This is a genomic window from Streptosporangium sp. NPDC000396, from assembly GCF_042898655.1.
Taxonomy (GTDB): Bacteria; Actinomycetota; Actinomycetes; order Streptosporangiales; family Streptosporangiaceae; genus Streptosporangium.
Genome location: NZ_JBIAZA010000043.1, coordinates 1 through 57,158, shown reverse-complemented (window position 1 = coordinate 57,158; position 57,158 = coordinate 1). Strand labels below are relative to the sequence as shown.

The 57,158-nt window shown below is 70.2% G+C and carries 49 protein-coding genes and 2 tRNA genes (1 of these 51 running past the window's edge); 19 read left to right on the top strand and 32 right to left on the bottom strand.

What is annotated here, in order from left to right; all coding sequences use genetic code 11:
* On the bottom strand, positions 1-357 hold the 5' portion of the coding sequence (locus ACFY2X_RS42905) for a CGNR zinc finger domain-containing protein (protein ID WP_389949793.1). Its footprint begins 273 nt before the window's first position; only the first 357 of its 630 coding nucleotides appear in the window; the start codon lies at positions 355-357; its stop codon lies beyond the left edge, outside the window.
* 23 nt (positions 358-380) lie between these two features.
* Here ACFY2X_RS42905 and ACFY2X_RS42900 point away from each other — a divergent pair, with 23 nt between their 5' ends.
* Entirely contained in the window at positions 381-1,616 is a 1,236-nt protein-coding gene (locus ACFY2X_RS42900; RefSeq protein ID WP_389949791.1) for an MFS transporter, read from the top strand.
* Here the strand turns inward: ACFY2X_RS42900 and ACFY2X_RS42895 are convergent.
* Positions 1,536-2,129, bottom strand: coding sequence for a TetR/AcrR family transcriptional regulator (locus ACFY2X_RS42895; RefSeq protein WP_389949789.1), 594 nt, complete (start codon positions 2,127-2,129; stop codon positions 1,536-1,538). The genes ACFY2X_RS42900 and ACFY2X_RS42895 overlap by 81 nt on opposite strands.
* A gap of 69 nt (positions 2,130-2,198) precedes the next feature.
* Here ACFY2X_RS42895 and ureA point away from each other — a divergent pair, with 69 nt between their 5' ends.
* The 4 genes from ureA to ACFY2X_RS42875 all read left to right on the top strand — a co-directional run bounded on the left by ureA (position 2,199) and on the right by ACFY2X_RS42875 (position 8,035).
* Positions 2,199-3,221: an urease subunit gamma gene (gene ureA, locus ACFY2X_RS42890; protein ID WP_389949787.1), complete on the top strand. Its 1,023-nt coding sequence runs from the start codon at positions 2,199-2,201 to the stop codon at positions 3,219-3,221.
* A complete protein-coding gene (locus ACFY2X_RS42885; protein WP_389949784.1) occupies positions 3,218-4,867 on the top strand; it encodes an urease subunit alpha in 1,650 nt (549 codons plus the stop codon). Before ureA ends, ACFY2X_RS42885 begins: the two co-directional genes overlap by 4 nt.
* A gap of 40 nt (positions 4,868-4,907) precedes the next feature.
* The gene (locus ACFY2X_RS42880; RefSeq protein WP_389949816.1) at positions 4,908-5,894 is read left to right on the top strand and encodes an agmatine/peptidylarginine deiminase; all 987 of its coding nucleotides are present in this window, start codon (positions 4,908-4,910) and stop codon (positions 5,892-5,894) included.
* Positions 5,895-6,199: 305 nt separating this feature from the next.
* Positions 6,200-8,035 (top strand): tetratricopeptide repeat protein, encoded by a 1,836-nt coding sequence (locus tag ACFY2X_RS42875; protein WP_389949781.1) that lies wholly within the window; start codon positions 6,200-6,202, stop codon positions 8,033-8,035.
* A gap of 326 nt (positions 8,036-8,361) precedes the next feature.
* Here ACFY2X_RS42875 and ACFY2X_RS42870 read toward each other — a convergent pair whose 3' ends face one another.
* The 3 genes from ACFY2X_RS42870 to ACFY2X_RS42860 all read right to left on the bottom strand — a co-directional run bounded on the left by ACFY2X_RS42870 (position 8,362) and on the right by ACFY2X_RS42860 (position 12,054).
* Positions 8,362-9,432: a phosphotransferase enzyme family protein gene (locus ACFY2X_RS42870; RefSeq protein WP_389949779.1), complete on the bottom strand. Its 1,071-nt coding sequence runs from the start codon at positions 9,430-9,432 to the stop codon at positions 8,362-8,364.
* An 88-nt stretch (positions 9,433-9,520) separates the two neighbouring features.
* Complete coding sequence (locus ACFY2X_RS42865) at positions 9,521-10,777, bottom strand: alkyl sulfatase dimerization domain-containing protein (protein ID WP_389949776.1); 1,257 nt, start codon at positions 10,775-10,777, stop codon at positions 9,521-9,523.
* A complete protein-coding gene (locus ACFY2X_RS42860) occupies positions 10,777-12,054 on the bottom strand; it encodes an MFS transporter (RefSeq protein ID WP_389949773.1) in 1,278 nt (425 codons plus the stop codon). The genes ACFY2X_RS42865 and ACFY2X_RS42860 overlap by 1 nt, the downstream gene beginning before the upstream one ends.
* 121 nt (positions 12,055-12,175) lie before the next feature.
* On the opposite strand from ACFY2X_RS42860, the gene ACFY2X_RS42855 reads away from it, so the two are divergent.
* Positions 12,176-13,348: a PucR family transcriptional regulator gene (locus ACFY2X_RS42855; protein ID WP_389949771.1), complete on the top strand. Its 1,173-nt coding sequence runs from the start codon at positions 12,176-12,178 to the stop codon at positions 13,346-13,348.
* Positions 13,349-13,356: 8 nt separating this feature from the next.
* Here the strand turns inward: ACFY2X_RS42855 and ACFY2X_RS42850 are convergent, their stop codons facing one another.
* A complete protein-coding gene (locus ACFY2X_RS42850; RefSeq protein WP_389949769.1) occupies positions 13,357-13,764 on the bottom strand; it encodes a RidA family protein in 408 nt (135 codons plus the stop codon).
* A 121-nt stretch (positions 13,765-13,885) separates the two neighbouring features.
* On the opposite strand from ACFY2X_RS42850, the gene ACFY2X_RS42845 reads away from it, so the two are divergent.
* A complete protein-coding gene (locus tag ACFY2X_RS42845) occupies positions 13,886-14,356 on the top strand; it encodes an Lrp/AsnC family transcriptional regulator (RefSeq protein WP_389949767.1) in 471 nt (156 codons plus the stop codon).
* Positions 14,357-14,486: 130 nt separating this feature from the next.
* On the opposite strand, the gene ACFY2X_RS42840 is transcribed toward ACFY2X_RS42845, so the two are convergent.
* From ACFY2X_RS42840 to ACFY2X_RS42790, 11 genes are all read right to left on the bottom strand, one after another.
* Positions 14,487-15,647 carry a CaiB/BaiF CoA transferase family protein gene (locus ACFY2X_RS42840; RefSeq protein ID WP_389949764.1) on the bottom strand — a complete coding sequence of 387 codons (1,161 nt, stop codon included), beginning with the start codon at positions 15,645-15,647 and terminating at the stop codon, positions 14,487-14,489.
* Between the two features lie 204 nt (positions 15,648-15,851).
* A complete protein-coding gene (rbsK, locus tag ACFY2X_RS42835; protein WP_389949762.1) occupies positions 15,852-16,751 on the bottom strand; it encodes a ribokinase in 900 nt (299 codons plus the stop codon).
* The gene (locus tag ACFY2X_RS42830) at positions 16,748-18,139 is read right to left on the bottom strand and encodes an ADP-ribosylglycohydrolase family protein (RefSeq protein WP_389949759.1); all 1,392 of its coding nucleotides are present in this window, start codon (positions 18,137-18,139) and stop codon (positions 16,748-16,750) included. Before ACFY2X_RS42830 ends, rbsK begins: the two co-directional genes overlap by 4 nt.
* The gene (locus tag ACFY2X_RS42825) at positions 18,136-19,380 is read right to left on the bottom strand and encodes an ADP-ribosylglycohydrolase family protein (protein ID WP_389949756.1); all 1,245 of its coding nucleotides are present in this window, start codon (positions 19,378-19,380) and stop codon (positions 18,136-18,138) included. The genes ACFY2X_RS42830 and ACFY2X_RS42825 overlap by 4 nt, the downstream gene beginning before the upstream one ends.
* Positions 19,377-20,342, bottom strand: a complete 966-nt coding sequence (locus ACFY2X_RS42820) for an ADP-ribosylglycohydrolase family protein (RefSeq protein WP_389949753.1) — start codon at positions 20,340-20,342, stop codon at positions 19,377-19,379. Before ACFY2X_RS42820 ends, ACFY2X_RS42825 begins: the two co-directional genes overlap by 4 nt.
* Before the next feature lie 4 nt (positions 20,343-20,346).
* The gene (locus ACFY2X_RS42815) at positions 20,347-21,327 is read right to left on the bottom strand and encodes an ADP-ribosylglycohydrolase family protein (protein ID WP_389949750.1); all 981 of its coding nucleotides are present in this window, start codon (positions 21,325-21,327) and stop codon (positions 20,347-20,349) included.
* A complete protein-coding gene (locus ACFY2X_RS42810) occupies positions 21,324-22,616 on the bottom strand; it encodes an ABC transporter substrate-binding protein (protein ID WP_389949747.1) in 1,293 nt (430 codons plus the stop codon). Before ACFY2X_RS42810 ends, ACFY2X_RS42815 begins: the two co-directional genes overlap by 4 nt.
* 26 nt (positions 22,617-22,642) lie before the next feature.
* A complete protein-coding gene (locus ACFY2X_RS42805; RefSeq protein ID WP_389949745.1) occupies positions 22,643-23,461 on the bottom strand; it encodes a carbohydrate ABC transporter permease in 819 nt (272 codons plus the stop codon).
* A 1-nt stretch (position 23,462) separates the two neighbouring features.
* A complete protein-coding gene (locus ACFY2X_RS42800) occupies positions 23,463-24,371 on the bottom strand; it encodes a carbohydrate ABC transporter permease (protein ID WP_389949742.1) in 909 nt (302 codons plus the stop codon).
* Complete coding sequence (locus ACFY2X_RS42795; protein ID WP_389949740.1) at positions 24,368-25,381, bottom strand: LacI family DNA-binding transcriptional regulator; 1,014 nt, start codon at positions 25,379-25,381, stop codon at positions 24,368-24,370. Before ACFY2X_RS42795 ends, ACFY2X_RS42800 begins: the two co-directional genes overlap by 4 nt.
* Before the next feature lie 161 nt (positions 25,382-25,542).
* A complete protein-coding gene (locus ACFY2X_RS42790) occupies positions 25,543-26,022 on the bottom strand; it encodes a DUF3995 domain-containing protein (RefSeq protein WP_389949738.1) in 480 nt (159 codons plus the stop codon).
* A gap of 68 nt (positions 26,023-26,090) precedes the next feature.
* Between ACFY2X_RS42790 and ACFY2X_RS42785 the strand changes: the two genes are divergently transcribed.
* On the top strand, positions 26,091-26,690 hold the full coding sequence (locus ACFY2X_RS42785; RefSeq protein ID WP_389949735.1) for a TetR/AcrR family transcriptional regulator: 600 nt from the start codon (positions 26,091-26,093) through the stop codon (positions 26,688-26,690).
* A gap of 212 nt (positions 26,691-26,902) precedes the next feature.
* Here the strand turns inward: ACFY2X_RS42785 and ACFY2X_RS42780 are convergent, their stop codons facing one another.
* From ACFY2X_RS42780 to ACFY2X_RS42760, 5 genes are all read right to left on the bottom strand, one after another.
* Entirely contained in the window at positions 26,903-28,165 is a 1,263-nt protein-coding gene (locus ACFY2X_RS42780; protein ID WP_389949732.1) for a PQQ-binding-like beta-propeller repeat protein, read from the bottom strand.
* 698 nt (positions 28,166-28,863) lie between these two features.
* Complete coding sequence (locus tag ACFY2X_RS42775; protein ID WP_389949730.1) at positions 28,864-30,558, bottom strand: PQQ-binding-like beta-propeller repeat protein; 1,695 nt, start codon at positions 30,556-30,558, stop codon at positions 28,864-28,866.
* A 14-nt stretch (positions 30,559-30,572) separates the two neighbouring features.
* On the bottom strand, positions 30,573-32,159 hold the full coding sequence (locus tag ACFY2X_RS42770) for a hypothetical protein (protein ID WP_389949727.1): 1,587 nt from the start codon (positions 32,157-32,159) through the stop codon (positions 30,573-30,575).
* A gap of 93 nt (positions 32,160-32,252) precedes the next feature.
* A complete protein-coding gene (locus tag ACFY2X_RS42765) occupies positions 32,253-32,900 on the bottom strand; it encodes a response regulator (protein ID WP_389949724.1) in 648 nt (215 codons plus the stop codon).
* Positions 32,891-34,138 (bottom strand): sensor histidine kinase, encoded by a 1,248-nt coding sequence (locus tag ACFY2X_RS42760; protein ID WP_389949722.1) that lies wholly within the window; start codon positions 34,136-34,138, stop codon positions 32,891-32,893. Before ACFY2X_RS42760 ends, ACFY2X_RS42765 begins: the two co-directional genes overlap by 10 nt.
* Positions 34,139-34,330: 192 nt before the next feature.
* Between ACFY2X_RS42760 and ACFY2X_RS42755 the strand changes: the two genes are divergently transcribed.
* The 3 genes from ACFY2X_RS42755 (at position 34,331) to ACFY2X_RS42745 (ending at position 38,871) form a co-directional block, all read left to right on the top strand.
* Positions 34,331-35,638 (top strand): acyltransferase family protein, encoded by a 1,308-nt coding sequence (locus tag ACFY2X_RS42755; protein WP_389949814.1) that lies wholly within the window; start codon positions 34,331-34,333, stop codon positions 35,636-35,638.
* Positions 35,639-35,744: 106 nt separating this feature from the next.
* On the top strand, positions 35,745-38,237 hold the full coding sequence (locus tag ACFY2X_RS42750; protein WP_389949720.1) for a DEAD/DEAH box helicase: 2,493 nt from the start codon (positions 35,745-35,747) through the stop codon (positions 38,235-38,237).
* Between the two features lie 118 nt (positions 38,238-38,355).
* Positions 38,356-38,871, top strand: a complete 516-nt coding sequence (locus tag ACFY2X_RS42745) for a DUF2087 domain-containing protein (RefSeq protein WP_389949718.1) — start codon at positions 38,356-38,358, stop codon at positions 38,869-38,871.
* On the opposite strand, the gene ACFY2X_RS42740 is transcribed toward ACFY2X_RS42745, so the two are convergent.
* Entirely contained in the window at positions 38,838-39,809 is a 972-nt protein-coding gene (locus ACFY2X_RS42740; RefSeq protein WP_389949716.1) for a helix-turn-helix transcriptional regulator, read from the bottom strand. The two genes, ACFY2X_RS42745 and ACFY2X_RS42740, sit on opposite strands and share 34 nt — an antisense overlap.
* Positions 39,810-39,872: 63 nt before the next feature.
* On the opposite strand from ACFY2X_RS42740, the gene ACFY2X_RS42735 reads away from it, so the two are divergent.
* Positions 39,873-42,128, top strand: coding sequence for an excinuclease ABC subunit UvrA (locus ACFY2X_RS42735; RefSeq protein ID WP_389949713.1), 2,256 nt, complete (start codon positions 39,873-39,875; stop codon positions 42,126-42,128).
* Positions 42,129-42,231: 103 nt separating this feature from the next.
* On the opposite strand, the gene dusB is transcribed toward ACFY2X_RS42735, so the two are convergent.
* The gene (gene dusB / locus ACFY2X_RS42730) at positions 42,232-43,353 is read right to left on the bottom strand and encodes a tRNA dihydrouridine synthase DusB (protein ID WP_389949710.1); all 1,122 of its coding nucleotides are present in this window, start codon (positions 43,351-43,353) and stop codon (positions 42,232-42,234) included.
* Between the two features lie 91 nt (positions 43,354-43,444).
* Between dusB and ACFY2X_RS42725 the strand changes: the two genes are divergently transcribed.
* The 5 genes from ACFY2X_RS42725 to ACFY2X_RS42705 all read left to right on the top strand — a co-directional run bounded on the left by ACFY2X_RS42725 (position 43,445) and on the right by ACFY2X_RS42705 (position 45,553).
* On the top strand, positions 43,445-44,095 hold the full coding sequence (locus ACFY2X_RS42725) for an amino acid-binding protein (RefSeq protein ID WP_389949707.1): 651 nt from the start codon (positions 43,445-43,447) through the stop codon (positions 44,093-44,095).
* 76 nt (positions 44,096-44,171) lie between these two features.
* Positions 44,172-44,243 (top strand) — tRNA-Gly (locus ACFY2X_RS42720).
* A 14-nt stretch (positions 44,244-44,257) separates the two neighbouring features.
* Positions 44,258-44,332: transfer RNA gene (locus ACFY2X_RS42715), tRNA-Val, on the top strand.
* An 83-nt stretch (positions 44,333-44,415) separates the two neighbouring features.
* Positions 44,416-44,775, top strand: a complete 360-nt coding sequence (locus ACFY2X_RS42710) for a VOC family protein (RefSeq protein WP_389949704.1) — start codon at positions 44,416-44,418, stop codon at positions 44,773-44,775.
* Positions 44,776-44,929: 154 nt separating this feature from the next.
* The gene (locus ACFY2X_RS42705) at positions 44,930-45,553 is read left to right on the top strand and encodes a restriction endonuclease (RefSeq protein ID WP_389949702.1); all 624 of its coding nucleotides are present in this window, start codon (positions 44,930-44,932) and stop codon (positions 45,551-45,553) included.
* 108 nt (positions 45,554-45,661) lie between these two features.
* Here ACFY2X_RS42705 and ACFY2X_RS42700 read toward each other — a convergent pair whose 3' ends face one another.
* From ACFY2X_RS42700 to ACFY2X_RS42675, 6 genes are read right to left on the bottom strand one after another with little or no spacing between them, the layout of a single operon-like run.
* Entirely contained in the window at positions 45,662-46,474 is an 813-nt protein-coding gene (locus ACFY2X_RS42700; protein ID WP_389949699.1) for a carbohydrate ABC transporter permease, read from the bottom strand.
* Positions 46,471-47,382: a carbohydrate ABC transporter permease gene (locus tag ACFY2X_RS42695; RefSeq protein WP_389949696.1), complete on the bottom strand. Its 912-nt coding sequence runs from the start codon at positions 47,380-47,382 to the stop codon at positions 46,471-46,473. The genes ACFY2X_RS42700 and ACFY2X_RS42695 overlap by 4 nt, the downstream gene beginning before the upstream one ends.
* Positions 47,379-48,647, bottom strand: coding sequence for an ABC transporter substrate-binding protein (locus tag ACFY2X_RS42690; RefSeq protein WP_389949693.1), 1,269 nt, complete (start codon positions 48,645-48,647; stop codon positions 47,379-47,381). The genes ACFY2X_RS42695 and ACFY2X_RS42690 overlap by 4 nt, the downstream gene beginning before the upstream one ends.
* Positions 48,644-49,939 carry an alpha-glucosidase/alpha-galactosidase gene (locus ACFY2X_RS42685; RefSeq protein ID WP_389949690.1) on the bottom strand — a complete coding sequence of 432 codons (1,296 nt, stop codon included), beginning with the start codon at positions 49,937-49,939 and terminating at the stop codon, positions 48,644-48,646. Before ACFY2X_RS42685 ends, ACFY2X_RS42690 begins: the two co-directional genes overlap by 4 nt.
* Positions 49,936-50,838, bottom strand: coding sequence for a carbohydrate kinase family protein (locus ACFY2X_RS42680; protein ID WP_389949687.1), 903 nt, complete (start codon positions 50,836-50,838; stop codon positions 49,936-49,938). The genes ACFY2X_RS42685 and ACFY2X_RS42680 overlap by 4 nt, the downstream gene beginning before the upstream one ends.
* Positions 50,831-51,775 (bottom strand): endo alpha-1,4 polygalactosaminidase, encoded by a 945-nt coding sequence (locus ACFY2X_RS42675; protein ID WP_389949684.1) that lies wholly within the window; start codon positions 51,773-51,775, stop codon positions 50,831-50,833. The genes ACFY2X_RS42680 and ACFY2X_RS42675 overlap by 8 nt, the downstream gene beginning before the upstream one ends.
* A gap of 386 nt (positions 51,776-52,161) precedes the next feature.
* On the opposite strand from ACFY2X_RS42675, the gene ACFY2X_RS42670 reads away from it, so the two are divergent.
* Positions 52,162-53,976, top strand: coding sequence for a hypothetical protein (locus tag ACFY2X_RS42670; protein WP_389949681.1), 1,815 nt, complete (start codon positions 52,162-52,164; stop codon positions 53,974-53,976).
* Positions 53,977-54,048: 72 nt separating this feature from the next.
* Here ACFY2X_RS42670 and ACFY2X_RS42665 read toward each other — a convergent pair whose 3' ends face one another.
* Both ACFY2X_RS42665 and ACFY2X_RS42660 read right to left on the bottom strand, forming a co-directional pair.
* Positions 54,049-54,555, bottom strand: coding sequence for a hypothetical protein (locus ACFY2X_RS42665; RefSeq protein WP_389949679.1), 507 nt, complete (start codon positions 54,553-54,555; stop codon positions 54,049-54,051).
* Positions 54,556-56,562, bottom strand: coding sequence for an alpha/beta hydrolase (locus tag ACFY2X_RS42660; RefSeq protein WP_389949676.1), 2,007 nt, complete (start codon positions 56,560-56,562; stop codon positions 54,556-54,558). It abuts the gene before it with no gap.
* 211 nt (positions 56,563-56,773) lie between these two features.
* On the opposite strand from ACFY2X_RS42660, the gene ACFY2X_RS42655 reads away from it, so the two are divergent.
* A complete protein-coding gene (locus tag ACFY2X_RS42655) occupies positions 56,774-57,091 on the top strand; it encodes a hypothetical protein (protein ID WP_389949674.1) in 318 nt (105 codons plus the stop codon).
* The last annotated feature ends 67 nt before the right edge of the window (positions 57,092-57,158 follow it).

Here is a 57,158-nt window from a genome sequence, read left to right as displayed (position 1 = left end):
CATGGCGGAGGAGGCAAGGAACCACTCGGCCCAGGGGGCGTCGTCGTGGCCGTCCACGTGCAGATGCCAGGCGGCCTGGCCACCGTGAGTGGTCAGCCGGGGCGGCCGCGCCACACCGGCCAGCAGCCGGTTGAGCAGCCCGGCGGCCTCGTCGACGTCGGCCGCCGCGAAGACCTCGCGCAGCCGGTCCGCCACCGCCCGCATCGCGGTGACGTCCTCGGCGGTCAGCCCGAGGTCGCCCGGCTGCTCGCCGTACGCGTGGAGCACCTCGCTCACGCTCTCGACGGTGGGAGAGGCCAGCAGGACGGCGGTCAGGTCGGCGGCGCGGTCGGCCATTTCTCTGGTGGAGTGGCGCACATTCCTACTGTAACGTCTCGATGGTGAAGAGACGTTACAGACTCGGTGGTTATCTGACAGGCGCCGTGGCGGCCCGGACCGGGGACGAGATGTCCAGCCCGGCGCTGCTCCTGTTAGGGCTCTCGGTCACCGGCTCGGTGACCGCCGCGGCATCCCTGCTCGCGGGCCTGACCATCTCTTCCGCGCTGGGCGGTCCGGTGTTCGGCGCGCTTGTGGACCGCAGCCCTCGCCCGGGGCGCCTGCTGGCCACCGCCCTGACGGTGTACGCGGCCGGGCTCACGCTCATCCTGCTGGCCCTGGGACACATGCCCGTCGTGCCGCTCGTCGGGGTGGCGGTGCTCGCCGGGCTGTTCGGCCCGGCGCTGGCGGGCGGCTGGACGGCCCAGCTGCCGTTGATCCTCCAGGAGGAGGAGATACGACGGGGCAGCGTGCTGGACGGGCTGACCTACAACGTCGCGAGCCTGATCGGGCCCGCGCTGGCCGGAATGCTGGCCACCGCGGCCGGGGCCCCGGCTCCGGTCGTCGTCTCGATCGTTCTGGTGCTGCTGGCGCTCCCCGCGGCCTGGAGGCTTCCCGCCCGGCCCGTCACTAGCGGCCACGGGCCCCTGCGGCGGGATCTGGTCGCCGGCTTCTCCTCGCTCGCGCGGATCGCCGGCCTGCGGCGGGCGACGGTCACCACCATGGTGTCCTTCGCCGGGTCCGGCGTGCTGGTCGTCTGCTCGCCCCTGCTCGGCGCCAGGCTCACCGGGGAGGCCGGGCACGGCGCCCTGCTGCTGTCCGTGCTGGCCGCGAGCGCGCTCGCCGCCAACGTGGTCATGGCCAGGCGCCCGCCCGCCGTACCCGACCGGGTGATCCTGATCAGCACGCTGCTGCTCGCCGCGGGCTCGTCACTCGCCGCCGTGTCGCCTTCCCCCGCGGTCGCGGTGGCCGCCGCGATCGTCGCCGGGCTCGGTCACGGCCCCCAGCTCACGGCGGTGCTGGCGGTACGGCACCGCGACGCGCCCGAGCACCTCCGAGGCCAGATCTTCACCACCGCGGCGAGCCTGAAGATCACCGCTTTCGCGGCCGGCTCCGCGATCGCCGGGCCGTTGGCCACCTGGTCCCTGACCGGCGCCCTGTTCGCGGCGGCGGGGTTCCAGCTCCTCGCGGCGCTGGCCTACCTGCTGACCACCGGGCGGTCAGGGCAGCAGTTCCCGCCGGATCGCCCTCATCGCCTGCTCGTGGGCCCATCCGGGGCCTCGGCCGGGCAGCCCGAGTAGCACGTCGTTCGCGAGGCTGTCCATGATCCGGCACATCCGCGTCGCGTAGTCCTCGACGTCGTCCACCGGCCGGAACAGTCCCCGCTCCGCGCCTTCGGCCGCGAGCCGGGCGAGTTCGTCCACCCAGGTGTCCAGGAACCCGGAGATCCGGGCGAGCGTCTCCGCGTCGTCCGGCGGCCTGGCGATGACCTGGGCCCACAGCCGCCACCGGACGTCCCCGGCACTCCGCGGCAGGTACAGCTCCGCGAAGCGGCTGATCGCCTCTCGCGGGTCGGCGATGGCCGTGAGCTCGGCGGTCCGGCGCTCGGCCAGCTCGTCCTCGCTGAGCAGCAGCGTCGAGACCAGGATCCGGTCGCGCTTGCCGAAGTAGTACATGACGTGACCGGTGCTCATGCCCGCGCGTTCGGCGATGTCCCGCACACGCAGCCGGTCCGGCCCCACCTCGTCGATGGCCTGAAGCGCCGCGCGCAGGACGTGCGCTCGCACATCGGGCCGTTCCAGCTTCGCAGTCATGGTCATCACCGTATCTTCACGTACCCTTTCTAGAATACTGCTCAATATTTGAGTACTGTTCTAACCTGAGTGCTGTTCTCAACATTTCCGGAAGTCACGAGGGGTCGAGGGGGTGGCGGTGACCGCACGGGCCCGAACGGGCACGGACGAAGTCCCCACGGTCGAGACGCGCGGCGCCGGCCCCGTCCCCGGCGGGGAACGCCATGGCGGGCCGGCCCCCACCCTCGTCTACTACTTTGTGAATACAAGGGGGGACAGATCGTGAGATTGACACCAGCCGAGCGTGATCGGCTTCTGCTGTTCACGGCCGCCGAGCTGGCCCGCGGGAGACGCGCGCGCGGCTTGAGGCTGAACGTGCCCGAGGCCACCGCGCTGATCGCGGACACGGTCTGCGAGGCCGCGCGGGACGGGGCCCGGCTGGCCGAGGCGATCGAGGCGGGGCGGAACGTGCTCGGCCCCGACGACGTCCTGCCCGGCGTGGCCGATGTCGTCACCCAGGTGATGGTCGAGGCGGTCTTCGACGACGGCACCCGCCTGGCCGTGATCGCCGACCCGATCGGCGGCTCCCTGGGTGCCGAGGCGCCCGGCGCCGTGATCGAGACCGCGATCGAGACACCCGGGCATCCGGCGGGCGGCGCCGTCGCCGCCCACGCGGGCGCCACGACCCGCGCGGGCACGGCCCACACTGACGGAGTGGACGTGACGAGCGAGGCGGTCCCCGCCGGCGACGTGGCCGAGGTGGAGGTGACCAACACCGCGGCCGTGCCGATCAGCGTCACCTCCCACTTCCACTTCTTCGAGGTGAACCCCCGGCTCCGTTTCGACCGGGGTGCCGCCTACGGGCGCAGGCTGGCGATCCCCGCGGGCTCCACGGTGCGTTTCGACCCGGGCGAGAGCCGTACCGTCGAGCTGGTGCCGATCGGCGGCGCGCGGGTGGCGGTCGGGTTCGCAGGGCTGGTGGACGGCCCGCTGGACGCGCCCGGCGCCTTCGAGCGGGCCATGGAGAAGGCCCGGGCCTGCGGTTACCTGGACAGCGAGGTGACCCGGCGGGCCGGAATCGACGAGCGGCCGGCGAAAGCGAGCGACCTGTGAGCGTGTACGGCCCGCGCAAGGGCGACCGGGTGCGGCTCGGCGACTCCGGCCTGGTGGTCGAGGTCGAGCACGACTCGCAGAAGGCCGGGGAGGAGTTCCTCGCCGGGTTCGGCAAGACCGCGCGCGACGGCCTGCATCTGAAGGCCGCCTCCATCAGGGAGACCTGTGACCTGGTGATCAGCAACGTGCTGATCCTCGACCCGATGCTGGGCGTGCGGACCGCGTCGATCGGCGTGCGCGAGGGACGGATCCACGCCGTCGGCCGGGCCGGGAACCCCGACACCCTGGACGGCGTGGAAGTGGTGGTCGGCACGGGGACCACGATCGTGTCCGGCGAGGGGCTGATCGCCACGGCGGGGGCGATCGACACCCACGTGCACCTGCTCAGCCCGCGCATCATGGAGGCCTCCCTCGCCTCCGGCGTCACCACGATCATCGGCCAGGAGTTCGGGCCGGTCTGGGGTGTCGGGGTGAACTCGCCGTGGGCGCTGCGGCACGCGTTCAACGCCTTCGACGCCTGGCCGGTGAACATCGGGTTCCTGGCGCGCGGTTCGTCCTCGCACGAGGCCCCTCTGGTGGAGGCTCTGGTCGAGGGCGGCGCGAGCGGCTTCAAAGTGCACGAGGACATGGGGGCGCACACCCGCGCGCTGGACACCGCGCTGCGGGTGGCCGAGGAGCACGACGTGCAGGTGGCCCTGCACACCGACGGCCTGAACGAGTGCCTGTCGGTGGAGGACACCCTCGCCGTCCTTTCCGGCCGGACGATCCACGCCTTCCACATCGAGGGCTGCGGCGGTGGTCACGTGCCGAACGTGCTGAAGCTGGCCGGGGTGGCCAACGTCATCGGCTCCTCCACCAACCCGACGCTGCCCTTCGGCCGGGACGCCGTCGCCGAGCACCACGGAATGATCGTCTCGGTGCACGGGCTCCGGCCCGAGCTGCCGGGAGACGCCGCGCTGGCCAGGGACCGGATCCGGGCGGGCACGATGGGGGCCGAGGACGTGCTGCACGACCTCGGGGTCATCGGCATCACCTCCTCCGACGCGCAGGGCATGGGCCGGGCGGGTGAGACGGTCCGCCGGACGTTCGCCATGGCCGGGAAGATGAAGGCCGAGCTCGGGGTGCCGGAGCGCAACGACAACGAGCGGGTGCTGCGTTACCTGGCCAAGCTGACGATCAACCCGGCCATCGCCCACGGCCTGTCCCACGAGATCGGCTCGCTGGAGCCGGGCAAGCTGGCCGACGTCGTCCTGTGGCGGCCGGACCACTTCGGCGCCAAGCCGCAACTGGTGCTGAAGGCCGGATTCCCCGCCTACGGCGTGACCGGAGACCCGAACGCCTCCACCGACACCTGTGAGCCGCTGGTGCTTGGCCCGCAGTTCGGCGCGTACGGCGCGACCGCCGCGGACCTGTCGGTGGCCTTCGTCAGCGGGGCCGCCGCGGACGCGGCCAACGACCACATGACGACCCGCCGCCGCCGCGTCGGCGTGCGCGGCACCCGCGGCATCGGCCCCGGGGACCTGGTCCGCAACTCCCGGCTCGGGTCCGTCCAGGTCGACGCCCTCGGCCAGGTCACCCTCGACGGCGACCCGATCCGGTCGGCTCCGGCCGACTCGGTCTCGCTCACCCGCCTGTACTTCCTCTGACCTGCATCTCTCTCCCAGAAGGAGCATCGACGTGTTCTTCATGCCGCCGGAGTGGCACCCGCACGACCGCACTTGGATGTCCTGGCCGGTCGCCAACTACGCGCTGACCAACCCTGAGGCCACCTATCGCGCCTGGTCGAGCGTGGCCAACACGATCGTCCGCTACGAGCCGGTCACCATGGTGGTCGACCCGGGTGAACGCGAGTCGGCCGCTCGCTGGCTCGCCCCCGAGGTCGAGGTGATGGAGCAGCCGCTGGACGACTGCTGGATGCGCGACAACGGCCCGACCTTCCTGCTGGACGGCGAGGGCGGCCTGGCCGGGGTGGACTGGACCTTCAACGGGTGGGGCTGGCACGCCCACGCCAAGGACGACCTGGTCGCCGGGGCCGTCCTGGAGCGGGTGGGCGCCAGGAGGTTCCGCTCGGAGATGGTCAACGAGGGCGGCGGCATCCACGTGGACGGCGAGGGCACGGTCATCGTCACCGAGACCGTCCAGCTCGGCGACAAGCGCAACCCCGGCTGGACCAGGGAGCAGGTGGAGGCCGAGCTCGCCGCCCGGATCGGCGTGGAGAAGGTGATCTGGCTGCCGCGCGGTCTCACCGCCGACTACGGCAAGTACGGCACCAGCGGTCACGTGGACCTGCTCGCCTCCTTCGCCCGTCCCGGCCTGGTGCTGTGCCACGTCCAGCCCGACCCGGCCCACCCGGACTACGAGGTCACCCGGGAGAACCTGGCGATCCTGCGGTCCTCGACCGACGCCAGGGGCCGTCGGCTGGAGGTCGTCGAGCTGATCGCCCCGGAGACCCGCGAGGTGGACGGGGAGCTGGTCGACTACTCCTACATCAACCATTACCTGGCCAACGGGCTGGCTCTGCTGTGCTCCTTCGACGACCCGCGCGACGCCGCGGCGGCCGAGATCTTCGCCAGGCTCTTTCCCGGGCGAGCCATCGAGTCGATCGACGCCCGCGGCATCTTCGCCCTCGGCGGCGGCATCCACTGCATCACCCAGCAGCAGCCTCGGCCTTGACCGGATCCGCCCGGCACGACTCCGTGCCGGGCGGATCTATCCTGGTTTGTCCAGAGCGCTGTCCGGATCTGGCCACCCAAGTAAATAGATCTTGTCAATCTGGGCGATTAATGCGAATACTTGCGATTTGTTCTTATTACGCAAGAGAGGCATGCAATGAAGCACGTCATTGTTCACAAGCCCGGTACGGTCGCGCTCAGCGGGGCCGCCAGCCCCAAGCACGTCGGCTGAAACCGAAAACGCAGAAATCGGCGCCCAGAAATGGGCGCCGCCCTCCCGGAACGACATAGACATAAAGGAGACCGGTGAGTCGGGGACCGTTCCCAGCAGAAAACCCGTCCCTTCCCCCCCTGCTCCTGCCTCCCGTGGACGCCGACCGGCGGCTGCGCGGGCCGTACACCGCCGGGGGCGCGATCGCCTCGGCCCTGGCGTCCATCGCCCGGCCGGAACTGGTGGCCCGATATGACATAGAGCTGCGTGCCATGGCTCCCGACATGCACGAGCTGATACCCGCAAGGCGCCGGTCGCTGGCCTCCCACCTGCCCAGGGCGGAGCGGATCCTCGTCCACGCGCCCCGCCGTACGCTGCGCCTGTCCAACGGATTCGCCGAGTTCGTCCGTGGGCATCTGGCCGACACCGGGCCGCGGACGCTCGTCGTGGAGAACATGCACGAGGCCGATCCCACCGACCGCGAGCTGCTGGCGGTGCTACGGCGGCGGATCGACCCCGGACTGCTGACCGTCGTGGCCGGCGAGCACGGCGTGTCCGACGAACCCCTCAGCCCCGAGGAACACGACGCCCGGGCCGACGAGCTGGAACGCGAGGGGACGATCGGCGCCCGACTCGGCGCGATCCCCTACCACCGCGAGCACGGCACCGATCCGCGCAAGGCGGTGGAGGCCTTCCGCTTCGCGATCGAATGGTGCCTGGACGCCGGCTGCCACGACGCTGTGGCGGAGCTGGGCCTGCGCGCGCTGCCGCTGACGGACCCGGCGGCCGAGCCCGAGACCTGGTGGCGGCTCCTGCACAGCACCGCGACCGCGCTCGGCGCGCTGGAACGCGAGGAGGAGGCCGAGGCCCTGTTCGACCTGGCCAGGCGCGAAAGCATCTCCCCCGCCACGCACGCGGCCGCGGCCTATTCCACCGGGATGCTGAAGGTCCGCCACCACGATCCGGCCCGGCGCGACCTGAACGCCGCGCTGGCCTGGGTGAACCAGGCGATAGCCATCTCCACGCTGCTGCCCGACCCGCGCGAACGGGCGTTCAAGCTCGGTTTCGACCTCAACGGCCGGGCCCTGGTGGAAGTACGGCTCGGCCGCCCCGCGAAGGCCCTGGAACTCGTCCAGCAGGCGGTTGACCTGACCGGCCGGCTGCTCCCGGACGAGCACCCGATCCACCGGATGGTGCTGCTGGCCAACCGGGCACAGCTCGCCATCATGCTGGGCCGTCCGGAGGACGCGCTGGAAGACCTGGACGCGGTGATCGCGGCCGATCCCGGCTATCCCGACTACTACATCGACCGCGGCAACCTGCTGCACAGGCTGGGCAGGCTGGACGCGGCGATCGCCGACTACGAGACGGCGATGCGGGTCGGCCCGCCCTTCCCCGAGCCGTACTACAACCGGGCGGAGATCCGCTTCTCCACCGGGGACCACCGGGGCGCGCTCACCGACCTGGACCACGCGCTGGAGCTGGATCCGGAGTTCGTGGACGGGCTGGCCAACCGGGCCGGGCTGCTGGTGGCGCTCGGCGAGTACGCCAGAGCCAGGACAGACGTGGAGACCGGACTCGCGCTCGATCCGCTCAACCCGTACCTGCTGTGCGCGCTGGGCCAGGTCGAGATGGCCGAGGGCCGCCCCGGGCAGGCGCGGGCCGCCTTCGACCAGGCGCTGGAGCGTTCCCCCTCGCTGGCGGCGGCCTGGGCCAACCGGGGGATGCTGGCGTTCGAGACCGGCGACCCCGAGGGCGCGATCGCCGACTTCACCCGCGCGCTGGAGCCGGGCGCCGACCCCGCGCTGCTGTTCAACCGGGCGATGGCGCTGCGCGCCGCCGGGCGGGAGGAAGAGGCGAAGGCCGATCTCACGCGGGCCATGGAGCTCGCCCCGGACGACGACGACATCCGCCAGGCCCTGAAGTCCTGACCCCGGGCGCCCGGCGGGATCGCGGGGCGGAACGGCGGGTCCGGCGGGCAAAGAGCACGGAGAATGCCCTGGATTCAGCTGAAAATAATCCATCAGCTCTTACGACAGCCAGCCAAACCAGCCAAACCAGCTAAACCAGTCGATTAACCATAAATCCCAATTAGCTGTGAATAGTGGAATAGGGGTTGCGCCACCGGCGAGGCATCGTTCAAAAGGCATTCGCCGGCGCGGGCCCGGAGAAACCTCGATCACCGGGGAGTGATCGCCCCATATCCCGCGGGTGGCCAGACCACCTCCCGGATCTCCGCTCCCCTCCCCCGCGAGGATCAGCGAAGCGAGCCGCCGAGATACCGCTCGGCCAGTTCACAACTGCCCTCGGTGTAGCCGGAGCCGAGCTCGGCGGCGATGTCCACGCCGGTGTGGGTGCCGATCCAGGCGACCAGCAGCAGGCGGCGGAACATGATGAACGTCCAGATCTCGGCCTCGTCCTCGACCGACAGGTCCAGCACGGTCCGATAGCCCCGAACCCAGGCGTGGACCATCTCGGGAACCTGGGGGTGGTCTTCGATGAAGCTGACCGCGGCGGCCAGGTCGTAGAGGTACCACCCGAAACCGCAGTCGTCGAAGTCGATGACGCTGGGCGGCTCCTCACCCACCACCAGCAGGTTGGCCAGGCGCAGGTCGGCGTGGATCAGGCCGTAGCGATCGGCGCCCCGGCCGAATCGGCGCAGCCGCCCGCGAAGCTCCCTGTCGAGCCGGCCGAGTACGGCCCGCGACTCGGAGTCCATCCCCAGGCCGTCCTGCCAGCGTCCCCACCGCGACTCGGCGCCGAGGGCCGCGCCGTAGTCCCAGTGGAAGCGGGTGAACCCGGCCGGTCGCCGCCAGCCCCGCGCGTGCCGGTGCATCCGCGCGGTGATCGCGCCGAGCCGCTCGAAGCCGGGCACCAGCCGGTCCTGCGGCGGCTCGGCCCCGGGCAGGAACTCGAACATCACGCAGTCACGGGGCCACCTGCCGGGGACGGTCAGCACCCGGGAGCCGTCGGGGGCCGGGATCACCCTGGGGGTCCGCACCCCGGCCTCCTCCCGGAGCGCCTCCAGCCAGGCGAGCTCCGAGAGGATCGCCGGGGTGGAGTGGTAGCCGAGACGGTGCACCCGCAGGATGGACCGCGTTCCGGTGGCCGGGTCGTCCACCCGGTAGGTGGCGTTCTCCGACACGTTGATCAGCGTGACCTCGGCCTCGGGCAGGCCGTGGATCCGCGCCGCCTCACGGGCGACGCCGTGCACGCCGTCCAGCACCTCGTCCCCGGCGGACAGATCGTGGATCCGCGCCGCCTCACCGGCGGCACCGCGCACGCCGTACGGCACGGCGCCCCCGGCGGACAGGTCGTCGGCCTGCATCGGTCCTCCGTGTACGTCGCGCGAAGGTCCGGATCTTATCCGAGACCTCGCCCCGCGCGGCGGCGAGGGGTGCCCCGAAGCGCGTCCGTCACTCCCCTGCGGCCTTCCTGGACTCGGCCGCCGCCCAGAGGAAAACGCCCTGGGCCATCAGCGACGCCTCGGTCTCGGCGCGGGCGGCGAAAACCTCGGCCCGGATCCGGTGCATGCCCGCATCGCCGGGGGCGGCGAGCGCCGCCATCTCCGCCAGGTGCCCGGCCAGCCGCTGGTCCCCCGCCGCCAGAGCCTTCAGCGCCGCCTCGCCCAGCTTCGCCGCACCACCCGCGAGCTCGGCCACGGCCATGGCGAGCACGCCGTCCGGGGCGGGCTTGAGGTTGGCCGGGTTGCCGTCGTACCAGCCCCCGTACAGGCGCCAGATGTTGCGCACGACGAACTCGGGCTCGTCGTAGTGCGGCCGCAGGTACGGCCGGTCGGCGAGGCGCGCGGGCGGCTTGACCGCCTGCATGATCGCATCCAGCCTGGCCCCCTCGTTGAGCATCGCCAAGGTCTGCTCGACCAGGCTCTCCAGCCACTCCGCCGTCTCCAGGAGCGCCTGCTGAGCCCGGTCCGCGCCGAAGATCGGGGCGCCGTGGCTGGGCAGGATGATCTCGGGGTTCAGCGCGGCCATCCGGCGGAGCGCGACCGCCCACTCGCGGGGGTAGCGCTGGACCTTCTGCGGGTTCCCACAGTTCGGCGTCAGCCAGATGAACAGGTCACCCGGCATCAGCACCCGCTGCTCGGGCAGGAACCCGATGGTGGCGTCATCGGTCTCGCCCTTGCCGTGGAAGAGCTCGATGGTCGCGCCGCCCGGGCGCACGGTCAGGTCCTCTCGGTAGCTGACGTCCGGGTAGCGATACTCGCCCGGCCAGGAGAGGTCGTCCACCCGGAACTGCCTGCGGTTGATCACCGCGTTGTAGCCCCGGGTCATGAGATAGCGGTCGAAACGGTCCGTGACGGCCTCGTGTGCGATCACCGTGGGCCGGGGCCGCCCCGCCGCGTCCGCCTCTGCATCGAACGGTCCCACGCCGGAGACGTGGTCGATGTGGCCGTGGGAGTAGATCGCGGTCGTGACCGGATCCGTGGTCCACGCCCGCACCTGCCGATGGAGCCGATCGGCGTCGAAATCGATGCCGGTGTCGAAGAGCGTGGTCTCCCCGCTCCCCCGCACGACGATCGTGTTGCCGAATCCGCCACGAAAGCCCACGCCGTCGACGACCTCGACGACCCCGTGCTGAGAGAGATCTCCCCTCACGATGTCATCGACGGCCTCCCCGCTCCAGACCTGGTCGGCGTATTCGACGATGTCCATCAGGCGACTCCTCCGTTGATCTTCTTCTTGTCACGCTCGGGATTGACGGTCAAGGCCGCGACCACGCCGCCGATGACCATGAGCAGCCCGGCGATGGTGAACGCCGCGCCGAAGCCGGTCGCCGCGTCGGCGGCGCGCTGCACCACCGCGCCGGTCAGCACCGGTGCCACCGCCCCGGCGGCGGTGGCGATCGCGGTGGTCGTACCCAGCACCGCGCTCCGCTGCGCGTCGGGGGTGAGTTCGGCGTTGCCCGCCTGAGTGAGGGGGAAGGCGATGTAGCCCGCCGATGCCGACAGCGTCAGCAGCAGCAGGTGCGGCACCGCATCGTCCACCAGGGTCATCGCGACCATGGCCACTCCGCCGGTGGCGACCGCGCCACCGGCGACCAGACCGCGAGCGACACGGCTGGACACCCCTCGCCTGAGGAACCGCTGGGTGAGAAAGCCGGTGCCGAGGATCACCGCGAGCCCCGCGGTGTGCCAGACGACCGAGAGCAGGCCGACCTCGGTGAGCGAGTAGCCCTTGACCTGCTGCAAATACTGCGGGAACCAGGTGAGGGAGAGCGCGAGGGTCCAGTACACCGTGAACGTGGCCAGCGTGCCGCCGACCACGGTGCCGTTGAGCAGAAGCTTCCGGTACGGCACGCGGGGCCCGGCGGAGGCTCCCCCGCGCACGCCGTACGGGCCCTCGCCGCCCAGGCGCAGCCAGAGGACCAGCCAGACCAGGCCCGTCACGGCGGTGAACCCGAACGCCCAGCGCCAGCCGTACTCGGTGATGATCACCGTGAGAATCGGCACGCCGATCGTCACACCCAGCCCCGCCCCGAGGGTGAGCACGCTGGCGGGCAGGTTCCGCTCGCGGTCGGGGAACCAGGTGAACGCGGCGTGGTTGGAGATCGCGTAGGCGGGACCCTCGGCCGCGCCGAGCGTGATCCGGGTGAGGAACAGCACGCCCGCCCCCGCCGCGGGGATCAGCATCGGCAGCTGCGACACGCTCCAGCCGATCATCATTCCGGTCAGGATCCATCTGGAGTCGATCCGCGTGGCCAGGCCGCCCACGACGATGCCGGAAACGCTGAACAGCAGGTAGAACGCGCTGCCGATGGCACCGAACTCGGTCGCGGTGAGATGGAGCTCGGCGGTGAGGGCACCGCCCGCCAGCCCGAGCACGGCCTTGTCCATAAAGTTGATCAGCATGAACGCCAGCAGCATGGCGACGACCGTCCAGGCCCGCCGCCGGTCGGTGACCGGGGTGCCGGACACCGCGGTGGTAGTCATCACACCCTCCATAGATCGACACGCCGGGAGTTCCCTCACTTTGCTGGGCGGATGCGGTGCGGGCAATCACCTGCGGTCCACCGTCGGGGCCCATGAATTGTGAGATGTCACAATCTGCGTCATGTCTTCTCACGACCCGGTCCTCACCGCGGCTCTCATCGCGGCCCGCTGCGAGCCGCAGATCAACGGGCTGACCCGGCAGATCGTCGCCGAGCAGCGATCCTCCATCCCGGACGCCGCGGCTCTGCCGTCCTCGATGCTGGACGTCGAGATGGCCTCGACCGTCCGGCACGGGCTCCGGCTGTTCCTGAGATTCGTCCAGGGAAAGGTCCCTTCCGACCGGGACATGCGGCTGTTCCGCGAGCGGGCGGCCCAGCGCATGGCCGAGGGCGTGCCGCTCGCCACCATGCTCGGCGCCTACCTGATCGCTTACCGGGCGATGTGGCGGGCGCTGTGCGCCGTGACGCTCCCCGGCGAGGAACACGGCCTGAGCCGGTTGGGTGAGATGATCTTCCTGACCCTGGAGCAGACCACCACCGCAGTCAGCGAGGCCTACCTGCAGGGGACGCTGCGCGCCGAGCGCGGCGAGGCGTTGCGCGCCGTGGCCGGGGCCCTGCTGGCCGGGCAGGAGGCCGACGACGTGGCGGCGCGGCACGGCGTCTCCCTGGAGCCCGGCTACCGCGTGCTCGCCCTGGTGCTTCCCTCCTCAGAGCATCCGGTGGCCGTACGGCGCCGCCTGCACGCCGCCCAGGCGGCGCTGGATCGGTTCGCCGGGCAGGCGGTGCTCACCTGGTTCGGTCCCGAGGGCGGCCACGCGCTGCTCCCGCTGCGCCTGTCCTTCCCCGCGCCCCAGCTGGCCCGCCACCTCGCCGACGGCGGCATCCCGATCCACGTCGGGGTGAGCGTGGCCGAGCGGCGGGCGGGCATCCCCGCCGCAGCCCGGCAGTCCACCAGGATCGCCGAGATCGCCCGGACGAGCGGGCGCCCTCAGAGCCTGTACGAGCTCCGCGACGTGCTGCTCGACTTCCACCTGAGCGCCCCCGGCGCCAGCGGCGCGGAACTGTCCGGGCTGCTCGACGTGCTCGACGCCGTGCACATCGAGACGCTGGAGGCCTACTACGCCACCGACTTCGACCGCCGCGCCACCGCCCGGGCGCTCAACGTTCACCCCAACACCGTCGACAACCGTCTCACCCGCATCAGCACCCTGCTCGCCGCCGACCTGCGCACCGCCCGCGGCATCATGCTGATCGGGACCGCCCTCACCGCCCGCAGGCTGGCATCGCGGGGTTGACGCCGCGGTCATCGGGCGTCCCGGCGTAGCAAGAGGGTCAGTTCGGCGGTGAGGGGCGCCTCACCTGGCAGATCAGCTTGATAGAGCGCGATCCGGGCATGTGTGCCGTGCTCTTGACCGAAGACCTTGATGAGCAGGTCGGACGCCCCGTTGAGCGCCGCGGGCGCCTGAGCGAAGCCGGGGGTGCAGTTGACGTAGCCGGCAAGTCGCACGACCCGGTCCACCTTGTCAAGGCTGCCCAGCTCGGTGCGGGCCATGGCAAGCAGGTTGATGGCCACCAGCCGGGCGGAGGCGTATCCCTGCTCGACGGTGAGGTCCCGGCCGAGCTTGCCCGTGATGGGAAGAGTGTCGCTGCCGTCAGGCCTTTTGACGGTCCCGTAGGTCCCTGAGACAAACAGGAGGTCGCCGGCGCGCACAGCATGTCGAAACCGTCCGATCGGTTCCGGTGGCCGCATATCACTCAGACCGAGACGGGCCAGCGTCTGCTCAGGGGTGCTGTTACTCGGAGTCGTGGAAGACATGCATACCATCTTCCGTATGAACGAGCGTTCGAGAAGCGGTGACGGGGGAAAGCGACGGCTTGATGCCATAGATGAGGAAATCCTCAGCCTCCTCGAGCGAAATGCTCGTCTCAGCTACGAGGAACTCGGCCGGCGAGTGGGATTGTCCTCCAACGCCTGCCGCAACCGGGTGGCCGGCTTGGTCGGTTCCGGAGTGATCCGGGGGTTCCACGCCGATGTCGACCGAGACGCGGAAGGCGCACCGGTACACGCGCTCCTTGAATTGCGGGTCCGGCCCGGCGGCCACGGGCCCCCGGTGGAGCGTTACCTACTGGATCTGCCGGGCGTGCAGCTTCTCGAACACCTCGCCGGTCCGGTGCACTACAGCCTCCGAGTGCGTGTGCCGGATCTGCGGGCACTCGACGATCTCATCCAGCAGGTCCAGGCATGCGGACATGTGGAATCCACCAATACGCGGATCGTGACCAGGCAGTTATGGCCAAAATAACCGGAATCCAATAAATAGAACTTATTACAACCGATGACCTGTAAAAATGCTGCTCAGCTCACTCTGTCAGGACTTCTTAGACAGTTCTTCGGGAGCACGCCCTCGGGCGGCACGTGAAACCGGGCGCCGGTCAGATGACCCCCTTGCCCCGCAGGGCCGCGAGCTCTTCCGGCGACAGCCCGAGGGCGCCGAGGACCTCGTCGGTGTCCGCCCCGTGCGGGCGGCCGGTCCAGCGGATCTCACCGGGGGTGCCGGTGAGGCGGAACATCACGTTCTGCATCCGGACCGGGCCGAGCTCGGGGTCCTCGACGGTCGTGATCGCGTCCAGGGCCTCCAGCTGCGGATCGGCCATGATGTCGCGCACGTCGTAGACGGGGGCGACGGCGGCCTGAGCCTGCTCGAAGGCGGCCAGGACCTCCTCCCGGGTGTGGGCGGCCACCCAGGCGGCCACGGCGTCGTCCAGCTCGTCCGCGTGCGCGACCCGGCCCGACCCGCTGGCGAACCACGGCTCGTCGATCACCTCGGGGCGGCCGACCAGGCGCATCACGCGCTCGGCGATGCTCTGCGCCGAGGTTGAGACCGCGACCCAGGCCCCGTCCTTGCAGCGATAGGTGTTGCGGGGGGCGTTGCTGACCGAGCGGTTGCCGGTGCGCGGCGGGACGACGCCGAGCTGGTCGTAGATGGTGGGCTGAGCGCCGAGCACGGTCAGGATCGGTTCGATGATGGACAGGTCGACCACCTGGCCCCGGCCCGAGCGCAGCGCGGTCATCACCGCGAAGGCCGTGGCGAGGGCGCAGATGCCGTCGGCCAGGCCGAACGGCGGCAGCGTCGGCGGCCCGTCCGGCTCCCCGGTCATCGCCGCGAACCCGCTCATCGCCTCGGCCAGCGTGCCGAACCCGGGTCGCTTCGCGTAGGGGCCGAACTGCCCGAACCCGGTCACTCTCGCCAGCACCAGGTCCGGGTTGGCCCCGCTGAGGCGCTCGTAGGAGAGGTTCCACCGCTCCAGCGTTCCCGGGCGGAAGTTCTCGATCACCACATCGGCCTGCCGGACCAGCTCCACCAGCAGGTCCTGGCCCTCGGCCGTGGACAGGTCAAGGGTGATCGCGCGCTTGTTCCGGCCGAGCATCTTCCACCACAGCCCCTGCGGGCCGTGGCCGCGCGAGGGGTCGGGCTTGGCCGGGTGCTCGATTTTGATCACCTCGGCTCCGTAGTCGCCGAGCAGCATCGCCGCCATCGGCCCCGCGAACAGGGTCGCCAGGTCCAGCACGCGAACGCCGTCCAGGGCCTTCATCGGAACTCCTTGGGTGTGGAGACCCCGGGCTTCAGCCTCAGGGAGAACGTCAACGAACACCTCCGGGAAGGGGGACCCGGATCTCGGCCGGGAAAGGAACCGGCGACGCCCGGCGCGTCCTTGTTCGCACAGGGTCTCGCGCCTGTGCCGGACTCCGTGCCCGTGCCCGTGCCCGTGCCGGTACGGCGGGCGGTGTGACGGTCGTCAGGCATCGGAGCGGGCGAGGTCCCGGTCGATCTCGGCGCGGGTGGGCATGGAGGTGCTGGCCCCCTCCCGCTGCACGGACAGGGCCGCCGCGGCGGTGGCGAACCGGACGGCCAGGTCCGGAGGCCGCCGCTCGACGTGGGCGGCGGCGAGCGCCCCCACGAACGTGTCCCCCGCCGCCGTGGTGTCCACCGCCCGCACCTTGGGCGCCTCGACGTGCGTGGCGGGGCCGGTGCCGGGCGGGGCGGTGAGCGCTCCGCGCGACCCCAGCGTGATGATCACCCAGCCGACCCTGGCTCGCAGCTCCCGCAGCGCCTCCTGATGGTCGGCCCGCCCGGTGATCGCCGCGGCCTCGTGCTCGTTGGCGACCAGAATGTCCACGGCCTCCAGCAGCTCGTCGGGGAGCGGCTGGACGGGAGCGGGGGTGAGGATCACCGTGGTCCCGGCCGCCCTGGCCGCGCGGGCGGCGGCGGTGACCGCCTCGACGGGAAGCTCGAGCTGGAGGAGGAGCACGTCGGAGCGGGCGATGACCTCCAGGTCGGCCTCGGAGGGGACGGTCACGGTGCCGTTGGCGCCGGGGACCACGACGATGGAGTTGCCGCCCCGGCCGTCGACCACGATCTGGGCGATTCCAGAGGGGCCGGGGACGGGGCGCAGGCCGGTGACGTCGACTCCGGCGTCGGCCAGGGTCCGGCGCAGCTGGGGCCCGAAGGCGTCGTCGCCCACGGCGCCCAGGAAGGCCACCCGCGCCCCGGCGCGCGCGGCGGCGATGGCCTGGTTGGCGCCCTTGCCTCCGGGAACCGTGCGGAACGCGCGGCCGGTCACGGTCTCGCCGAGCGCGGGGGCGGTCTCGACGTAGGCCACCAGGTCCATGTTGGCGCTGCCGAACACCGAGATCATGATTCCTCCGCGGTGAGAGCGAGCGTACGGCTCGCCAGTTCGTCAAGACCGATGCCGTCGAACCCGGTGACGCTGCTGGCCAGCCGGTTCTCCAACGACCACTCGGGCGGGATCGCGGACGCGCCGCACAGCGCGCCGGCGATCGAGCCCACGGTGGCCCCCGCCGAGTCGGTGTCCCAGCCGCCCGCCACGGCCCCGGCGATGGAGGAGGTGAAGTCACCCCCGCCGTGGACCAGCGCGGCCGTGATCAGCGCGGCGTTGTTGACCGTGTGCACCCAGTGCAGGGCGCCGTGGCGCTCGTGGAGCCGGTCGAGGACCCGCTCGAAGTCCAGCTCCTCGCGCGCGTCCTGAGCCGCGCGCCGTACGGCGATGGCCAGCCGGGACCCCGGCGGAATCACGGCCAGGCCGGCGGCGACCACCTCGTCGACGGAGGAGGCCACCAGCGCGGTGGCGCACATCGCGGCCACGAACATGGAGCCGTAGATCCCGTTGGCGGTGTGGCTGAGCCGGGCGTCGCGGTGGGCGAACTCCGCCGCCGTCGCCGGATCGCCCGGGTTGACCCATCCGTAGACGTCAGACCTGATCAGAGCGCCGATCCACTCCCTGAACGGGTTGCGGAAGGTCGCGGTGTCGCCGGGACCGGCCCCGTCCCCGCGCTCTCCCTCCGGGCCGGGCGGTTCCAGGCCCGTCAGCAGGTTGCGGTAGGCGGCCCGCTCGGCGGTGAACACCCGGCCGCCGGGCAGCTCGTCCAGCCAGAGCTGTGCCACGTTCCCAGTGGTGAAGCCGCGGCCGTGCCGTTCGAGCAGGGCCAGGGCGAGCAGCGCGAAGTTGAGGTCGTCGTCCTCGGGGACGCCGTCGATGTTCTCGGCGAGGCTGTTGACCGCGCTCCGCCGGTTCCACGGCCACCGCGCGCCGATCTCGGCCGGCAGCCCTTCGGCGGTGAACCACCCCCGGATCGGCCAGTTGCCGGTCGCCTCGGCGATCGCCCTGATCCCCTCCCTGGGGATCTTCTCCACCGGTTTGCCCAGCACGCATCCGGCCGCCCGACCGCGCCACGCGCCGAGCAGCCGGTCCGGGTCCGGCGTCGCCCCGCCGGACCCGCTTCCGCTGGACGGCCACGCGGGGCAGGCCTCGACGATCTCCGCGAGGCCGGAGGGCTCGGGGAGCGGCGACGGGATCGCGGCGAGCTCGTCGAGCAGGTCCTCGGCCAGGCGGCGCAGCTCCGCCGGGGGCCGCTGCGGCGAGGCCCCCGCCCGGGCCGGGGCGTCGTGCCCTCCGGCGGCGTGCCAGCGTGCGGCGATCGCCCGTACCTCGCGGCCGTCCTCGGCGGCCTGGCGCAGCTCGTGGCCGACCAGGTCCTCCGGCTGCACCCAGGTCAGGCGGATCATCCGGCGTCTCCGGCGAGGGCGGCGAAGGCCGCCTCGTGGGCGCGGCGGCGCTCCAGGTCGGCGGCGTGGACACGGCGGGCGACGCGGGCCAGGGTGAGGCCGGGGGTGACGAGGTCGATGCGGCTGGCGGTGGAGATCTGCTCCAGCCAGTCGGCGGGGACGGCGTCGCGCCCGCCGAGCGCTCCGGCGATGGCGCCTCCCATGGAGGCGATGGAGTCGGCGTCCCGGCCGTAGTTGACGCCGCCGAGGACGGTGTCGCGGTAGCCGCCCTTGGCGATGAGCAGGAACGCCAGGGCGAGCGGGAGTTCCTCGATGCTGTGCAGGCGGCTCGGGCGCCGGGCGCCGAGGCCCTGGTCGCGGTAGGTGTCGGCGACGGTGTCGTAGGGCTTCATGGCGGCGCGCAGCCTGCCGAATGAGCCGTCCCAGTGGCCGAGGTCGCGGGCCGCGGAGCACACCGCGTCGATGGCCGCCTTCGTGCCGTCCCGCGCGAGCCGTACGCAGGTGGCGACCACCGAGTCGGCGGTCGCGCCCGGGCGCATCGCCTCGGCGACCGCGGCCGCGAGCACTCCGGCGGCCTCCCGGCCGTAGCTGGACTGGTGGGCGCCGGCCAGCTCGATCGCCTCGGCGTAGGCGGCGTCGGGGTCGGCGGCGTTCACCACGCCGACCGGCGCCATGTACATGGCCGCGCCGCAGTTCACGATGTTCCCCACACCCGCCTCGCGCGGGTCCACGTGACCGTAGTGCAGCCGCAGCACCAGCCACTTCTCCGCGAGGAAGACCCGCTGCAGCGGCAGCGCCTCCGTCTCCAGCTCGGGGATCCAGCGCTTGCCGCCCATCATCTCCGGCACCAGGTGGTCGGCCGCCGCGTAGGCGTCCAGGTGACCGCGGACCCGCTCGTAGACCCGGATCAGCGCGTGGGTCATCAAGGTGTCGTCGGTGATGTGGCCGTCGCCCTTGTGGTAGGGCGCGATGGGCCGGGCGTTGCGCCAGTCCTCGAAGAACGGGGGAACCACGCCCTCGACGTGTCCGCCGTAGCGTTCGTGGATCTGCTCGGGCGTCCAGCCCTCGGTGGCGCCGCCGAGGGCGTCCCCGACGGCGGCGCCCGCGACGCATCCGACGGCCCGGTCCTCTAAACCGCCCGCGACCACGCTCACCTGGCCGTCTTCGGCCGCGCCCGTCCGGGACGTGTCGTCTCCCGCCGCGGCGTGCTGTGCCGTCCCCGGCTCACCTGCTCCAGTCATGCCATCCATCCCCTCGCGATGTCCAGTAGATCCATGCCCGCAAGCTCGGGCAGGCAGCAGCCGGTCAGCACGGTGCTCCACCCCTTCGGCAGCGCGCCGTGACCGGTGAACGCGCCGGTCAGCGCACCGGTCAGCGCGGGCGCGGAGTCGGCCGCGACGGCCAGGCAGGCCGCGGCCGGTACGGCGGTGCGCGGTGAGCCGCCGGAGGCCTCCGCCAGCGCGAGGGCCACCGGGACCGTCTCGGCCGCGGCGACCCCGTAGCTGTAGACGTGGTCGAAGAGCACCGCGTCCAGCGCGGGCACCGCCTCGAACGGATCACCCGCCCGGCGCGCGGCCGCGAGCGCGGCACGGGCCGCGTGACCGATGACGGTGTCCTCGCCGAGCGCGTCCAGTGCGGCGTCCACGGCCTCGCCCATCGGCCCGCCGTCCACCAGGACGCCGATCGCCCGGGCGATCGCGACGGCGCCGAGCACGCCGTCGGCGGCGTTGGTGACCTGGGCGTCCGCCGTGGGGTCCAGTCCCGCGGCCCCGAAGGCGACCGCGCGCACGGCCGCCGCGTCGTCGAAGAAGTGTGGGTTGTCGTGGCCGCTGGCGGGCGGCCTGAGGCCCCGTTCGAGGTTGTCCAGCGCGGTCCGGACGGAGATCCGCGCCCTGATGTCCTCGCGGCCGGCGAGGGCGGTGAACGCCTCCGCGCGATCCTGGCCGATGGTGAGCACGGTCCAGGCGAGCCATTCGGCGTCGTCGGACGGCCCGATCGCCAGCGGCGCGACCGGCTGGTTGAGCGCGAACGGCACCGGCAGCGTGGTCACCCGGTGCTCCTCGGCGAAGGTGTCGAGCTCGCGGTGGAGCCTCCTGCTCCACGGCGCGTGCACCCCGGCCCGGTGCCGTGCCGACGGCCACCCCGCCGCGTCGCCGATCGCCAGCCCGGCGAACGCCCCCAGGACCCTGTCCCCCGACTTCATCGTCCTACGTCCCTTTCACCAGTTCGTCGGCCACGTCGAGCACGTGCCGCCCGGCGGTCACCGGCAGGCAGCGTCCCTCGGCCGGGCCGATCCGCCGCGCCCACCGCGACGGCACCGCCGCCTCACCGCGTCCCGCCCCGGACAGGGCGCCCGCGATCGCGGCGGTGGTGTCGGCGTCCCGTCCCAGATTCGCCGCGACCACCACGGACTCCTCGATCTCTCCCCCGCCCAGCAGGTAGGCGGCGAAGGCCAGGGCGACGGCTTCGGGGGCCAGGTCCGTCCACGGGTAGTGCCGCACCACGACCGCCTCGTGCAGCCGCCCGGCGATCTCGCGGGTGCCGGATCGGGAAGATCCGCAGTCGCGGACGACCTCCCGGGCGCGGCCGACGTTACGGGCGGTCCACGAGTCCTCCGGGATCACACCGAGACCGGCCGCGACCACCTCGTCCGGGGAGGCCCCCGTCATGGCGGCGGCCACCGCGCCGGCGACGGCACGGCCGCCGAGGATGCCCTCGCCCTCGTGGCTCACCCGGCCGTCGATCTCCACCAGGCGGGCGGCCTCGTCCGGGTCGCCCGCGGCGAAGACGCCGTACGGCGCCGCGCGCATGGCCAGGCCGTCCGACCAGCCGTGCCGGTGCCATCGGCCGGTCAGCGGCGGTTCGAGACCTTTGCGGAGCGCCTGGACGGTGCCGAGTTCGGAGAAGCCCGCGCCCTTCATGGGCCCGCCGACGGCGGGGATGATCTCCCTCCGGTAGGCCCGGGCGACGTCCTGGGAGGTCAGCGTGTGCCCGTACCGCACGAGCAGGGACGCCGCGAAGATCGTGTATTCGGTGTCGTCGGTGCCGCCGCCGTCGATCTCGGTCAGCCGGCCCCAGCGGGCCGCTATCTGCTCGGGAGAGAGGTTCTCCGCCGGGCGCCCGAGGGCGTCGCCGGCCGCGAGGCCGAGCAGACACCCCCGGGCGCGTCCCCGATGCGTCACGGTCACTTGTTGTAGCGCTCCAGCACCTTGTTGCCCTCGTCCGTCAGCCTCTTCGCCGCGTCGTCAAGGGTGATCTTGTTGGCGAAGAACTCCTGCAGCGTCGGGGTGGCCACCTTGCTCTTCCACTCGTCGAAGCCGTTGACCTTGAGGTACGGCGCGACGACGAGGTTCTTGGCCGACGCGGTCGCCACGTTCCAGCCGTTCTCCTCGGTGGTCATGGCCGGGTCGCTCGCGGCCTTGGCCGAGGTGGGCAGCAGCCAGTCGCCCTTGGCGAGCTTGGCCTGGTTGGCACCGTTCAGGAAGAAGGAGATGAACTTCATCGACTGTTCGGGGTGCTTGCTGTCGGCCGCGACGGACAGGGTCTGCGAGACCGCGCCCTGCTCGGCGGTGGTGCCCTTCAGCGGCGGGATGGTGATCCACTCGAAGCCGTCCGGAGCCTGCTCCACGACCTGCTGGCGCAGGTAGACACCGGCGGGCAGCAGCGCGTACTTGCCCGCGTAGAAACCGGGCAGCGGTTCGGCCGTACCCATGCCGAGGGCGGCCGGGTCGGCGGACTTGTCCTTGTAGAGCTGGTCGTGGATGCGCTGGAGCACCTCGCGCTCCCCGGCGCCGACCTTGACCGTCGTCTTGCCGCCATCGGTCTGGAAGAAGGTGCCGCCGAAGTTCAGGCCCAGGTTGAGCACCTTGTTGACCGGTGACTTCATCGGCCAGGCGACACCGTAGGCACCGTCCTTGGTGAGCTTCTTGGAGATCTCGGCGAACTCGTCCCACGTCCACGGGTTGTCCGGGGTCGGGATGCGCGCGCCCGCCTTGTCGAGCAGCTTCTTGTTGCCGATGATGACCTGCGACTCCTGCAGGAACGGCACGCCGTACACGCCCTGTCCGCCCTTGCCGTCGCCGAAGGTGACGGTGTCCCAGGCGGGCTGCGGGATGTCGCCCTTCAGGTCGGCGGGGACCTTGTCCTTCAGGTCCAGCAGGTAGCCGCGGCTGGCGAAGCCGGCCAGGGCCGGGGAGTCGTCGTGGATGACGTCCGGCGGGTCACCGGCCTCGAAGGAGGTGACGAGCTGGTCGTTGACGTTGTCCCAGCTGCCCTGGACGTATTCGACCTGGATCTTGGGGTTGGCCTTGTTCCATTCCTCGACGAGCTGCTTGTTGGCGGCGATCGCCTCCTTCTGCCAGGCGAGGCTCTGGAATTTGATCTTCACCGGCTCGTCGGGGGCGGCCGCGGGCTGTTGCGAAGCGCATCCGGCGGCCAGCACGAGGAGGCCTGCGGCCAGCCCGGTCCTCATACGCATATGACTTCTCCTATCGGGGGGTGGGGCTATCCCTTGACGGCCCCGGCCATCAGGCCGGACTTCAGCCGCCGCTGGATGACTGCGAAGAACGCCAGGCTCGGGATCGTGGCCAGGAGTGAGGCGGCGGCGAGCGGGCCGAGCCGAACGATCCCTTCGGCGCCGGTGAACTTCACCAGCGTCAGCGGGAGGGTCGCCACATCCGGGTCCTTGAGGACGATCAAGGCGAACAAGAACTCGTTCCAGGAGGAGATGAAGGCGAACAGCAGGGTCGCGACCACGCCGGGGGCGAGCAGCGGGGCGACGACGCTCAGCAGCGACCGCACCCGCCCCGCCCCGTCCACCGCGGCGGCCTCCTCCAGCTCACGCGGTACGGCGCGCACGTAGCCCTGGAGCATCCACAGCGCGAACGGCAGCGTGAAGGTGACGTGCACGACGGTCAGGCCGGTCAGCGTGTTCACCAGCTCCAGCCTGCGCAGCACCATGAACAGCGGGATGATGATCAGGATGAACGGGAAGATCTGGCTGACCAGCACCCACCCGATCGCGATCCGGTTGATCGCCGAGCGGTGGCGGGCCAGCGCGTAGGCGGCCGGTAGGGCCAGGACCACGGTGAGCACGGCGCTGGCCGCCGCGACGACGAGGCTGCGCGCCCCGCTGCCGATCAGATCCTGCTCGCCGAAGGCCTCGGCGAAGTTGGCGAGCGTCGGCGAGCGCGGGATCCACGTCGGATTCAGGCTCGCCATCTCCTGCGGCGTCTTCAGCGCCGTGGACAGCAGCCAGGCCAGTGGGAACGCCAGGAAGACGACGTAGCCGGCCAGGGCCAGATAGCGCAGTGCCTTGCCCATGTCAGCTCGCCTCCCGCATCTGCCGCCAGAGGTAGGCGCCGAGCACGGCCAGCACGACGATCACGATCGCCACGCCCAGGGTGGCCGCGTAGCCGAAGAAGCCGAAGCGGAAGGCCTCCTCGTAGGCGAAGAGCATCGGCAGGCGGGTCCGGCCTCCCGGACCGCCCTGGGTGAGGACGTAGACCAGGCCGAACTGGTTGATGTTCCACACGAAGTCGAGCGAGGTGATGGCCACGATGACCGGGCGGAGCTGGGGCAGCGTGATGTTCCAGAACCTGCGCCAGACTCCCGCGCCGTCCACCTCGACCGCTTCGTACAGTTCCCTGGGCACGCCCTGCAACCCGGCCAGCAGCACCACCGTGGTCTGCGGCATCCCGGTCCAGACCCCGACGACGATCACCGCCGGGAGCGCGAGGGAGAAGTCGTTGAGCCAGTCGATCTCGGTGCCCAGCATGCCGTTGAGGATCCCGGCGTCCGGGTGGTAGACCAGCCGCCACATCAGCCCGATGACCACCGGCGGCATCGCCCACGGCACCAGGGCCAGCACCCGGGCGAACCCGCGGAACCGCAGGTCCTGGTTGAGCAGCAGCGCCAGTCCCAGCGAGGCCAGGAACTGCAGCACGGTCACCGACACCGCCCAGATCATCCCGATCCGGAACGACGCCCAGAAGTCTCCGTCGGCGAGCAGGTCGCCGAAGTTCGACAGCCCGACGAAGGATGTGACCGCGTTGCGCCCGGAGCGCGCGTCGGTGAACGCCAGGAAGATCCCGTAGAGCAGCGGGCCCACGCTGAACACCAGCACGGGCACCAGCGCGGGGAGCATCAGCAGCAGCGTCTCGCGCCCCTGCCGCCCGCCCTTGCGGGGTCTCGGTGTCACGGCCCTGGTCGGCCGTTCCGCGGTGAGGGTCACGGCGCCTCCTCCCCCACGGTCGAGGCACGGACCACCAGGCGGGGCGGCACGGTGACCACCCGCGGGTCGCGGTCGCCGTTGCCCAGCCGGTCCAGGAGCAGTTCGGCCGCGATCCGGCCGCGCTCGGCCGAGCCGAGGGAGACGCTGGTCAGCGGGGGCCAGGCGACGGCGGCCAGGTCGATGTCGTCCATGCCCGCCACCGCCACGTCCTGCGGCACCCGCCTGCCGGCCCGGCGCAGGACGTCGAGGGCCCCGAGCGCGATCAGGTCGTTGGCGCACATGATCGCGTCCAGGCCGGGTTCCCTGGCCAGCAGCCGCTCCACCGCCTGCGCCCCTTCCGCGCGGTAGAAGTCGCCGATCTCCACCAGGTTCTCGTCGTACGGCAGGCCGAGATCCGCGAGACCCTCGGCGTACGCCGTGGAGCGGGCCGAGCCCGGGACCGTGTCCAGGGGGCCGTTGACGAACCCGATCCGCCGCCGGCCCAGCGAGTGAAGGTGATCGAGGACCATCCGCATGCCCGTTCGCGAGTCGGTGCGGACGTTGTCCACCCGCGTGCCGTCCGGCAGCGAGCCGATGACGACCACGGGGGCGCGCGCCGCCTCGATGGCCCTCAGGTGCGCCTCTCCGACCCGGAGCGGGATCATGATGAGCCCGTCCACGTAGCGCTCGCCGAGGCTGTGGAGCACGTCGATCTCGTCGGCCACGTCCGCGTCCGTGGAGTGCAGCACGAGACGGTATCCGGCGGCCTTGAGCACCGGCTGGATCTCGCGGACCATCGCCAGGTAGACGGGGTTGCCGATGTCGGCCATCGCGAAGGCCACCTGGTTGGTCCGGCGCGACTTCAGCGACCTGGCCACCGAGTTGGGGACGTAACCCAGCTCGGTGGCCGCGCTGAGCACCCGGCGCACGGTGTCTTCCCTGGTCGGCAGCCCGTTGAGCACACGCGAGACCGAGGCGATCGACACGCCTGCCCGCTCCGCGATCGTGATGATCGTCGGCCCGTTGCCCACAGAGACCACACCTTTCTGTAAACGTTTACAGTGATCATGAGTGACTGCTGAAAACGTTTACGGGAGTGGGGTCATGTAACTCGCCCGCAACAGGTGACGTCAAGTAACGATCAAATAACACCACGTCAGAGGGTGTATCGCAGATCGGCGGCCCTTCGGGATCACGTCCTCCTCCCCCGCAGCGCGAGCAGCGCGCCGAGCCCCATCGCGACGCACAGAGGAGAGTAGATCCACAGGTCACGCGAGAGGAACTCGCCCGGTGTCTCTCCGCCCCAGCCGGTCACGTGCATCGCCAGGCCGCCGGCGCCCCGCAGGAGCAGAACACCCGCGACCGCGCCGCACCCCACGGCCACCAGGCGGCGCGGCAGCTTCGCGGCGGCCAGCCCGCGCACCCGGGCACCGAGGACGTCCGCCCGCACCAGCAGCAGCACCGCCGCGCACAGCAGCAGTGCGGCGACCGCGGCCGTAGCGGCAGCGGGAGGCAGTTCCTCCGCGCCGTTCACCCCGACCACGCTGCGGGCGAAGGAGACGGGATCGTCCGCGGGCCAGGAGACGCCGGTCGCCCAGGCGGCATGGAGCGCCGCCACGGCCAGCAGGGTCACAGCCGTGGTGACGACAACGGGGCGGGTGAGATCAGACATGATCAGCCTCCTTCTGCCAGCTTCCATACGCCACTGTATGGAAGCTTCCGTGCAGTAGTGTACGGAACATGGCGATGCGAGACGGCAGGAGATTGCTCACACCCGACGACTGGGCCGAGGCCGCTCTGATGGCCCTGGCCGAAGGCGGGGTGTCAGCGGTCGCGGTGGACCGGATCGCACGCACGCTCGGTGCGAGCCGGGGCAGCTTCTACTGGCACTTCGACGACCGGGCGGCCCTCGTGGCGGCCGCGCTCGACCTGTGGGAGCGCCGGTGCACCACGGAGGTGATCACGGAGCTGGCGGCGGTGGCCGATCCCCGGCAGCGGCTTCGCCTGCTGTTCGAGGAGGTGTTCGGCGACGATCCGGGCGGCCTGGTCGAGTCGGCGCTGGCCTCCCATGCCGGAGACGCCGCGGTGGCTCCCGTGCTGGACAGGGTCACCAGAACCCGGCTGGAGTTCCTGGCCGGCGTCTTTCGCGATCTCGGATTCCCGGAAGAGGAGGCCCTGACGCGCGCGCGGGTCGCCTACACCGCCTACCTGGGGCACTTCCAGCTCCGCAGGGCCGCGTCCACGGCCTTTCCGCCCGCCACGCCGGACTATCTGGAGCAACTGATGACGATATTCACCGAGCCATCAGCGCCATCCGCGCCGTCCGTGATCGGGGCCTAGACGATCGGCCTCGCTTCCATGCCGCACTCGGCGGCTCGAGGCGGGCGACAGCCAGGACTGTGAACACCGGCCGCGGTGAGGCGGCGGTGAGAACGGCCTCCCCGCAGGGTCACGGTTCTCCGCTTCCGGGAACGCGTTCCGGTGAACGAGCCCGTTCACCGGAAGCGGGGAACCGTCCATGACCCACCGGCCGGACTCCGGCCGTCAGGCTCCTACTGCGCCGCGGTCCGCACCGAGACCACCGCGTAGTCCGCCGCGACCGCCTTCGGCGGCATGATCACCACGGCGCCGTTCTTCTCGAACACGCGCGCCTTCTCGCCCTCGTGGCCGTACTTCTGAGGAAGCTCGGCGAGCGCCGTCGCCTTCCCCGTCGCGGCGTCGATCCGGACCAGGCGGGGTGCCAGGTCGCGCCTGTCGCCCGTCTCCAGGGCCAGCAGGCCGTGATCGTCGGCTCGGACGTAGCTGAGCATGGTGTCGTTGGTGCCCGTCGACTTCCAGAGCCTCTTGCCGGTCGTCATGTCGTAGGCCAGCGCGTAGTCACGCGAGCGCAGCTTACCCGGCACGTTCTCGGGGAAGGTGGCCAGATAGAGCGTGTTGCCGTGCAGCGCCACCCGATACCGCTCATACTCACCGTCGGTGAAGTTCTCGCCGTTGAGCGCCAGCAGGTCGATCCTCTCTCCGGCGACGAACTGCCTGGCCTTCCCGCTCTCGTCCACCACCTCCACGGTTGTGCTGTCACCCGAGGTCGTCGCCACCACGGCGGGCTTGGCCGACAGCACCAGGTGGCTCAGGCCCTCGGCGGCGATCTCGGAACGCCACTTCGGCTTGCCGGTCTTCGGGTCCAGCCCGGAGACGTGGCTCCCCACGCCGCAGTCCACGGTGACGACCAGCTGTTCGGCCGAGCCCCCGAGCCCGTCGGGACGGCAGCCGTCGGCGGGAGAGCCGCCCCAGAGCTTCTTCCCGTCGGCCAGGCCGTAGGCGTAGACGCTGTTGCCGACCTTCGCGATCACCACGTCACCCGCGAGCAGGAGGGTGGGGACGTTCATCGTCAGACGCGACTTCGGTTCCGCCGGAATCTTGATCTTCCAGGTCAGCTTGCCGGTCTTGACGTCGATGCCCGCGAGATGGTCGCAGGCGGCCTCGGTACCGTAGGCGATCGCGCCCAGGCCGCCCTCGATCTCCGATGTGGCCCCGCAGAGGTTGTCAGTGGGCGACGGTACGCCCCAGGCCCGCTTGCCGGTCTTCAGGTCGTAGGCCAGCACGCCGTCCTTCTGCGCCCGGATCGCCGCGGAGTCGGACATCCAGGTGCCGAACCCGATCGAGGCGTCGAAGTTGGAGCTGTCGGCGTTGACGAACGGCACCGCCCACTCCTTCGGCTCCGCGGCGGCGCTTCCGCCGCCTCCGCCGGATCCGGAGTCGGCGCCGAACCCGCCCGAGACGACCCAGGCGGTCCCACCGCCGACTCCCAGCAGCACGACCAGGCCGAGGGCAACGAAGAGCGCGGTCCTACCGGTCTTCTTCTTCGCCGGCGGCTCTCCGGGCTGCTGCGGCCACGCCTGCGGTTGCGGCCCGCCGGGCGGGAACCCACCAGGCGGGGGGTCGCCCTGAGGCCCGCCGGGCTGGGGGCCGCCCTGAGGCCCGCCGGGCTGCTGCGGCCACGCCCCGGGAGGCGGAGCCTGATACCCCTGCGTCGGATACGGCTGCTGCCCACCGGGCTGAGGTCCGCCAGACTGGTGAGGCCACGCCCCCTGAGGCGGAGCCGGGCTGCCCTGCGGCGGCTGGAACTGCTGCCCACCGGGGTACGGCCCGCCGGGCTGCTGGGGCCACGCCTGCGGTTGCGGCCCGCCAGGCGGGAGCCCACCAGGCTGGGGTCCACCCTGAGGCCCGCCAGGGGGGAGTCCGCCGGGCTGGGGGCCGCCCTGAGGCCCGCCCGGCTGAGGGCCGCCCTGAGGTCCACCGGGCTGGGGTCCACCCGGCTGCGGCGGCCACGGCGACGACTGCGGCTGCGGCTGAGGCCCACCGGGCGGAGGGCCGCCGGGCTGAGGCTGGTGAGGCCACGCCCCCTGAGGCGGAGCCGGATTGCCCTGCGGCGGCTGGAACTGCTGCCCACCGTGGGGGACGGACGGATCCCCGTAAGGTTGCCGGGGGTCGGACATGTCCTCGTTCTCCCTCGTCACTCGGCCGCGACACGTAGTGCGGTGATGGCGTTACCAGCCGCGATCTTCTCGAAAGGCATGATCACCAGCCTGCCGTCCCGGTAGTAGACGCGGGCGTCGTCGCTCTCCCCTCCGGCGGCCTGCGGCAGCTCGGCGACAGATGCGGCCTTCCCCGTCGCGGCGTCGAGTCTGACCAGCCGCGGAGCCGGCTCCCGGTTGCCGCCCGCCTCCATGGCCAGCAACCCCTTGCCGTCGGCGGCGACGAAGGTGAGCAGGCTGGCACCGGTGCCCGAGGAGACCCACAGTCGATTGCCGGTCTTCAGGTCGTAGGCCACCGCGTTGTTGCGGTGGATCCCGCCGCCCGTGGTGTTCTCCGGGAAGGTGCCCAGGTAGAGCGTGCTCCCGTGGACCAGGGCGCGCATCTCCTCATGACCGCCCCGGATGTAGATCGTGTCGTTCAGCCTCAGCAGGTCGATCTTCTCTTTGGTCTCGAAGCCCTGGACCTTCTTGCCCGCCTCCAGCAGCTCGATCCTGGCGCCGGTGCCGCCCTCCCATGCCGCCACCACGGGGTCGGCGGAAAGCAGGTAGGAGGGACCGTCCTCCACGCGGTATTCCCACATGACATCGCCCGTCCGGGAATTCAGCGCGACGACGCTGTCTCCGCCCTCGTAACAGTCGAGGTTGACGATCACCTGTTTCGGCGACGCGAGCATGTTCGTGGTCCGGCATGCCTTCGACGCGCCGGTGTTCCACAGCTTCTTGCCGTCGGACAGCCGCAGGCCCGTCACCACCTTGTCGGTCCGCACCGCCGCGATGTCACCGGCGAATTCGAGCGTGGGGGCCCAGAGGGTGGCGTTCTTGCCGCTCTCCGCCTTCCCCGCCGCCACCTTGACCTTCCAGGTCACCTTGCCGGTCGCGGTATCGATGCCCGCGACCCCGTCGCAGACCTTGGTGGTGCCGTAGGCGACGACGGCCGTGCCACCCGCGATCGTCGGCGCGGCCGAGCAGAGCTGCTCGCCGGGCGAGGGCACACCCCAGGTTCGCTTGCCGGTGTTCAGGTCGTAGGCGAGCACCCCGTCCTTCTGCGCCCTGATCACCGCCTTGTCGGTCATCCACGCGCCGAACGCGATCGACGCGTCGGTGCCGATGACCTCGACACCGGCCCCGGTGAACGGCACGCTCCACTCGCCCGCTCCGAGCTCTTCGCCCCCGCCGAACCCGCCGGTCACGTACCACGCCGTACCGGCGCCGATGCCCAGCAGCACGACCAGCCCGAGCGCCACCAGCATGACGGTCTTGCCGGTCTTCCGCCCGCCCGCGGGCGCGGGGGCCTGCGGTGGATGCGGCTGCCCGCCGGGCGGCTGATAGGACTGCCCGCCGGGCGGGTACGGCGGCTGTCCCGGTTGCCCGCCGTACGGCTGCGCGCCCGGCTGCCCCCCGTACGGCTGCGCGCTGTAGGGCGGGGAGGGCTGCCCACCGGGCGGATACGCCTGCCCGCCGGACGGCTGATAGGGCTGCTGGCCGGGCGGGGAATACGGCTGCGCACCGGGCGGATAGGACTGCTGCGCACTTGGCTGCCCGCCGTACGGCGACTGGTACGGCTGCCCGCCGCCCGGCGGGTAGGACTGCCCGCCGGGCGGGGAGTACGGCTGCGCGCCCGGCTGCGGGTACGGCTGCTGCCCGTGAGGAAAGGCGGCGTTTGGGTCGGTCATGGGGTCTCTCCCGATCAGCCGAGCTGCTGCTGGACGTACGCGGCCCACTGCCGCTGGAACGACTCGGCGTCCGTGCCCAGCACCTTGCGCAGCGCCTCCTCGGACTTGCCTCCCTGGTAGGTGGCGGTGATGAACTCGACCAGCTTCGGCTCGCCGTACCGTTCCGCGATGTACCGGTTGGCCAGATGGCCCAGCAGGTAGTTGACGCTGGTCATGCCCTGGAGGTCCCAGTAGATGTTCTCCGGGAGCTTGCGCTGGAACTTCGCCGGGAGGCGGCCCTGCACGAACGCCTGGCCCTCTCTGAACCGCACGTTGGTGCTGATCGGATGGCCCCGGTTGGCGACGTACTCGGCGAAGCCCTCGACGACCCACTTGTCCAGGCCGGACAGGAGGTCACCCTTCAGAGCGTCGAAGCTGGCGACCGTCGAGTGCGCGAACTCGTGCCGGAAGATCTCCACGGTGCCCTCCGCGGTGCGGAAGAAGGGCGAGGTCGTGTCCATCACGACCCGGGTGCCGCCGATCTCCAGCTTCTGCGAGTTGAGGTCGTTCACCGAGGGCACCGCGAAGAGCCCGATGGAGACTCCGGCCTCGTTGGCCTTCGACTTGCGGAACATGTTGCCCAGCTGGGTCTGGCCCTCCACCAGCGCCACCACGAAGCCGTTGGGTATCGCGTCGGTTTTCCCGCCGTTCTTCTTCCAGAACGTCAGGTCGTTCACCGCCGCCTGCTCGGCGATGGGCGCGACCTGCTTCGCCCGTGCCGCCAGCTTGGGATGGGCCAGCACGATGGAGTGGTCGGTCGAGACGACCGAGATGTCCGGCCAGATGTCCCACGGCCCGGGATAGTAGAGGGTCTTCGACTCGCCGACGGGCGCGGGAGCGCCTTCGACCTTGGTGATCACGATCGGAGCCTTCACGGAGGCCTTGGTGACGGTCCAGCGGTACCACTCGGAGACCGGCGCCAGGTCGAGCCCCTTGAACTGGTGGACGAAAGCGACGTCGAAGGTGAACTTCACCCCCCGGCCGAAGCTGTCATGGGCACGGCCCTGCTGCTGCCTGGCCTGGTAGGACACCGCGGTGAGCGGCAGCTTGTGCAGGTTGGCGAAGGTCCTGCTCTGCTGCTGGACCAGGGCCGTGTTCTTCTGATCGAAGATTTTGGTGTAGGCCTTGACGTCGCCGGAGTTCAGCGCCTTGGTGTGGTCGGCCAGAAGCGCCTCGAGGTCCTTTTCGGTCACCACCACCGAGTCGGGATCGGCCGGGGCCGTCTCCTCCGCGAACGGGCTGTCGGACTGTTTCCGCGAGTTGAGCACACCGCCCACCACGGCCCCGACACCGACGGTCAGCACCACCGCCAGGACACCGAGGAAGATCCAGAGTCCGGTCTTGCGGCGCGGTGGGGAGGGCTGCGGCGGAGGTGGTGGTGGGGGCGATTGCTGCCATTGCGGCTGCTGCGGCCACTGCTGTTGCGGCTCTGCCTGCTGTTGCCACTGCTGTTGCGGCTGCGACGGCTGCTGCTGCCACTGTTGCTGCGGCCACTGCTGTTGCGGCTGCTGCGGGTATGGCGGCTGCTGCGGATAGTGCTGATAGTTCGACCCTGAAGTCACTTACGCCCCATAAGCAACAGTAATTACGGAAGGTGCAAAACGATAGCGATAACGAAGCACTGCCCTTCCGAGTGCCCGCCGTACGGGAAAAGATCAGGAGCGCAGGTAGGCCAGCACCGCGAGCACCCGGCGGTGCTGGTCGCTGTCCTCCGCGTACAGGCCGAGCTTGGCGAAGATGCTCCGGATGTGCTTCTCCACGGCACCGTCACTGATCACGAGCTGGCGGCCGATGGCCGGGTTGGACCTGCCTTCCGCCATCAGGCCCAGCACCTCGCGCTCTCGCGGGGTGAGCTGGGCGAGCGGGTCGTCGCGGCGGCGCCGTACCATCAGCTGAGCCACCACCTGGGGGTCGAAGACCGTCCCGCCGGCCGCGACCGTGCGCAGGCTCCCCATGAAGTCGTCCACGTCCACGACCCGGTCCTTGAGCAGGTAGCCCACCGCGCCCCTGGCGTCGGCGAGCAGGTCGTCGGCATAGGACACCTCCACATACTGGGACAGGATCAGCACCGGCGTGCCAGGCACCCGCCGGCGCGCCTCGACCGCCGCCCGCAGCCCCTCGTCGGTGAAGCCGGGCGGCATCCGGACGTCCACCACCGAGACGTCCGGCTTGTGTTCGACGACGGCCTCCACCAGGCGGTCGCCGTCACCCACCGCCGCGACCACCTCGCAGCCGAACTCCTCAAGCAGCCTGATCAGGCCCTCTCTGATCAGCACCGCGTCATCGGCCACGACTACCCGCACGGAACCTCCGCCACAATCACTGTCGGCCCGCCCACCGGCGATTCCACCGCCAGCTCTCCGTCGACCGCCTTGAGGCGGTCGGCGAGGCCGGACAGGCCGTGTCCCTTGGCGGCATGTGCGCCGCCGACCCCATCATCCCCGATTGTCAGCATGAGGACGCCGCCGGTCTTGCTCAGCGTCACCGTGCAGAGGGTGGCGTGACTGTGCTTGGCCACGTTGGTCAGGCTCTCGGCGACCACGAAATAGACGGTGTTCTCCACCGCCGCCGCGAAGCGGCCGATCACCTGCACGTCCAGTTCGACCGGGATCGTGCAGCGGCTGGCCAGCGCCGCCAGCGCCGGTGCCAGGCCCCGGTCGGTCAGGATCGGCGGCGCGATGCCGCGAGACAGCGCGCGCAGCTCGTCCAGGGTCTCCCGGGTCGAGACGATGGCCTGGCTGAGCATCTCCTCGACCGCCTGCGGGTCGCGCCTGAGCTGACGCTGGGCCCGCGACAGGTCCATGGCCAGGGAGACCAGGCGCTGCTGCGGCCCGTCGTGGATGTCACGCTCCAGCCGCCGGAGCGCGTTCGCCTCGGCCGACACCGCCGCCGCCCGGCCTTCGGCCAGGTCGTCGATGCGCTCGTGCAACTCGGCGACGCCGGTCAGCAGGGCCCGGCCGAGTCCGGTCCGGATCAGCGCGGCGCCGTGCAGGACCAGCGGCAGGGTGAGCGCGAACACCACGCCGATGCCGGTGTTGATGGCCACGTCCTTCCACACCTCGTCCCCGAGCCCGAGCAGGTAGGCCAGACCGTGGTTGCCCGGGATATTCGCGGTGATCCACCCGTAGATCGGGGAGGTCAGACCCGCGATCGTCACCCCCCACCAGGCCACCGTGACGACGAACGTCACCATGGAGACCGGCAGGGCCACGATGCCGTAGAACAGGTCCAGCCACGACTGCCCGCTGGTCAGCGGGTTCACCATGCGGCGAACCCATCCGGAGCCCTCCGGCGCCCGCTTGTAGCGGGGCCGGGGCACCGCTCTGCCGAGCACGTCGGGCAGCATCCGCCGTTCCACGTCGGCCATGCCCCGCGCCATCAGCAGCGTCACCGACAGGATCGGCAGGCCTATCCACACGATCACCGTGCCGACCCCCGCGGCGAAGCTCGGGACCACGAGGCAGAACGAGACGACGGAGATGGGAAAGCTCGCGATCAGGTAGCGGGTGTCGGCACCCAGGCGGCGCAGGAGGGTTCTCATGGCGCCAACGGTATGGGCCCCGGACTCCTGGTTCGATCCTGCGCACCGGCGTCCGGGGGTAGTGCTGGCCCTACCCCCGCCAAGGGGGTGACCTTGACCGCAAGACTGCTGCGGGCGTTACTGCGCCGGCCGGGGGCCGCGCGGGAGGGTCGATTCATCGCTCCCCGATGAATCGAGACCCCCTTGACCACCGTGATCGTCCGCCCGGCGGCCCCCACGTCGCCCGCACCGCCCGGCCGTGACCTGTTCGTCGACGCGCTGCGCCTGTTCGGCATGGCCCTGGTCGTGCTCCAGCACTGGAGCATGCCGGTGCTGTCCTTCGCCGACGGCCGGATCTCCACCGGCAACGCGCTGTCGGCCGGTGGCGCGTGGTTGATCACCTGGATCAGCCAGGTGATGCCGCTGGTCTTCTTCGCGGGAGGCGCGGCCAACGCGATCAGCTGGCGGGGGTCGGTGCGGCGTGGCGGTCCGGCTCCCGCCTGGCTGGCCGTACGGCTGCGCCGCCTGGCATGGCCGGTGCTGCCGCTGGCGGCGGTGTGGTTGCCCCTCCCCCACCTGCTGCTGGCACTCGGCCTGCCTCAGCAACCGGTGTTCACGGCCTCGCGCCTGGCGGGACAGCTGCTGTGGTTCCTGGCGATCTATCTGGTCGCGGTGGCGGTGACCCCGCCGATGCTCAGGCTCAACATGGTGTACGGCTGGCGCGTGCCCGCGGTGCTGGTCGCGGGGGCCGTCGCGGTGGACCTCGCCCGCTTCACCAGCGGCCTGGACGTCATCGGGTTCCTCAACATCGGGCTGGTCTGGCTGGCGGTGCACCAGCTCGGCTTCCTTTACGCCGACGGCCGCCTGAGCCGCCCCTGGACCATGGCCCTCACCGGGTACGGCCTGGCCGCGGCGCTGGTCGCCTTCGGCCCCTACCCGGGCAGCATGATCGGGATGCCCGGGGCGGCCGTGTCCAACATGGCGCCGCCCACGGTCGCGCTGCTCGCGGTGGGGATCGGCCAGATCGGGCTGGCGCTGGCGCTGCGCCCGTGGATCGTCGCGTTCACGCGCTGGCCGGTGGTGTCGCGGGCGCTCGCCTGGGCCGCTCCCCGGATGATGACCGTCTACCTGTGGCACATGAGCGCGCTGTTCGTCGTCACCTCGGTGGTCGTGGTGGGCCTGGGCGTCTCCACCCCCGAACCGGGAACATCGGCCTGGTTGTCGGGCTGGCCGCACTGGCTGCTCGTGCTCTCCCTGGCCATGTGGGCGCTGCTGCGCGGCTTCGCCCGGTTCGAGGCGCCCCCGCCGGCCTCGCCGTACCGCGGGGGAATGGTCCGGATCATGGTGGCCGCCGCGCTGACCGGGGCGGGCCTGCTCATCCTCACGGCGATCGGCTTCGTCCCCGGGCCGGCGCCCGTCCTCGCCACGGGCATGCTCCTGGCGGGCCTGCTGCTCATCCGGTCGGCCTCCGGCCCCCGGCGGCCGGAGACTACCAGTCCCCTTCGTCATGATTTGACGTGATTTATGCAACTAAAGTCACGCGATGTCATCTGCCATACGGGCAACGTAACCGCACCCGCCGCCCGGACCGGCTCAACCACAGTCAGTTCTTCGGCAGTATTGGACTGTGAGCCTTGTAGATCGCCTGCCCGAAGAGATCGACGCCGACCCCGACACCATCTTCGACGCGTTCGTCGAGTGGAACTCCGAGCGGGGGCTCACCCTCTATCCGGCGCAGGAGGAGGCGCTGATCGAAGTCGTCTCCGGCAACAACCTGATCCTGGCCACCCCGACCGGGTCGGGAAAGAGCCTGGTCGCCGCCGGAGCACACTTCACCGCCCTGACCCGGGACGTGCGCACCTTCTACACCGCGCCGATCAAGGCACTGGTGTCGGAGAAGTTCTTCGACCTGTGCGCGATCTTCGGCACCGAGAACGTCGGCATGATGACCGGCGACGCGAGCGTGAACCCCGGCGCGCCGATCATCTGCTGCACCGCCGAGATCCTCGCCAACGTCGCGCTGCGCGACGGCGCCGGGGCCGACATCGGCCAGGTGGTGATGGACGAGTTCCACTTCTACGCCGAGCCCGACCGCGGCTGGGCCTGGCAGGTGCCCCTGCTGGAGCTGCCGAACGTGCAGTTCATCCTGATGTCGGCGACGCTGGGCGACGTCACCAGGTTCGAAGAGGACCTCACCCGGCGCACCGGCAGGCCCACCGCGGTGGTGAAGCACGCCGAGCGCCCGGTCCCGCTGATCTACTCCTACCGGCTCACCCCCCTCCACGAGACCCTGGAGGAGATGCTCGCCACCCACCAGGCGCCGGTCTACGTCGTCCACTTCACCCAGGCCGCGGCCATGGAGCGGGCACAGGCGCTGATGAGCATCAACATGTCCACCAAGGCCGAGAAGGAGGCCATCGCCGAGCTCATCGGCAGCTTCCGCTTCACCACCCGCTTCGGCCGGGCCCTGTCACGCCTCGTACGGCACGGCATCGGCGTCCACCACGCCGGGATGCTCCCCAAATACCGCCGGCTGGTGGAACGGCTCGCCCAGGCGGGCCTGCTGAAGGTCATCTGCGGCACCGACACGCTCGGCGTCGGCGTCAACGTGCCGATCAGGACCGTGCTGTTCACCGCGTTGAGCAAATACGACGGAAGCAAGGTCCGGCGGCTGCGCGCCCGCGAGTTCCACCAGATCGCCGGGCGAGCCGGCCGGGCGGGCTTCGACACCATCGGCTACGTCGTCTGCCAGGCCCCCGACCACGTCATCGAGAACGAGAAGGCACTCGCCAAGATCGGCGACGATCCCAAGCGGCGACGCGGTTTCGCCCGCAAGAAGCCGCCGGAGGGCTTCGTCGGCTGGAGCGAGGAGACCTTCGAGAAGCTGCAGTCCGCCGAGCCGGAGCCGCTCAACTCCCGGTTCAAGGTCAGCAACGCCATGCTGCTCGCGGTGATCAACCGTCCCGGCGACTGCTACGCGGCGATGAAGCACCTGCTCACCGACAACCACGAAGACCGCAAGTGGCAGCGGCGGCACATCAGCCAGGCCATCGCGATCTACCGCTCGCTGCTGGCCGGTGGCGTGGTGGAGAAGCTGAGCGAGCCCGACGAGCAGGGACGGATGGCCCGCCTGACCGTCGACCTGCAGGAGGACTTCGCCCTGAACCAGGCGCTGTCCACCTTCGCGCTGGCCACCCTCGAACTCCTGGACATGGAGTCGCCGACCTACGCGCTGGACATGGTCTCCATCATCGAGTCCATCCTCGACGACCCCCGCCAGATCCTGTCCGCGCAGCTCAACAAGGCGCGCGGCGAGGCCGTGGCGCAGATGAAGGCCGACGGCGTCGAATACGAGGAGCGGATGGAGCTCCTCAACGAGATCACCCACCCGATGCCGCTGGCCGATCTGCTGCTGGGCGCCTACGAGACCTACCGCCGGGGCCACCCGTGGGTCGGCGACTACACGGTCAGCCCCAAGGGCGTCGTGCGGGACATGTACGAACGGGCGATGACCTTCGCCGACTACGTCCAGTTCTACGAGCTGGCCCGGTCCGAGGGCACCGTGCTGCGCTACCTCGCCGACGCCTACCGCACCCTGTCGCGGACCATCCCCGAGCACCTCAAGACCGAGGATCTCATCGACCTCATCGAGTGGCTCGGCGAGCTGGTCCGCCAGGTCGACTCCAGCCTCCTGGACGAGTGGGAGCAGTTGCAGAACCCGACGGGTGAGCTGGAGGCGCCCTCCCTGGAGGAGACGACCAAGCCGGTCACCGCCAACACCCGCGCGTTCCGCGTGCTGGTCCGCAACGCGATGTTCCGCCTGGTCGAGCTGGCCGCCCTGGAGAAGGAGGAGGAGCTGGCCGAGCTGGCGCCGGACGTCGACTGGGGCGCCGCGCTCGACGCCTACTACGACGACCACGAGGAGATCGGCACCGGCCCGGACGCCCGTGGGCCGGGCCTGCTGCGCATCGAGGAGGAGAAGGAGTTCTGGCGGGTCCGCCAGGTCATCGCCGACCCCGCAAAGGACGGCGACTGGGGCATCGACGCCCAGGTGGACCTGGCCGCCTCCGACGAGGAGGGCCGCGCCGTGGTCCACGTCATCGGCCTGAACCGCCTGTGACCTCCTCACCCGGGCCGTGTCGCGGGCGGCCTGGGTGTCCCATGCCGGACGTCTCCGGGGCTCGTTCCATGATTTTCCACGGCGTAAAGTCATTGGACAGGCCCGACAGAATGGGGCCATGAGCGACGACGCGGTCAGGCAGATTCTGGGCCTGCTCTATCAGGAAGACACGCTGCGGGTGTTGTCGGCCCTGGCGCTGGGCGGCACGCCCGAGGAGTCAGGACTCGGCGGGGACGCGACGCGGCGGGCGCTGGACCGGCTGGAACGCGGCGGGCTGGCCGTACGGGACGACGACGGCCGATGGCGGGCACGGCGGGAGCGGTTCCGTGAGCTGCTGCACGCCACGGCCAGACCTGCCGCCTCGGCCTCCCCCGAGGAGAAGGTGCTGCGGTCCTTCCTCGTCGAGGGACGACTCCGGGCGATTCCCACCAAACGCGACAAGCAGCTGATCGTGCTGAACTACATCGCCCAGGTCTTCGAGCCGGGAGTCCGCTACCCGGAGAAGGAGGTCGACGTCGCGCTGCGCGCCTTCCACGACGACTTCGCGGCGCTGCGCCGTTACCTGGTCGATGACGGGCTGCTGAGCAGGGAGAACAACGTCTACTGGCGCAGCGGCGGCACGGTCGACGCCTGAAGGCGATCCGTCAGCCGCCGGATGTAGTCGATCAGCTCGACCGGTTCGTGAACGGTGAAGTCCAGGTCGAGCAGGCCGAGGGTCATGGCGAGCCATTCCAGCGAGTCGCCGCCGGTGCGCAGCAGGCAGCTGTGCTCGTCGACGGCCTCCAGCTCCCCGTGGGCGGCGCCCTGCACCCGGTCGGCGACGACGGCCATGGGCGCGCGCAAGGTGACCACCGCCCGGTAGCGGCTGATCGGGGCGAGGATGGACTGCTCGACATAGCCCGCGGGCGGCTCGCGCGGGGGGAAACGGACGCCGGTGGCCAGCGGGGCCGTGAGCCGGTCGACCCGGAAGGTCCGCCAGTCGTCCCGCCCGAGGTCCCACGCGACGAGATACCAGCGCCGCCCGGTGGACACCAGCCGGTACGGCTCGGCCACGCGGGCGCTCTCGGTGCCGTCACGACGGCGGTAGCCGAAGCGGAGCCGTTCGCGGTCCCTGCTGGCCTGCGCGAGCGTCGCCAGCGTGTCCGGCTCCACGGTCGGCCAGGAGCGGGCCAGCACGCCGGTGAGCGGCACGGTCTGGGTCTGCAGGGTGTTGACCCGGCGGCGCAGCCGGGAGGGCAGGACCTGCTCCAGCTTGGCCAGGGCCCGGGCCGAGGTCTCCTCGATCCCGGCGACCGTACCGCCCGCCGCGGTGCGCAGGCCCACCGCGATGGCCACCGCCTCCTCGTCGTCCAGCAGCAGCGGCGGCATCGCGGTCCCGGCCTCCAGCCGGTAGCCCCCGGCGGGACCGGTCGTCGCGTGGACCGGATAGCCCAGCTCGCGCAGGCGGTCGATGTCGCGGCGGAGTGTGCGCGGGCTGACCTTGAGCCGTTCGGCCAGCTCGGGCCCCGGCCACTCCCGGTGCGCCTGGAGCAGCGACAGCAGCCGGAGCACCCGGCCTGTGGTGTCTGCCATGAATTCCACGATGCCATCGATCGCGGCCAGGAACTGGCCTAAACCCGGGCTAGCGTCGCGATCATGAGCCACATCGAGATAACGGGCGCCCGTGAGAACAACCTCAAGAACATCTCACTGAAGATCCCGAAGAGACAGATCACGGTCTTCACCGGTGTCTCGGGATCCGGCAAGTCGTCCATCGTGTTCGACACGATCGCGGCGGAGTCACAGCGGCAGCTCAATGAGACCTTCACCACCTTCGTCCGCAACCGCCTGCCCAAGTACGGCCAGCCGGACGCGGACGCCATCGAGAACCTCTCGGCCGCGGTCGTCATCGGGCAGCAGCGCATCGGCGGCAGCTCCCGCTCCACGGTCGGCACGATCACCGACATCTACTCCCTGCTGCGGCTGCTCTACTCCCGTGCCGGCACGCCACCCGCCGGTTACTCCAACGCGTTCTCCTTCAACGACCCCGCCGGGATGTGCCCGGAGTGCGAAGGGGTCGGCAGGAAGACGGCCCTGGACGTGGACCTGGCGCTGGATCGGTCGAAGTCGCTCAACGAGGGCGCGATCCTGCTGCCGAACTTCGGGGTCGGCACGTGGTTCTGGAAGACGTACGCCTACTCGGGGCTGTTCGACAACGACAAGAAGCTGGCCGACTACACCGAGACCGAGTGGGACACGCTGCTGCGCGGCCAGGGGCCGGACATCCGGTTCACCACGCAGGGCGGCCCGGTGCACCAGAAGTACGAGGGCCTGATCGACAAGTTCGACCGGATCCACATCAAGAAGGACATCGAGGCCAAGGCCAACCGGGAGGCCCTGCTGGAGTTCGTCTCCTCCCGGACCTGCCCGCTGTGTGAGGGGACCAGGCTCAACCAGGCGGCGCTGGCCTGCCGGATCAACGGCCGCAACATCGCCGAGCTGGCCGCGATGGAGGTCCGGCATCTCGTCGGCGTGGTCGCCGAGATCGACGATCCGGTCGCGGTGACGATGGTCCCGGCCATCCTGGCCCGGCTGCGGCACCTGGTCACCATCGGCCTGGGATATCTCAGCCTGGACCGGCCCACGGGCACCCTCTCCGGCGGGGAGTCGCAGCGGATCAAGATGGTCAAGCACCTCGGCAGCAGCCTCACCGAGATGACCTACATCTTCGACGAGCCGACCATCGGCCTGCACCCGCGCGACGTGACACGCATGAACGGCCTGCTGCGCGAGCTGCGCGACAAGGGCAACACGGTGCTCGTCGTCGAGCACGACCGCGACGTCATCGAGATCGCCGACCACGTGGTGGACGTCGGGCCGCGCGCGGGAGCACACGGCGGCGAGATCGTCTATGAGGGCGGCGTCGCGGGGCTGCGCCAGGCGGACACCCTCACCGGGCGGCACATGCGCCACAACCGGCCGCTCAAGACGGAGTTCCGCGAGCCGGCCGGCGCGCTGACCGTCACCGGGGCGACCGCGCGCAACCTCAAGAACGTCACGGTCTCCTTCCCCGCCGGCGTGCTCACCGTGGTCACCGGAGTGGCCGGATCAGGCAAGAGCACCCTGGTCAACGAGGTGTTCCTGGCCGGGCATCCGGAGGCGGTGGTCATCGACCAGTCGGCGGTCGGCACCTCGATCCGGTCCACCCCGGCCACCTACACCGGGCTGATGGACGACGTCCGCCGGTTGTTCGCCGCGGCCGGCGGTGTCAGCGCGTCACTGTTCAGCTTCAACTCCAAGAGCGGCGCCTGCCCCCAGTGCCAGGGGCTCGGCGTCATCTACACCGACCTGGCGTTCATGGACGGCATCACCTCGACGTGCGAGACCTGCCGGGGGCGGCGGTTCCGGGAGGAGGTGCTGCGGCACACCCTGCGCGGCAAGTCCATCCTCGACGTGCTGGAGATGACGGCGAGCGAGGCGGCGGAGTTCTTCACCGAACCCAGGCCACTGCGCGTCCTGCGCGCGGTCAACGCGGTCGGGCTGGGCTATCTCAAGCTCGGCCAGCCGCTGAGCAGCCTGTCCGGCGGCGAGTGCCAGCGGATCAAGCTCGCCGGGGAGCTCCACAAGACCGGCACCGTCTACGTGATGGACGAGCCGACCACCGGGCTGCACATGTCGGACGTCGGGAATCTGCTGACCATCATGGACGACCTGGTGGACGGCGGGAACACGGTCGTCGTCATCGAGCACAACCTCGATGTCGTCAAGAGCGCCGACTGGATCGTCGACCTCGGCCCCGACGGCGGAGACAGGGGCGGCACCGTCGTGTTCGAGGGCACGCCCCGGCAGCTCCTCGACGCGGACGGCTCCTTCACCGCCGAGTATCTACGCCGCGACCTGGGCCGGCCGTAGCGCTTCGCCCCGCCGGGGCCGGCGGCGGACGTCGCCCGCACCCCGGTGACGGCCACCGGGGTGCGGGTGCCGTACAGGCCCGTACAGGGCAGACGCGGCGCGCTCAGCCGCCCGAGGTGTCGAGCTCGGCGTCCGCGCAGGGGACGGCGAGGTCGTAGGGGTCGTCCAGCCAGCCCGCGGGCAGGTGGACCCGGTCACGCGGGTGGGTCTTGCCCCGAGGCGCGTCCACGCCCTCCGGCCAGGGCTGGGCGGCATCGAGCTCGGCGAGGCCTTCTCGCAGATCGGCGAGAGTGTCGGAGGTGGCCAGGCGGCGGCGGAGATCGGCCCCGACGACGAAGCCCTTGAGATACCAGCCCACGTGCTTGCGGAAGTCGGCCACGGCGTGCGGCTCACTGCCGAAGCACTCGGCCAGCAGCGTGGCGTGCCGGTTCATGGTCGCGGCGACCTCGCCCAGCGCCGGCCGGGCGCGCTCGTCGCCGCCGTCGCACGCGGCCGCCAGGTCCGCGAACAGCCACGGACGCCCCAGGCAGCCCCGGCCCACGACGACACCGTCGCACCCGGTCTCCCTCATCATCCGCAGCGCGTCGTCGGCGCTCCAGATGTCGCCGTTGCCGAGCACCGGGATCTCGGTCACCGCCTCCTTGAGGCGTGCGATGGCCTCCCAATCGGCGGTCCCGCCGTAGTGCTGGACGGCGGTACGGCCGTGCAGCGCGATCGCGGAGACCCCTTCCTCCACGGCGATCCGCCCGGCGTCCAGGTAGGTCAGATGGTCGTCGTCGATGCCCTTGCGCATCTTCATCGTCACCGGCAGCGTCCCGGCGTTGCGCACGGCCTCGCGGAGGATGGCCCGGAGCAGGTTCCGCTTGTACGGCAGGGCGGAGCCGCCGCCCCGCCGGGTCACCTTGGGCACCGGGCAGCCGAAGTTGAGGTCCACGTGATCGGCCAGGCCCTCCTCGGCGATCATCCGGACGGCCCTGCCGACGGTCACCGGATCGACCCCGTAGAGCTGGATGCTGCGGGGCTTCTCGCCCGGGTCGAACCGGATCATCTTGAGCGTCTTGGCGTTCCGCTCCACCAGCGCCCGCGTCGTGATCATCTCGCAGACGAACAGCCCGCCGCCCTGCTCGCGGCAGAGGGTCCGGAAGGGCGCGTTGGTGATCCCGGCCATGGGCGCGAGGACGACAGGCGGCCAGACCTCGAGCGACCCCAGTTTCAACGACTCCACCTGGTGTTTCTACCGTACGGGGCGCAGCAGGACGAATCATCGCTGGATAGGCTGTCTATGGTCTAGTCAGACGTGACACCGGAGGGCGTGGATGTTGCTGCGGCTGCGGATCGCACTGCCCGACGAGCCGGGATCCCTGGGAAGGGTCACCCACGCTCTCGGCATCGCCGGGGCGGACATCACCCAGGTGGTCGTGCTCGATCGCGGCGAGGGACGCGCGATTGACGACATCACCGTCTACTGGCCTGACTCCGCTCCCAGGGAGGCCCTGGTCGAGGGTCTGCGGAGCATTCCGGGAGTGACCGTCGAGGGCGTGTGGGGCACGCGCGAGGCGCCGGGCACCTATCCGGAGCTGGAGATCCTCAAATACATCACCACGGCCGGAGACCGCGCGCTGGCCACCCTCATCGACTCCATGCCGGTGCTGTTCAGCGCCGACTGGGCGGCGGCCGGCACCACGACGGAACCACGCTCGGTCGTCCACTCCAGCTGGCGCGCCCCCGCCGAGGTGCCCTTCCCCTCCGGCATCCCGGTCCGCCCGACGGCCGCCACCCTCGACTCCGGCCTCCATGTGATCACCGCGCCCCTTCCCCCGCTGGCCCTGACCCTCCTGCTGGCCCGCGCCGACGGCCCGGCCTTCCACCGCATCGAGGTGCACCGCCTCACCCGGATCCTGGAGGTCTTCCTCACTCTGCCCATGGTGGAGCGCGGGGTCGCCCGCAGGCTCCGCCGGCTCGGCTGACCGACGGTTACACAACCACTCGGAAAAGCCGATAGAGTTCTCTCGTTGCCGCAGGGGAAACACCCGGCGAAAACACGCGGAAGTGGCTCAGTGGTAGAGCATCACCTTGCCAAGGTGAGGGTCGCGGGTTCGAATCCCGTCTTCCGCTCTGATCTCCCCCAAGGACGATTAGCTCAGCGGGAGAGCGCTTCCCTGACACGGAAGAGGTCACTGGTTCAATCCCAGTATCGTCCACCACATTCATCCCAGGCCGATGGCCTGGGATTTTCTGTTTCCACGGTTGTTGGCGTTGTTTCGAGAGCGCACCACTCCCAAAGATCGTGACCGCTACCCTGCCCCGTAACGGTCATCAGGTGGTTGTCAGGAAACGACCAGGGGCAGCGGTGCCGATGCGGGCGAATTTATTGGTGATCTACAGCTCTCGGATCGAGGACTGCCGGGATTTCTACGGCTCGCTCGGGCTGGATTTCCGGGCCGAGCAGCACGGGAACGGGCCTCGGCATTACGCGGCGGTGCTCCCGGACGGGCTGGTGGTGGAGATCTATCCTGCCGCTGCCGCGGGTGCGACCGGCGCGTTGCGGCTCGGATTCGCCGTGGAGGGTCTGCCGGGCCATGCCGCCGGGCGGCATGTGCTGCGGGATCCGGACGGCCGCGCGGTGGAGGTGCATGTTCACAGTTGACCTTGCCCGGCTTGGTCCAGCCACGCTGTAGTTCCGCTGACATTTACAAAAGCCGCCGAAGACGCCGAAGACACGGCGGAGAGGACGCGGATGCGGTTTTGTCGGTGGCCCGGCTCACACTGCGCTCATCACCGTCGTGGCGAGGGAGCGGATGATGGCAGGTCGGCGCAAGCGCAGGTCGCGGAAGGGCCGCGAGATCAACCTGGTCGGGTGGGCGATCGGGATCGGCGGGGCCGTCGTGGCAGGGAGGCTGCTGCTGAGCTTCGCCTCCGCGTACTGGCCCTATCTGGTCGCGGTGACCGTGCTGGCGCTCGTCGCGACCGTGGCCTTCCTCCTGCTCAAGGCACGTGCGGTGACGCGGCGGCAGCAGGAGTGGCTGGCCGCGCACCAGGAGCTGTCCAGGGTCGACCAGCTGTCCGGCCCCGACTTCGAAAAGCTGACCGCCGCGCTGCTGCGCCGCGACGGCTTCCGCGACGTCCGGGAGGTCGGCAGGACCGCCGACAGGGGCGTGGACGTGATCGCGATCGGGCCGGGCGGGCAGCGGTTCGCGTTCCAGTGCAAGCGCTACACCGGGACGGTCGGCTCGCCGGAAGTGCGTAACTTCCTCGGGGCGCTGGCCCATACTTTCGCCGGGCACACCGGCATCCTGGTCACCTCCAGCCGCCTCACCCGGCACGCGCTGGCCGAGGCACTGGCGGCCAAGCTGATCCTCGTCCAGCGCGACCAGCTCGCGAGCTGGCTGCAGGGCACACCGCTGACCGAGCTCTATCGATCTTGAGCGGCCCGGCGAGCATCGCTCACCTGAGGATTCGGAGATGCGCGAAGGCCCCCTCCCGCCCCGCGCGGGGAGGGGGTCCGGGCTGGTTGATCCACCGTGCGACGGCGGTCAGCCCTTGAGGCCGCTGAACGACATGGTGGCGATGAAATGGCGCTGGGCCAGGATGAAGGCGGCGACGAGCGGGAGGACCGCGACGACGTTGCCCGCCATGAGGGCCGACCATTCGGTGTGGCGGGCGCCTGCGAACGTGGACAGGCCCATCTGCAGCGTGTAGTTCTCCTCCGAGCTGATCGAGATGAGCGGCCAGATCAGGTCGTTCCACGAGCCGAGCAGAGTGAACACCACCAGCGCGGCCAGGGCGGGCCTGGCCAGCGGGAGCACGACCTTGAAGAACACGCCCAGGGGCGAGCAGCCGTCGATCCTGGCCGCCTCCTCCAGCTCGCGCGGCAGCGACAGGAAGAACTGGCGCATGAGGAAGACGCCGAACGCGGAGGCCAACCAGGGCACGAAGGCGGCGCCGAGGGTGTCGATCAGGCCGAGGTTCCGGAACATCAGGAAGGTCGGGATCATCAGGACCTGGGCCGGGATCATGATCGTCGCCATGACGGCGGTGAAGCCGATCCCGCGTCCCGGGAACGTGAGCCGGGCGAAGCCGTACCCCGCCAGAGAGCAGAGGACCACGTGCCCGGCCACCGCCACCGCCGAGACGACGGCGGTGTTGAGCAGCCAGCGCGGGTAGTCGTCCTCGGTGAAGATCCTGGCGAACCCGTCGAGGGTGAACTCCGACGGCCAGAACGCGGGCGGATACTTGTTGATCTCGGCGTCCGGCATGAACGCCGTCAGCGTCATCCACACCAGAGGCGCCACGAAGACCAGCGCCGTGGGCGCCAGGATCAGGTGGGCGAGCCAGGGGCGTTTCAACGGGCCTCCCCTCGACGGGTGTACCACAGGGCCAGGGCGGACGCGGCGAGAGTGACCACGAACAGGCCGTAGGCGACGGCCGCGCCGTACCCGGAGTGGAAGAGCTGGAAGGCCTGCCGGTAGAGGTAGAACACGATCACCGTCGTCGAGTCGAGCGGCTGGCCCTTGGTCGTGGTGTAGACGAGATCGAAGACCTGGAGCGCCGCGATGGTCTGCCAGATCGCGAGGAACACGGTGGCGGGCCGGAGCTGCGGCAGGGTGACGTGCCGGAAGACGTGCCTGCGCTCGGCTCCGTCCACCCTCGCCGCCTCGACCAGCTCCCTAGGGATGTCCTGCAGCGCGGCCAGATAGACCACGGCGGGCATGCCGACCCCGCCCCAGAGCGAGACCACGACGAGTGTGATCATCGCCTGGCCGGGATCCTGCAGGAAACCCATGCCCGGCAGGCCGAGCGCCTTGAGCCCGGCGTTGACGATGCCGAAGTCCGGGTCGAAGACGAAGTTGGCGAGAATGCCGGTGGAGGCGGCCGAGACGACGTAGGGGACGAAGACACACGTGCGGTAGAACCCGACGAGCCGGATCGGCAGGTTCAGCGCCGTCGCCAGCGCCAGTCCCAGGACCATCGAGCCCGGCACGAACAACACGGTGTAGAGCAGGGTGTGCCCGGCCGCCGCGCGCAGCTCCGTGTCGTCGAACATGTCACGGTAGTTCTGCAGGCCCACATACGACCCGCCGGTGATGAGATCGCCGTCCCTGAGCGAGAGCAGCAGGGCCCAGACCGCGGGGAAGACCGACAGGCCGACGATCACCAGGGTGGCGGGGAGCACGAACCCCCAGCCGGTCAAGCTGGGCAGGCGCCGCCCGCCACGCGTCCGCGCACCCGGGAGCGCCACCCCCGCCAGGCTCATCGCTGCTTCTCCAGGATCCGGTCGGCCTCCCGGGCCGCCCCGGCCAGGGCCTCCGCCGCGGGGGTCCCTCCGACGAGCACGTTCGCGATCGCGTCGCCGACCTTCTCCGACACCTCGGGATAGGCCTGTACGGCGGGGCGGGTCTGTTCGGCGTTGGCGAGGTTGCGGGTGAAGACACCCACGTCGGGGAAGTCCTCGGTGAACTTCTTGTAGGCGGGCAGCGCCGTCGTGGCCTTGCGGATCGGCAGGTTGCCGAGCCCGAGGGTCCAGCGGGCGTCCTGTTCCGGCTTGGTAAGCCAGGCGAGGAAGGCGGCCGCGGCCTTGGCGCGTTCGCCCCCGTTGTCGAACACCACCCAGTTGTCGGGACCGGCGACGGTCTCGTGGTTTCCGGCGTAGCCGGGAAGCACCTGCACGCCATAGGAGATCTTGTGATCGATGATGTCGAGGAGCGCCCACGGCCCCGCGATGATCATCCCGATCTTGCCGCTCTGGAACAGGGGCAGGAACTTCTCCCCGTTCTGGTCAAGGTAGACGGACTTGTCCTGGCGGGCCATCCCGCCCCACAGGTCGAGCGCCCCGGCGGCCTGCGGCGTGCCGAAAGCCGCCTTCTTCCCGTCCTCCGACAGGATGCGCCCGCCCTGCTGCCAGAGCATCGGCCAGAACCGCCACACGGTGTCCTCGCTGCCGGTGACGGGGTAGGCCGTGCCGTACACCCCGTCGCGGGTGAGCCGGGCCGCCGCGGCGCGGAAGTCGTCCCAGGTCCAGCCGGGCTGGGGATAGGGCACCCCGGCGGCGTCGAAAAGCTTCTTGTTGTAGATCACCGCGAGGTTGTCGACGACCGCGGGGACGCCGACGATCTTCCCGTCCACCTCTGCCACGGCCCGCTCCGACGGCCAGAAGTCCTCCCAGCCGAACGCGGGGTCCTTCACCGTCGCCGTCAGGTCGTACACCTGCCTGCTCTTGGCCAGGTGAGGCATCCACGACCCGTACATGTAGGCGATGTCGGGCGCCTTGCCTCCGGCGAGCGCCGCCTGGACCTTCTGCAGCATGTCGTCGACGTTGGTGGTGCCCACGGCCGGGACGATCCTGACTCCGGGATTGGCCCTGTTGTAGTCCTCGGCGAGCTTGTCGATCACCTTGGCCTGGTTCTCGACCTGGCCGTGCCACCACACGACCTCGACCGGTCCCCCGGCCCCGTCCTTCGCTCCCGAGCCGCAGCCCGCGAGCAGTACGGCGAGCAGGGCCAGCGCGGCGCCTCGTTTCATGACGGCCTCCTCAGGGGCGCGGGAAGCAGGTCGCCGTGGGCACGCGCCAGGTCGTCGCAGAGCTCCCAGATCTGCTCGACGGTCAGGGAGGCGGCGGCGTTGGGGTCGGCCATCACGGCGTGCCGTACGTGCTCGGGCCGGCCTTCGACGGCGGCCCGGACGGTGAGTTCGTTGACGTTGACGTAGGAGCGGTTGAGCGCGGCGCACTGCGCGGGGAGGTCGCCGACCGCGGTGGGCCGCACGCCGAGCGAGTCGACCACGCACGGCACCTCGACGACGCAGCCGTCCGGCAGGTTCGTGATCAGTCCCCGGTTCACCACGTTCCCGTGGATGACACGCGGCGTTCCCGTCGCCATGCTGTGCACGATCTGCGGCGCGTACTCCATGGTGGCCTCGACCTCGATCGCCCGGCCCGCCCGCAGCGCGTCCCTGGTCGCCTCGTAACGGCGCACGTTCTCCTCGCTGATGCCGAGATAGGCGCCCACCGGGATGCGCAGCCGCTCCACCTCGGACGGCTCGCGCAGGTACCAGGGCACGTACTCCGAGGAGTGCTCGCTGGTCTCGGTCGGGTAGTAGCCCAGCCGCCGGTACATGTCGACGCGCACCCGCCGCAGCAGCCCGGGATCGCGGGCGATGGCCTCGTCGAGCCTCGGGTACAGGCTCTCCCCTCCGGCTTCGAAGCGAAGCATCCACGCCTGGTGGTTGACCCCCGCCGCGAGGTAGTTCACCCGCTCGTACGGCACGCCGACCAGTTCGGCCAGGTCGTGCGCGGTCCAGTAGACCGAGTGGCAGAGCCCGACGACGTTGCGGACCGGCGTGGCCGCGGCGAGGTACCAGACGTTCATCGCCATGGGGTTGGTGTAGTTGAGCAGCCACGCGTCCGGGCAGACCTCGGCGATGTCCCGGCCGATGCCGTCGAGCACGGGGAACGTGCGGAGCGCCCGGAAGATCCCGCCGACGCCGATCGTGTCGCCGATCGTCTGGCGCAGGCCGTACCGTGCGGGGATCTCGAAGTCGGTCCGAGTCGCGCCGATCATGCCGACCTGGATGATGTTGATGACGAAGTCCGCGCCTTCGAGCGCGCGCCGCCGGTCCAGATGGGCGGAGATCTTCGCCGTGACCGCGCCCGTTCCCGAGATGACACGGGCCGCCGCCTCGGCGGTGCCGAGCCGCTCGGAGTCGATGTCGTGCAGGGCGATCTCCAGGCCGTCCAGTTCGGGGAAGGCGAACAGGTCGGCCAGCAGGCCCTGGGTGAACTCGACGCTGCCCGCGCCGAGGAATGCGATCTTCACTGGGGTTTCACCTCGTCCCAGCCGGGCTGGGCGGCCGTGCCGCCCGCCGCGCGGGTGGACAGGGAGCCGCAGGCGGCGGCCACGCGCATGCTCTCGTGCAGCGGCAGGCCACGCAGCCGGGCGGCGAGGAATCCGGCGTTGAAGCTGTCACCGGCGCCGACGGTGTCGGCCGGTTCGGCGGGCGGGGCGCCGGCGCGCACCACCCTGCCGTCTGACCAGCTCAGCGCGCCTTCGGCGCCGTTCTTGACGACCGGCAGCGGGCCCCGCGCGGCGAGCGACTCCACCGCCTTCACCAGATCGCCCGCGCCGCTGATGGCCAGCGCCTCGGCGGCGTTCGGCAGCAGGACGTCGGTGACGGCCAGGACCTCGTCCAGGCCGAGCCACGTGCCGGCGGGGTCGTCGTTCGTGTCGAGCGACGTGGCGGCTCCCGCCCGCCTGACCCGCTCGAAGAACCCGGGCAGCCCTTCGGCGAGGGCGGGCTGCAGGAAATACGAGGACACGTGGACGTGCCGGGCGACGTCCGCCGGGAGCCCGCCCACGGTCCGGTACGGCAGGCAGCCCGGCGCGGTGAGGATGGCCCGGTCGGCGCCGTCGGCCAGGACGACCGTGAGCGCGGTCGGACGCTCGCCGATCTCGCAGAGCGAGACGTCCACGCCGCGCTCGGACAGGGCCCGCAGGACGAACCGCCCGGCGGCGTCGTCCCCCACGAGCCCGGCGAAGGCCGTGCGCAGCCCGAGCCGGGCGGCGCCGCACGCGGTGATCGCCCCCGACCCGCCGAGCACGAGCGCGCCGTCCGTCACCAGTTCTTCTCGCTGGCCGTACGCCGGCCGGCGGGGCGCTCCGGAGAGCACCACGTCCGGGTTGGCGTCGCCGACGACCAGCAGGTCGAACTCAGACACCCCGGCACGGGACGCGGTAGGCGCCCAGGTCGAGCTTCTTCTTCAGCGCGTTGAAGTTCTGCGCGTTGGCCTTGGCGCAGAACCTGGACGTGGCCAGGTTGTATTCGACCTCGAAGACGGCCTTGCCGACCCTGACGAACTGGTCGTAGCCGTAGGAGCCGTTGTCGGCGGTGGTGCATTCGGTGTTCTCGAAGCACTGCTCGTTGATCGCGAAGTCGTAGTACGGCAGGAGCTGCGGGATCTGCGCGTTGTCGTTCTTGAGCGCGATCGACAGACCGCGTCTGTGCGCCTCGTTGGCCAGCCACGCGTTGTAGGCGAGCTGGTCGGCGGCCTTGAGCGGGAAGCCGGTGTCGTTGGTGTAGCCGTCGATGTTGTCCGGCTCGACCGCGTCGAACCCGGCGGCCTTGCACATGTCGAGCCTGGCCTTCATGATCTGGCCGAGCGGGCCGGCGTACTGCCGGATGTCGAGCCAGCGCTCGCCCTCCCAGCCGTCGAGCGGCTTGCCCAGCACGGAGGCGGGGAAGGAGGAGGCGTCGGGCCGCCAGTCCTCGAAGGATCCCGCGCTGATGTAGCAGACGACGCCCCGGCCCGGCTTGGCGTCGTGCAGGGCCTTGACGATGGTGCCGCTGCTCTTGGCCCCGAAGCCGTCGATGTCGTACATCTGCACGTCGAGGAAGGGCTTGGCGGGCAGCGACGAGAGCTGCCACTGCCAGCTCGTATTGAGAGCGGGCTTCCAGCAGCCCGCGCAGGGCTCGGGCGCGGGCAGCGCGCGGGCGGGGGCAGCGGCAACGGGTGCGGCAGGAGCTGCGGGGACAGGAGCTGCGGCGGGGGCCAAGGTAGTGGGGGCCGGGCTGGTGAGGGCCTGGGCCGGGGCGGGGGCGGCGACGGATGCCGCGGCGGCCAGGACGGCCGTGGAGACGATTGCCTGAAGGCGCATGGTCACTCCTCGCGAACAGGGTTCGGGGTTCGTGGCGTCATGCGCGCTGTTCCGCACTCTCCCGCAACGTCCTCGCCATGGACGCCGGAGTGGCGCGGCCCATAGGCGGCAGGACTCACGCCAGCACGCGAGGTCGACCTCTCTTCCTCGTCATTTCGCCACAGGATTGCGCGCTTGTGAGCGAAAATCAACCTTTTAGATCATAAAAAAACGATTTAGGTGCGGATCGTTTCCACGAGCCGGGTGCCAGGTTTCAGGTGCCGGGTGCCGGGTGCCGCGCGCCCACCCCGCCCGGCGGGCTCGATTCGTGGAGAGTTGGAGATCCCGGGCCTCGACATCCCGATCGCGGGCCGCACCTGCACGATCGAACTCTCGGGAGGTAGCCGATGCGACGAATCCCGACCCGCATGCTCACCGCACCGCTGGCCGTGACGCTGGGTCTCACCACACTCGCCCAGCAGCCGCCGTACAGGCCTGACGGAACACACGGCTCCGCACGCGCGTCCGTCACCGCCCGGTCGGCGGCGACCTACCCGGCGTGGACGTACGGCATGAAGGTCTGGCCCTTCGACATCCTCAACCCGGGCGACACCGAGGCGTCGATCCGCGAGCGCCTCGACGAGGCCAAGAACAGGGGCGCGAACACCGTCATCTTCTACCTCGAGGAGGAGCAGATGTACGACTCCTTCGTCGACGAGGCCGGTTTCCGGAACATGCTGACGAAGATCCGCCACCTCCTGGCTCAGGCGCACTCACGCGCCCTCAAGGCGGTCTGCTACCTGAACGGCGCCGAGGTCATCACCCGCGAGGCGGTGGACTCCAACGGCCGGCCGACCGGCAGGCCCACCCTGGCCAGTACGCATCCGGACTGGCTCCAGCAGGACATCTCGGGCCGGAAGATGGCGTTCACCACGACGACCAGGGTCGGCTGGGTTCCCCCGAGGGCCGCCGACGACTGGGCCTCGCCGTACAGCGGCTGGCGTGACTTCTTCAAAGGCCGCCTCACCACGCTCGGGGAAGCCGGGCTGGACGGTGTCTACATCGACGCGACCAGCCTCCCGGGTACGGTGTTCGGGACCTTCTGGGCGTCGTCCGATCCGGGCTTCGCCCAGGCGTTCAGGCAGGCGTACGGCCTGGACGTTCCGCGGGAGGTCGACTGGAACTCCCCCGCCTGGCGGAGGTTCGTCCACTTCCGCCACGAAGCCGTCCGCGACTACCTGGCCGATCTCGCCGGCACCGCTCGGGCCGGCGGCGTCACGCCGTTCTTCGAGATGTCCTCGCTCGACAACGAGACCGGCACCGAGCTGGGCAACGACAACCAGTTCACCGTCGGCGGCGGCATCGCCGTCTCCCCGGAGGTCGAACCGGCCGAGCTCGACGGCGGCTTCAAAGAGGCCTTCCGCGCCGCCAAGGCGAGCCGGGACGCCGACCAGACCTTTCCCATGTGGTTCCTCGGCTGGCCGGAAAGGAACGCCACCCAGGCCCGGCGGGAGTACGCGATCACCCTGGCGCTGTCCGGCAACTACTACCCGACCGACGGCAGCGCCTACCCGCCGAACGCGTTCCCGTTCCTCGACACCCTCCGGCCGATCCTCGACCGGCGGGTGCCGTACGCCAAGGCGGCGCTCCTCTATCCGATGCGCAGCAAGGACTTCACCTACCCCGGCCCCACGGTGCTCACGGCCTACAACGACGCCTTCACCGCTCTGGCGCGACGGCACGTGCCCTTCCGGATCGTTCCCCAAGACGGGTTGACCGCCGCCGACCTGGCCCCTGCCGACACCGTGGTCCTCGGCGGCGCCCAGTCGATGAGCGACCAGGAGCACGCCCTGATAGCCCCGAAGGCCGTCGCCCTCGTGGGCCCGGACAACGCGACCAAGGACCGCTGGTTCGAGCCGAAACCCCGCTCATTCCCCAACACCGTGCCCGTCACCGGCATCGGCCAGGGCCTACCTTTCACCGTGTCGGCCCCGACCGGCTCTTTCATCGAGTACTACACCGACCGAGACGACCCGAACCACTACTATCTGTTCTCCTACAACGACACCCCGTCCGGCGCGATCAAACTCACCCGCGCTCAGGGCGTGAGCGTGAGGATCCACAAACTCGACCGTCCGGCCACCGCTCAGAGCGGACCGACGGTGACGTCGAACATCGCCGCGAACGAATACCTCACCGTCCTCGACGTGACACTGAGCTGAGAAGTCGAGCCGAGAATCAGCCACACCAACGCGAAAATCAAACCCGCGCGCCTTGATGTGACAACTGGTGTATCAGGAGCTTGAGGAAGGCTCCGGGGTTCCATTAGGCCAGACACAGGGCGATGTGGCCGCTAGACCTAGCACAATGCCGTGATCATCCTCAGTGGGCGCAAGTGAGAGCAGGAAGTCGTCGGGTCGGGAGCGCCCTGAGATGTTGAGGCCGTTCGGGGAAGTGCCCTGAACATAATGGCCCTGCTGCTCCCAATATTGCTTGACCTGTCTGGCCACCTCAGCGACCTGGTCCTGAGGAATGTCCCGCAGATAGTAGGAGCGATTCATCACAACGCGGTCCTCTGAACCTCCATCGGTCGGATCGAGGCAACTATTAGGGTTAAGACTAGGACGGTAGAGGTCCAGTCGAGGTTTTGGCTTGATCACTGCAGCTGTCTCCTTGATGAGCTGCTCGACTCGAGCCAGCGCCTGGGCTTCAGTCATCGTAGGTTCGTTCACGGCTTCTCCTCCGGTACAACCGGCGACGAGCAAGGCAACGGCGACGATCATCACAGCGAGACGCAACATCTATTCTCCGGCCGGTATTGGCGAGAACTGCGGATGGGGTAGCGGCCTCTCAGTCGGCATCGCATATGGCATGCGTGGCGATGGGGAGGGCGGAGCAGTGGGAGACGGCGGGGTCACCATCTGCGTCGCAGGTGTTTCGGGAAACGGCAGGAGGTTGTCGTACTTACCGGTGACTAGATATCCGATGTTCTTGAGCGATGCCGAGTCGTCGTCCCAGTACTTCGAGTGAGCTTTGAAGCTAAGAAGGGAGTCGCCAGAGTTCGCGACGTAGAACTGTCGAGCGCCGAATCCAGGTGCGCTGGGGTCAACACCCAGCGCACCGCTCACTTTCGGTAGTCGAAGTGCGTCGTCGGTAAGAGTCCCGGTGAACTGGAGAGGAACGGAGCCCACATCGCCCACCGGATCGTTGGGCGCCTCCCCTACCCACACCGAATCAACCCCTAGGTCTTTCGCCTTCACCGCCCCCACGCCGGGACTTCCCACAAAAATCAGTTGATCCGCGAAGGTATGCGGACGCTGCTGGGCGGCCAGGCCCGTGACCGTCGACCCATAGCTATGTCCCAGCACGGTGAAACGGGCATCGGAAGCCGCCTTATGCGCAGCGTGCAGGCCATCGACGAAGCTGGCCAGCAGCGGAGCACCTTCCTCGGCGGCGTTCTTGTTCACGACCGTTCTGGTCAGGCTCAGAGTCGCATCCCACTGCGGAGCCCCATAACCGAGCCAGGCAATGGAGGCGGTCTTTTTGTTCGGCTGGAAAAAGTTCGCCTGGTCCCACATGACGGCTGCGCGCTTGGAATCGTCGCCGCCGAAGCCTTCTAGCACGGTGCCAGTGCCAGGGACATAGGCGACCAGGTTGTCAGCTTCATCGGGATTTCCGAACGAGACGGCAGTCTTACCCGAACCTCCCAGCTCCAACTGCAACAGGAACGCCGGAGGGCGGCCGTTCTGCCCGCCGAGTGCCAGTCCCTTTTCCACGGCCTCGATCTGCCGCATCTTCAGTTCCAGCTCTTTGATCGTTTCGTTCGTCTTCCCCATGGACCTGTAGAGCTCTGTCGGGTCTTCAGGGACTGCGGTCCTGCGGACGTTCGGGTTGACGATGAGATTCTGTCGCGACTGCTTGAGGCGCTCCTGGGTCTCTGCCCAGGATTTACGCAGCCGCTCCAGTTCGGCGGTGATCGCGGCCTTCTGAGTGGTCAGATATTTACGGTTGGCCTGGTCCTGGGTTGTGGCCGGGAGGCCGTTCAGGCTTCCGACCAGGTTCGGGGAGGCGGCGATCAGCCGGTCCTGGGCCGCAGGGCCCAGTTGCCGCCACCATACGTTGAGCCGGGCGGCCAGGGTCTTGTCCTTGCCTGTCCGTTGAATGTCCAGCAGCGTTTTCAAGGCTGCGACGTCCCCGTTGCCTGCGGCGGCTGTCAGCTTTCCGATCCCAGCCGAATCGGGTGCGTGCCCGCCGAACAATCCGAACCCGGCCATCGCCTGATTGGTCATGCCGGAGTCGTGTTGCTGCTGGATCGTGGTCAGCCGCCGGCGCAGGTCTCGCGCCTGCTCGTCCGCCCAGACTCCGGCGTCGGCCACCTGTCGGCCGGAGGACGCGGGAAGACACAGGGCCGACAGCTCGGCGCTCAGCCGCCGACCGGCCTCGGGCAGTTCCTGTCCGACCCGCTGCAGGTCGGCCACCAGGCGGTTCATGGCGGCGACGTCCATCCCGGAGAAAGAGGTCGGCGATGCCGCCATCACGCTGATCGACGTCGAGAACGACGGCGCGTGCGCCTGTCCACCGAGTTGCCTGATCCGCTGCGCTATCAGCTCGGCGGCCGATCGGAAGGCCTGTTGCATGGTCGTGCGCCGAGCCGCGAGCGTCGAGGTGAACGCCGGGGCTCCCCCGCCGACCCACGCGTGTGCCGCCATGCACCGCATGCACGGATCCAGCAACTGGACATGGCCTTCGGCGAGCCGTACGACCCGCGATAACACCGCCTCTAATTCCGCCGCCGTATTCGCCGCCACAACGCGCCAGAATCTCACACAGTTCAAATAGCAGCAAGATCTTGCATTGAATTCACCCTAATCCGACATTCAACCCAAAAGCTCGCCACAGGTCACGAACCTCGATTGAGATAACGAAGCCCTCGGTATATGAGGCGCCGGCCGGCCACACCACGGCCAGGCCGCCGACAGGCGGTGGACCGCAGGTCGTTAAGGGATAAGAATGAATTTTATGGCTTTCGACATGTTTTCGGGGCTGCTGCCAATCTCGGTGGTGCTGGCCGTGATTCTGTATGGGGCTACCCTCGCCAGGAACGCCAACCTGGCCGACGTCGCGGTGTCCGACGGAGAGGTCCTGATCAAGCCACGAGGCGTGTTCAGATTCCTGTCGTTCCGATGGAGCATCCGGATTCCCGCCGAGTCCATCGAATGGGCGGCCGTCATAGATGTGAACAGCACCTATCCTCCGGGAATGCGGTTTGGGGCGACGTTCTTTCCCGGTCTCACCGCAGGAACCTTCACTGACGTGATCTCAGCGAATTGCCGGTAGGTAGTTGTGCTCGAAATGGGTGAGGACAAGCGCTGCGCGGGCGATGTCGCCGATTCTGCTGGGGCTG

What these genes read in the sequence shown, in the direction of transcription:
- ACFY2X_RS42735 (WP_389949713.1), top strand. Translation starts at nt 39,873, where the DNA reads ATGAGCCACATCGAGATAACGGGCGCCCGTGAGAACAACCTCAAGAAC.
- ACFY2X_RS42805 (WP_389949745.1), bottom strand. Translation starts at nt 23,461, where the DNA reads ATGGGCAAGGCACTGCGCTATCTGGCCCTGGCCGGCTACGTCGTCTTC.
- ACFY2X_RS42825 (WP_389949756.1), bottom strand. Translation starts at nt 19,380, where the DNA reads ATGACTGGAGCAGGTGAGCCGGGGACGGCACAGCACGCCGCGGCGGGA.
- ACFY2X_RS42855 (WP_389949771.1), top strand. Translation starts at nt 12,176, where the DNA reads ATGTCTTCTCACGACCCGGTCCTCACCGCGGCTCTCATCGCGGCCCGC.
- ACFY2X_RS42670 (WP_389949681.1), top strand. Translation starts at nt 52,162, where the DNA reads ATGCGACGAATCCCGACCCGCATGCTCACCGCACCGCTGGCCGTGACG.
- ACFY2X_RS42740 (WP_389949716.1), bottom strand. Translation starts at nt 39,809, where the DNA reads ATGGCAGACACCACAGGCCGGGTGCTCCGGCTGCTGTCGCTGCTCCAG.
- ACFY2X_RS42665 (WP_389949679.1), bottom strand. Translation starts at nt 54,555, where the DNA reads ATGTTGCGTCTCGCTGTGATGATCGTCGCCGTTGCCTTGCTCGTCGCC.
- ACFY2X_RS42865 (WP_389949776.1), bottom strand. Translation starts at nt 10,777, where the DNA reads ATGGACATCGTCGAATACGCCGACCAGGTCTGGAGCGGGGAGGCCGTC.
- ACFY2X_RS42745 (WP_389949718.1), top strand. Translation starts at nt 38,356, where the DNA reads ATGAGCGACGACGCGGTCAGGCAGATTCTGGGCCTGCTCTATCAGGAA.
- ACFY2X_RS42830 (WP_389949759.1), bottom strand. Translation starts at nt 18,139, where the DNA reads ATGATCCGCCTGACCTGGGTGCAGCCGGAGGACCTGGTCGGCCACGAG.
- ACFY2X_RS42690 (WP_389949693.1), bottom strand. Translation starts at nt 48,647, where the DNA reads ATGAAACGAGGCGCCGCGCTGGCCCTGCTCGCCGTACTGCTCGCGGGC.
- ACFY2X_RS42785 (WP_389949735.1), top strand. Translation starts at nt 26,091, where the DNA reads ATGGCGATGCGAGACGGCAGGAGATTGCTCACACCCGACGACTGGGCC.
- ACFY2X_RS42790 (WP_389949738.1), bottom strand. Translation starts at nt 26,022, where the DNA reads ATGTCTGATCTCACCCGCCCCGTTGTCGTCACCACGGCTGTGACCCTG.
- ACFY2X_RS42845 (WP_389949767.1), top strand. Translation starts at nt 13,886, where the DNA reads ATGAACGAGCGTTCGAGAAGCGGTGACGGGGGAAAGCGACGGCTTGAT.
- ACFY2X_RS42860 (WP_389949773.1), bottom strand. Translation starts at nt 12,054, where the DNA reads ATGACTACCACCGCGGTGTCCGGCACCCCGGTCACCGACCGGCGGCGG.
- ACFY2X_RS42775 (WP_389949730.1), bottom strand. Translation starts at nt 30,558, where the DNA reads ATGACCGACCCAAACGCCGCCTTTCCTCACGGGCAGCAGCCGTACCCG.
- ACFY2X_RS42895 (WP_389949789.1), bottom strand. Translation starts at nt 2,129, where the DNA reads ATGACTGCGAAGCTGGAACGGCCCGATGTGCGAGCGCACGTCCTGCGC.
- ACFY2X_RS42820 (WP_389949753.1), bottom strand. Translation starts at nt 20,342, where the DNA reads ATGAAGTCGGGGGACAGGGTCCTGGGGGCGTTCGCCGGGCTGGCGATC.
- ACFY2X_RS42810 (WP_389949747.1), bottom strand. Translation starts at nt 22,616, where the DNA reads ATGCGTATGAGGACCGGGCTGGCCGCAGGCCTCCTCGTGCTGGCCGCC.
- ACFY2X_RS42880 (WP_389949816.1), top strand. Translation starts at nt 4,908, where the DNA reads ATGCCGCCGGAGTGGCACCCGCACGACCGCACTTGGATGTCCTGGCCG.
- rbsK (WP_389949762.1), bottom strand. Translation starts at nt 16,751, where the DNA reads ATGATCTCGGTGTTCGGCAGCGCCAACATGGACCTGGTGGCCTACGTC.
- ACFY2X_RS42675 (WP_389949684.1), bottom strand. Translation starts at nt 51,775, where the DNA reads ATGCGCCTTCAGGCAATCGTCTCCACGGCCGTCCTGGCCGCCGCGGCA.
- ACFY2X_RS42655 (WP_389949674.1), top strand. Translation starts at nt 56,774, where the DNA reads ATGGCTTTCGACATGTTTTCGGGGCTGCTGCCAATCTCGGTGGTGCTG.
- ACFY2X_RS42725 (WP_389949707.1), top strand. Translation starts at nt 43,445, where the DNA reads ATGTTGCTGCGGCTGCGGATCGCACTGCCCGACGAGCCGGGATCCCTG.
- ACFY2X_RS42840 (WP_389949764.1), bottom strand. Translation starts at nt 15,647, where the DNA reads ATGAAGGCCCTGGACGGCGTTCGCGTGCTGGACCTGGCGACCCTGTTC.
- ACFY2X_RS42695 (WP_389949696.1), bottom strand. Translation starts at nt 47,382, where the DNA reads ATGAGCCTGGCGGGGGTGGCGCTCCCGGGTGCGCGGACGCGTGGCGGG.
- ACFY2X_RS42760 (WP_389949722.1), bottom strand. Translation starts at nt 34,138, where the DNA reads ATGAGAACCCTCCTGCGCCGCCTGGGTGCCGACACCCGCTACCTGATC.
- ACFY2X_RS42870 (WP_389949779.1), bottom strand. Translation starts at nt 9,432, where the DNA reads ATGCAGGCCGACGACCTGTCCGCCGGGGGCGCCGTGCCGTACGGCGTG.
- ACFY2X_RS42705 (WP_389949702.1), top strand. Translation starts at nt 44,930, where the DNA reads ATGGCAGGTCGGCGCAAGCGCAGGTCGCGGAAGGGCCGCGAGATCAAC.